At 32.4% G+C, this 57,671-nt stretch carries 53 protein-coding genes (2 of these 53 running past the window's edge); 23 read left to right on the top strand and 30 right to left on the bottom strand.

The window, feature by feature from the left end:
• From asnB to H601_RS0107000, 4 genes are all read right to left on the bottom strand, one after another.
• A protein-coding gene (asnB, locus tag H601_RS0107015) for an asparagine synthase B (RefSeq protein WP_026710844.1) crosses the window boundary here: on the bottom strand, positions 1-337 show its 5' end (the start). 1,286 nt of this gene lie to the left of the window's left edge; only the first 337 of its 1,623 coding nucleotides appear in the window; the start codon lies at positions 335-337; its stop codon lies beyond the left edge, outside the window.
• A gap of 175 nt (positions 338-512) precedes the next feature.
• A complete protein-coding gene (locus tag H601_RS0107010; RefSeq protein WP_026710843.1) occupies positions 513-956 on the bottom strand; it encodes a hypothetical protein in 444 nt (147 codons plus the stop codon).
• A gap of 155 nt (positions 957-1,111) precedes the next feature.
• Positions 1,112-2,878, bottom strand: coding sequence for a TonB-dependent receptor (locus tag H601_RS0107005; RefSeq protein ID WP_026710842.1), 1,767 nt, complete (start codon positions 2,876-2,878; stop codon positions 1,112-1,114).
• 12 nt (positions 2,879-2,890) lie between these two features.
• Positions 2,891-5,905 carry a tetratricopeptide repeat protein gene (locus H601_RS0107000; protein WP_026710841.1) on the bottom strand — a complete coding sequence of 1,005 codons (3,015 nt, stop codon included), beginning with the start codon at positions 5,903-5,905 and terminating at the stop codon, positions 2,891-2,893.
• A 253-nt stretch (positions 5,906-6,158) separates the two neighbouring features.
• On the opposite strand from H601_RS0107000, the gene H601_RS0106995 reads away from it, so the two are divergent.
• The gene (locus H601_RS0106995) at positions 6,159-6,842 is read left to right on the top strand and encodes a cell division ATP-binding protein FtsE (protein ID WP_026710840.1); all 684 of its coding nucleotides are present in this window, start codon (positions 6,159-6,161) and stop codon (positions 6,840-6,842) included.
• On the opposite strand, the gene H601_RS0106990 is transcribed toward H601_RS0106995, so the two are convergent.
• Positions 6,811-8,058, bottom strand: a complete 1,248-nt coding sequence (locus tag H601_RS0106990; RefSeq protein ID WP_026710839.1) for a glycosyltransferase family protein — start codon at positions 8,056-8,058, stop codon at positions 6,811-6,813. The genes H601_RS0106995 and H601_RS0106990 overlap by 32 nt on opposite strands.
• An 82-nt stretch (positions 8,059-8,140) precedes the next feature.
• Between H601_RS0106990 and H601_RS0106985 the strand changes: the two genes are divergently transcribed.
• From H601_RS0106985 to H601_RS0106975, 3 genes are read left to right on the top strand one after another with little or no spacing between them, the layout of a single operon-like run.
• Positions 8,141-8,884: a glycosyltransferase family 2 protein gene (locus tag H601_RS0106985; RefSeq protein ID WP_026710838.1), complete on the top strand. Its 744-nt coding sequence runs from the start codon at positions 8,141-8,143 to the stop codon at positions 8,882-8,884.
• Position 8,885: 1 nt separating this feature from the next.
• Complete coding sequence (locus H601_RS0106980; RefSeq protein WP_026710837.1) at positions 8,886-9,764, top strand: glycosyltransferase family 2 protein; 879 nt, start codon at positions 8,886-8,888, stop codon at positions 9,762-9,764.
• A gap of 4 nt (positions 9,765-9,768) precedes the next feature.
• The gene (locus H601_RS0106975) at positions 9,769-10,731 is read left to right on the top strand and encodes a glycosyltransferase family 2 protein (RefSeq protein WP_026710836.1); all 963 of its coding nucleotides are present in this window, start codon (positions 9,769-9,771) and stop codon (positions 10,729-10,731) included.
• Here H601_RS0106975 and H601_RS0106970 read toward each other — a convergent pair.
• The 3 genes from H601_RS0106970 to H601_RS15420 are packed head-to-tail and all read right to left on the bottom strand — an operon-like array spanning position 10,717 to position 13,230.
• Positions 10,717-11,706, bottom strand: coding sequence for a class I SAM-dependent methyltransferase (locus H601_RS0106970; protein WP_156900363.1), 990 nt, complete (start codon positions 11,704-11,706; stop codon positions 10,717-10,719). The genes H601_RS0106975 and H601_RS0106970 overlap by 15 nt on opposite strands.
• 5 nt (positions 11,707-11,711) lie before the next feature.
• Entirely contained in the window at positions 11,712-12,101 is a 390-nt protein-coding gene (locus tag H601_RS0106965) for a sugar 3,4-ketoisomerase (RefSeq protein WP_026710834.1), read from the bottom strand.
• A gap of 7 nt (positions 12,102-12,108) precedes the next feature.
• Positions 12,109-13,230: a glycosyltransferase gene (locus tag H601_RS15420; protein ID WP_051220688.1), complete on the bottom strand. Its 1,122-nt coding sequence runs from the start codon at positions 13,228-13,230 to the stop codon at positions 12,109-12,111.
• On the opposite strand from H601_RS15420, the gene H601_RS0106955 reads away from it, so the two are divergent.
• The gene (locus tag H601_RS0106955; RefSeq protein WP_026710833.1) at positions 13,229-14,365 is read left to right on the top strand and encodes a glycosyltransferase family protein; all 1,137 of its coding nucleotides are present in this window, start codon (positions 13,229-13,231) and stop codon (positions 14,363-14,365) included. The two genes, H601_RS15420 and H601_RS0106955, sit on opposite strands and share 2 nt — an antisense overlap.
• A gap of 33 nt (positions 14,366-14,398) precedes the next feature.
• On the opposite strand, the gene H601_RS0106950 is transcribed toward H601_RS0106955, so the two are convergent.
• Genes H601_RS0106950 through H601_RS0106930 form a run of 5 tightly spaced genes read right to left on the bottom strand, consistent with a single transcriptional unit; the run spans position 14,399 to position 20,538 of the window.
• Positions 14,399-16,210 (bottom strand): S8 family peptidase, encoded by a 1,812-nt coding sequence (locus tag H601_RS0106950; protein WP_084139942.1) that lies wholly within the window; start codon positions 16,208-16,210, stop codon positions 14,399-14,401.
• Between the two features lie 2 nt (positions 16,211-16,212).
• The gene (locus H601_RS16120; protein WP_051220687.1) at positions 16,213-17,106 is read right to left on the bottom strand and encodes a hypothetical protein; all 894 of its coding nucleotides are present in this window, start codon (positions 17,104-17,106) and stop codon (positions 16,213-16,215) included.
• 58 nt (positions 17,107-17,164) lie between these two features.
• The gene (locus H601_RS15410) at positions 17,165-18,412 is read right to left on the bottom strand and encodes an O-antigen translocase (RefSeq protein WP_169628258.1); all 1,248 of its coding nucleotides are present in this window, start codon (positions 18,410-18,412) and stop codon (positions 17,165-17,167) included.
• Positions 18,413-18,463: 51 nt separating this feature from the next.
• Complete coding sequence (locus H601_RS0106935; protein ID WP_026710831.1) at positions 18,464-19,564, bottom strand: DegT/DnrJ/EryC1/StrS family aminotransferase; 1,101 nt, start codon at positions 19,562-19,564, stop codon at positions 18,464-18,466.
• Positions 19,561-20,538 carry a hypothetical protein gene (locus H601_RS0106930; protein ID WP_026710830.1) on the bottom strand — a complete coding sequence of 326 codons (978 nt, stop codon included), beginning with the start codon at positions 20,536-20,538 and terminating at the stop codon, positions 19,561-19,563. Before H601_RS0106930 ends, H601_RS0106935 begins: the two co-directional genes overlap by 4 nt.
• Before the next feature lie 82 nt (positions 20,539-20,620).
• Here H601_RS0106930 and H601_RS0106925 point away from each other — a divergent pair, with 82 nt between their 5' ends.
• Positions 20,621-22,426: a T9SS type B sorting domain-containing protein gene (locus tag H601_RS0106925; protein ID WP_026710829.1), complete on the top strand. Its 1,806-nt coding sequence runs from the start codon at positions 20,621-20,623 to the stop codon at positions 22,424-22,426.
• Here the strand turns inward: H601_RS0106925 and H601_RS0106920 are convergent.
• Positions 22,416-23,030, bottom strand: coding sequence for a trimeric intracellular cation channel family protein (locus H601_RS0106920; RefSeq protein WP_026710828.1), 615 nt, complete (start codon positions 23,028-23,030; stop codon positions 22,416-22,418). The genes H601_RS0106925 and H601_RS0106920 overlap by 11 nt on opposite strands.
• Positions 23,031-23,150: 120 nt before the next feature.
• Between H601_RS0106920 and H601_RS0106915 the strand changes: the two genes are divergently transcribed.
• The 5 genes from H601_RS0106915 (at position 23,151) to H601_RS0106895 (ending at position 28,729) form a co-directional block, all read left to right on the top strand.
• Positions 23,151-24,494, top strand: a complete 1,344-nt coding sequence (locus H601_RS0106915) for a DEAD/DEAH box helicase (protein WP_026710827.1) — start codon at positions 23,151-23,153, stop codon at positions 24,492-24,494.
• 72 nt (positions 24,495-24,566) lie between these two features.
• Entirely contained in the window at positions 24,567-26,522 is a 1,956-nt protein-coding gene (locus H601_RS0106910) for a BatA domain-containing protein (RefSeq protein WP_342663349.1), read from the top strand.
• Complete coding sequence (locus tag H601_RS0106905; RefSeq protein ID WP_026710825.1) at positions 26,519-27,784, top strand: dihydroorotase; 1,266 nt, start codon at positions 26,519-26,521, stop codon at positions 27,782-27,784. Before H601_RS0106910 ends, H601_RS0106905 begins: the two co-directional genes overlap by 4 nt.
• The gene (locus H601_RS0106900; RefSeq protein ID WP_026710824.1) at positions 27,771-28,082 is read left to right on the top strand and encodes a DUF4870 domain-containing protein; all 312 of its coding nucleotides are present in this window, start codon (positions 27,771-27,773) and stop codon (positions 28,080-28,082) included. Before H601_RS0106905 ends, H601_RS0106900 begins: the two co-directional genes overlap by 14 nt.
• A gap of 2 nt (positions 28,083-28,084) precedes the next feature.
• Positions 28,085-28,729: an alpha/beta hydrolase gene (locus tag H601_RS0106895; protein WP_084139941.1), complete on the top strand. Its 645-nt coding sequence runs from the start codon at positions 28,085-28,087 to the stop codon at positions 28,727-28,729.
• A gap of 1 nt (position 28,730) precedes the next feature.
• Here the strand turns inward: H601_RS0106895 and H601_RS15405 are convergent, their stop codons facing one another.
• From H601_RS15405 to H601_RS0106880, 3 genes are read right to left on the bottom strand one after another with little or no spacing between them, the layout of a single operon-like run.
• Positions 28,731-29,222, bottom strand: coding sequence for a hypothetical protein (locus H601_RS15405; RefSeq protein WP_051220686.1), 492 nt, complete (start codon positions 29,220-29,222; stop codon positions 28,731-28,733).
• Positions 29,223-29,258: 36 nt separating this feature from the next.
• Positions 29,259-29,696 carry a hypothetical protein gene (locus tag H601_RS0106885; RefSeq protein WP_051220685.1) on the bottom strand — a complete coding sequence of 146 codons (438 nt, stop codon included), beginning with the start codon at positions 29,694-29,696 and terminating at the stop codon, positions 29,259-29,261.
• A gap of 49 nt (positions 29,697-29,745) precedes the next feature.
• The gene (locus H601_RS0106880) at positions 29,746-30,510 is read right to left on the bottom strand and encodes an MBL fold metallo-hydrolase (RefSeq protein WP_026710821.1); all 765 of its coding nucleotides are present in this window, start codon (positions 30,508-30,510) and stop codon (positions 29,746-29,748) included.
• A 96-nt stretch (positions 30,511-30,606) separates the two neighbouring features.
• On the opposite strand from H601_RS0106880, the gene H601_RS0106875 reads away from it, so the two are divergent.
• Positions 30,607-32,067, top strand: a complete 1,461-nt coding sequence (locus H601_RS0106875; protein WP_035655674.1) for a hypothetical protein — start codon at positions 30,607-30,609, stop codon at positions 32,065-32,067.
• A gap of 29 nt (positions 32,068-32,096) precedes the next feature.
• On the opposite strand, the gene bcp is transcribed toward H601_RS0106875, so the two are convergent.
• Entirely contained in the window at positions 32,097-32,546 is a 450-nt protein-coding gene (bcp, locus tag H601_RS0106870; RefSeq protein ID WP_026710819.1) for a thioredoxin-dependent thiol peroxidase, read from the bottom strand.
• A gap of 93 nt (positions 32,547-32,639) precedes the next feature.
• Between bcp and H601_RS0106865 the strand changes: the two genes are divergently transcribed.
• The gene (locus H601_RS0106865) at positions 32,640-33,299 is read left to right on the top strand and encodes an endonuclease III domain-containing protein (protein ID WP_026710818.1); all 660 of its coding nucleotides are present in this window, start codon (positions 32,640-32,642) and stop codon (positions 33,297-33,299) included.
• Here H601_RS0106865 and H601_RS0106860 read toward each other — a convergent pair.
• Both H601_RS0106860 and H601_RS0106855 read right to left on the bottom strand, forming a co-directional pair.
• Positions 33,294-34,046, bottom strand: a complete 753-nt coding sequence (locus tag H601_RS0106860) for a LytR/AlgR family response regulator transcription factor (protein ID WP_026710817.1) — start codon at positions 34,044-34,046, stop codon at positions 33,294-33,296. The genes H601_RS0106865 and H601_RS0106860 overlap by 6 nt on opposite strands.
• A gap of 1 nt (position 34,047) precedes the next feature.
• A complete protein-coding gene (locus tag H601_RS0106855; protein ID WP_169628257.1) occupies positions 34,048-36,027 on the bottom strand; it encodes a tetratricopeptide repeat-containing sensor histidine kinase in 1,980 nt (659 codons plus the stop codon).
• Between the two features lie 817 nt (positions 36,028-36,844).
• Here H601_RS0106855 and H601_RS0106845 point away from each other — a divergent pair.
• From H601_RS0106845 to H601_RS0106825, 5 genes are read left to right on the top strand one after another with little or no spacing between them, the layout of a single operon-like run.
• Entirely contained in the window at positions 36,845-37,447 is a 603-nt protein-coding gene (locus H601_RS0106845) for a hypothetical protein (RefSeq protein ID WP_026710814.1), read from the top strand.
• A 30-nt stretch (positions 37,448-37,477) separates the two neighbouring features.
• Complete coding sequence (locus H601_RS0106840; RefSeq protein ID WP_084139940.1) at positions 37,478-38,731, top strand: CsgG/HfaB family protein; 1,254 nt, start codon at positions 37,478-37,480, stop codon at positions 38,729-38,731.
• 37 nt (positions 38,732-38,768) lie between these two features.
• A complete protein-coding gene (locus H601_RS16115; RefSeq protein WP_051220684.1) occupies positions 38,769-39,239 on the top strand; it encodes a zinc ribbon domain-containing protein in 471 nt (156 codons plus the stop codon).
• Positions 39,240-39,255: 16 nt separating this feature from the next.
• Positions 39,256-40,314, top strand: a complete 1,059-nt coding sequence (locus tag H601_RS0106830; RefSeq protein WP_156900361.1) for a hypothetical protein — start codon at positions 39,256-39,258, stop codon at positions 40,312-40,314.
• A 12-nt stretch (positions 40,315-40,326) separates the two neighbouring features.
• Positions 40,327-41,088 (top strand): T9SS type A sorting domain-containing protein, encoded by a 762-nt coding sequence (locus tag H601_RS0106825; protein WP_084139939.1) that lies wholly within the window; start codon positions 40,327-40,329, stop codon positions 41,086-41,088.
• A gap of 51 nt (positions 41,089-41,139) precedes the next feature.
• On the opposite strand, the gene H601_RS16610 is transcribed toward H601_RS0106825, so the two are convergent.
• Both H601_RS16610 and H601_RS0106815 read right to left on the bottom strand, forming a co-directional pair.
• On the bottom strand, positions 41,140-41,283 hold the full coding sequence (locus H601_RS16610) for a hypothetical protein (protein ID WP_169628256.1): 144 nt from the start codon (positions 41,281-41,283) through the stop codon (positions 41,140-41,142).
• Between the two features lie 50 nt (positions 41,284-41,333).
• Complete coding sequence (locus tag H601_RS0106815) at positions 41,334-41,921, bottom strand: RNA polymerase sigma factor (RefSeq protein ID WP_026710809.1); 588 nt, start codon at positions 41,919-41,921, stop codon at positions 41,334-41,336.
• Positions 41,922-42,259: 338 nt separating this feature from the next.
• Here H601_RS0106815 and uvrA point away from each other — a divergent pair, with 338 nt between their 5' ends.
• Complete coding sequence (uvrA, locus tag H601_RS0106810; RefSeq protein WP_026710808.1) at positions 42,260-45,052, top strand: excinuclease ABC subunit UvrA; 2,793 nt, start codon at positions 42,260-42,262, stop codon at positions 45,050-45,052.
• 403 nt (positions 45,053-45,455) lie between these two features.
• Complete coding sequence (locus H601_RS0106805) at positions 45,456-46,088, top strand: hypothetical protein (protein ID WP_026710807.1); 633 nt, start codon at positions 45,456-45,458, stop codon at positions 46,086-46,088.
• Positions 46,089-46,193: 105 nt separating this feature from the next.
• On the opposite strand, the gene H601_RS0106800 is transcribed toward H601_RS0106805, so the two are convergent.
• From H601_RS0106800 to H601_RS0106775, 6 genes are read right to left on the bottom strand one after another with little or no spacing between them, the layout of a single operon-like run.
• A complete protein-coding gene (locus tag H601_RS0106800) occupies positions 46,194-47,654 on the bottom strand; it encodes a lipopolysaccharide biosynthesis protein (protein WP_026710806.1) in 1,461 nt (486 codons plus the stop codon).
• 23 nt (positions 47,655-47,677) lie between these two features.
• Positions 47,678-48,976 (bottom strand): glycosyltransferase family 4 protein, encoded by a 1,299-nt coding sequence (locus H601_RS0106795; protein ID WP_026710805.1) that lies wholly within the window; start codon positions 48,974-48,976, stop codon positions 47,678-47,680.
• A 32-nt stretch (positions 48,977-49,008) separates the two neighbouring features.
• Positions 49,009-49,467 (bottom strand): hypothetical protein, encoded by a 459-nt coding sequence (locus H601_RS0106790; RefSeq protein WP_026710804.1) that lies wholly within the window; start codon positions 49,465-49,467, stop codon positions 49,009-49,011.
• Positions 49,464-49,628, bottom strand: a complete 165-nt coding sequence (locus H601_RS16605; protein ID WP_169628255.1) for a hypothetical protein — start codon at positions 49,626-49,628, stop codon at positions 49,464-49,466. The genes H601_RS0106790 and H601_RS16605 overlap by 4 nt, the downstream gene beginning before the upstream one ends.
• 43 nt (positions 49,629-49,671) lie before the next feature.
• Complete coding sequence (locus tag H601_RS0106780) at positions 49,672-52,104, bottom strand: YfhO family protein (RefSeq protein ID WP_156900360.1); 2,433 nt, start codon at positions 52,102-52,104, stop codon at positions 49,672-49,674.
• Between the two features lie 18 nt (positions 52,105-52,122).
• On the bottom strand, positions 52,123-52,377 hold the full coding sequence (locus H601_RS0106775; RefSeq protein WP_026710802.1) for a hypothetical protein: 255 nt from the start codon (positions 52,375-52,377) through the stop codon (positions 52,123-52,125).
• A 117-nt stretch (positions 52,378-52,494) separates the two neighbouring features.
• On the opposite strand from H601_RS0106775, the gene H601_RS0106770 reads away from it, so the two are divergent.
• Both H601_RS0106770 and H601_RS0106765 read left to right on the top strand, forming a co-directional pair.
• Complete coding sequence (locus tag H601_RS0106770) at positions 52,495-53,457, top strand: transporter (protein ID WP_026710801.1); 963 nt, start codon at positions 52,495-52,497, stop codon at positions 53,455-53,457.
• Positions 53,450-54,586 carry a hypothetical protein gene (locus H601_RS0106765; RefSeq protein ID WP_026710800.1) on the top strand — a complete coding sequence of 379 codons (1,137 nt, stop codon included), beginning with the start codon at positions 53,450-53,452 and terminating at the stop codon, positions 54,584-54,586. The genes H601_RS0106770 and H601_RS0106765 overlap by 8 nt, the downstream gene beginning before the upstream one ends.
• A 56-nt stretch (positions 54,587-54,642) precedes the next feature.
• Here H601_RS0106765 and capB read toward each other — a convergent pair whose 3' ends face one another.
• On the bottom strand, positions 54,643-55,902 hold the full coding sequence (gene capB, locus H601_RS0106760; protein ID WP_026710799.1) for a cysteate-C-fatty acyltransferase: 1,260 nt from the start codon (positions 55,900-55,902) through the stop codon (positions 54,643-54,645).
• Between the two features lie 154 nt (positions 55,903-56,056).
• Between capB and H601_RS0106755 the strand changes: the two genes are divergently transcribed.
• A complete protein-coding gene (locus tag H601_RS0106755; RefSeq protein ID WP_026710798.1) occupies positions 56,057-56,821 on the top strand; it encodes an NYN domain-containing protein in 765 nt (254 codons plus the stop codon).
• 71 nt (positions 56,822-56,892) lie between these two features.
• Here the strand turns inward: H601_RS0106755 and H601_RS0106750 are convergent, their stop codons facing one another.
• A protein-coding gene (locus tag H601_RS0106750) for a hybrid sensor histidine kinase/response regulator (RefSeq protein WP_026710797.1) crosses the window boundary here: on the bottom strand, positions 56,893-57,671 show its final stretch. The gene runs 1,606 nt beyond the window's last position; 779 of the gene's 2,385 nt are visible here — the last part of the coding sequence; the start codon falls outside the window, past its right edge; its stop codon occupies positions 56,893-56,895.

The following is a 57,671-nucleotide window of genomic DNA, read 5'->3' as shown; positions in this document are numbered from 1 at the left end:
AATTGCAAAAATCATATCCGAATTTTTCATACAGATGGACGATTACTTCAGAATCAGAGGTAGTTCTAAAGGAATGATCCATCAAAATTCCGTTTCTCAATTCTTTATGGTTATAAATTTCACCGTTATGTACCATCCAAGCCGTTGAAGTTCCTTGAATAGGTTGTTTTCCGGTATGCAAATCAATGATTGATAAACGTTCATGAGCCAAATAATGCCCTTTTTCTGTTACATGCACATCCCGTTCATCCGGTCCGCGATGAGACATTCTTTGTGATAATTCCTGAACGGCTGCTTCGTCTTTTCCTTTTCCGATTATGGCTAATATTCCACACATATTATTTTTGCTTTTAATTATAATAATTTTGATGAAGCAAAAATCGAATATATGTTTTAATTATTAAATAAAACAATAAATATTGATTACAAATTTATATTAAAAATAATAATTTAATAATTATTTATAACTTTAATAAAAATAAAAAAGCTACCAACTAGAAAATTAAAACCCACTACTCTACTGAAATCACTTCGTAATGAGTTGCATTAAAGGAAAATTGATCGCCTTTTTGCTTGTTAAGTAAGATTTGAGCCAATGGAGCTTGAGGAGAAATGGCCCAAATTGAAAAACCATCTATTTCCGTTTTTGGCAAGCTAACGGAAAGTAACACATAGAAATCATTGAGTTTTACTAAACTTCCAATTCCGATTTTAGTTGTTTTCTTGTCAAATGAAATACTTTCGAACGTGGATTTAAGTTCTATATATTCTTTTACTTTATTGGATAATTTTTCTTGTTCCAATTGCATCATCGAAAGTGCTGTTTCGTGTTTGTCACCTGCTGAACCTTTTGCGTCATTTTGAGCATCTAAAGTTAAATCTGCAATCATTTGACGAAGGGAGTCGATTTTATGTTGGAGAAAAATGGAATAGTGATGAGTAATTTTTTGTTTCATTTTATGGAGGAGCTGAGGTGCTGAGGGGCTGAGGTTCTAAGGGACTGAGGTTCTAAGGGACAAAGGTTAAAGTGCTATGGTTGAAAAAAGTCCGCAAGGGTAACTACTTTGCGGACTTAGTAAAAATCTTTGTGTGCTTGGTGGTTACGAAAAAATTAAAAATCAAACTTGTAATTGGCTCCTAACACCACTTGAATTTGTTGAGCAGGGAAATTCATCCAACGCTCATAGGCTTGATTGAATAAATTGTTCCCTTTTAAGAATAAAGTCAATCGTTCATTGAATTTGTAGCCCACATTGGCATTCATATCTAAATAACTATCCAACGTAATTGTTCTAACCTCTGAAAAGATTGGATTATTAATATCTGTGATAATCGTTTTTCTATCTTTTCTTTCTCCAACAAAAAACATATTCATTCCACCAAACCATTTTTCAGTAATTGTAAAATCAACATTTGCACCTAACTCAATTGCAGGAAGGTTCAAAGCATCGTCTGAAAGTTTTGGTGAAAAGCTACTAAACTTTCCATTTATACCCGCTGAAATATTTTTAGATAAATCTGCTTTTACTTCTCCAAAAAAGCTCAATGTTTTTAAATCATCATAATATACTGAAAAAGAATTTCCTAATTCATACGGCTCAATTTCATCAAGCTGATTAGGATCTATTGGTTCAAGAAATGAAAGTCCTGTAAAAAAAGCTCTATCATTTTCATTAACATACGAACCTCTTACATTATAACTGATATTTCCGGCTAATTTTCCTTTTAAACCGGCAAAAATATCAAACTGTTTACTGGTTGGGGCAATTACTAAATTCGGAGCTAAAAATGGGTTTTCATTGGTAAAATCGCGATAGGTATTTTGTTGTAAATTTCCATCTGCTCCTGCATAAAATATCATTAAATCACCCACTAATTTATAAGAAGCGGTTATGTTTGGATAGATAAAAAACTTGCTGTTACTGTTTTCTAAATCGGCACTGTAAAACAAAGACAAGCCTAAATCAAATGCCCAATCATCACTGTTTAATTTTACAGATGGATTTAATCCGAAATTAGTAAATCCGTATTTCATTCCAGCAAAATTAAAATAATCGCTTTCAAAACTTCCTGAAACATAATCAACGATAACGTTTGTATTAACCGTAGTTTCCATCACATCTATTGCAAAAGAGGGTTTCATATAAAATCGGTTTTCGGCTGAATCAAAATTATCCCAAAAGCGATTGAATTTTACTTCTGCTTTTCTGAAAAAGCTGTCTTCAAAGCCTATTTTACCGGCAAGGTAAAAATTGTGGTACGTATGTGATGGATCAATTTTACTGTAAAACAATTCGTCTTGTTGAAAGAAATCTTGGTTTATACCATACCAATTGTAAACTTGATGTTGATAACCTAAATCAGCATTCCAATTGAAATCTCTCATCTGACTTCCATAAGTGAGGTCTAATGATGTATTGTAAAATTTATCATCCAACACCACCTCTTTAATTCCCCCTTGAGAAGAATGATGACGCAACATTCCGCCCACATAATCTGATTTGCTCAATTGTTCGGTTACAAACAATTCACCGATTATACGACCATAATTTCCGAATCCTAAAGTAGCATAATTGGAAAACAATTTTTCTTTTTTAGGTTTATCCACACCGGCTGCTTTCCCTTTTGCGGGAGTAAACGTAGATGCCACCGGAAAGGAAAAAATAGTATAGTTAATTTCTTCCTTTTTTAAACTTTCTTCATCATCGGTTACGGGCGTTTCTTTTACCTTAAAGGCATCAGAAATAGATGCTGAATACGGTTTTACCACATTTACTACTTCGGTTCCGATATTTTCATCTTTCTTCTGTGCCATTACGATTGAATAGGCAAACAAAATGAATAATATGGCTAATTTATATTGATGTAACTTGTTCATATCTGTATCGGTTTAATTTTGAATAGATGAATTGCGTTTTGATTCTTCTCCCTTGATTTTAGCTAATTCTGTTTGAGCTTCTTCTACCACATCTTTATATTCTTTAAAGTTTTCAATAACACTTTCTAAAATATATGTCGCTTGAAAACTATCTTTTAATGCATAGAAATTTTTGGCCATTAAGGTTAGCCCTTTAGCACTAAAATATTTGTAACCCGAATAGTCTTTAGCTAACTTTTGAACAACAGTATTCGAAGCATCATATTTCCCTTCTTTATTTTTGAAATAAGCATCATAGTACAAAGCTTCTGCCGCTAATTCTCCTTTTGCCATGCTTTGTAATTTTGCATAGGCAGCTTTTGCTTTTACTTCATCATTTGTTTTGATGGCAGAACGAGCAATAATAATTTGAGCATCACTTTTAATTCGGTCGTCCACTTTTGGATTAGCCAATACTTTTTCGGCATATAAAACAGCATTGCTGTAATCCTGTTGCTCGTAATAGGCTTTCATTAAGTTGGATTGAGCAAACGTGATATTTTGAGGAAAATCTGCTTCTGTTTCTAATCGTTTCAGGACCGGAATTGCTTTTGCGTACTCTTTCTTTTTCAAATATATTTCACACAAACGAGCTAAACTTTGCTCAGTATATTCGTTTTTAGATTGAGCTATTACCATTTCATAATGTGGAATAGAATTGGTTTCCAAACCATCTGCAAAATACAATTGAGCTAGGTAAAAATTCGCTTTTAAAGCATGAACCCCTTTTGGAAAGCGTGTTACATAATTACTAAATCCGGTAATTGCTCCTTTTGGATTGTTTTGTAAATATTGCTTTTCAGCGGATTCATAAGTGGTATTGTCTAATTCTACATCGGACACTTCAACATAGTTCAATGTTTTCACCCAATCAGCATACTCGTTTACATTGCCGGTATCCACATAGATTTGACGAGCGGTAGCTACAGCTTCTAATGCTTCCGGAGTGCCGGGAAAATCTGCTGCTACTTTTTTGAATTTTGAAATGGCCAACTGCGATTTGTTGTCGTTATAATAAATCAACCCTTGACGAAGGATAGATTTTGCCGTAAACGAACCATTTTTGTATTCACTAATCAACTGGTCATAGGTTTTGATGGCTAAATCAGTTTTGTTTTCGTTGGTGTAGGTATTTCCTAGTTCAAACAACACATCGTCACGGTATTGTGATTTTGGAAAATTCTTTAAAAAAGTAGTCAAATCTTCAATTTTTTTATCGGCACGGTTTACAAAACCATAACTTAACGCTTTTTGATAGGCTGCATAATCGGCATCAATTCCTTTCATTTCAATGGCTTTGTTGTAAGCTTCCATTGCCGGCCAATATTTTGCTGAAACAAAATAACTGTCACCCATTCTTAAATAACTGTCGTTTAATCGCACTTTGTCTTGTTTATTGGCATCAATGTGCTGTTGAAAATGGGTAGCGGCTTGCTCATATTCTTTTAATTTAAAATGAGCATAACCGGTATTGTAATGAATGTTCTTAAATTCCGGTGTATCTTTTGCTTCCGCAAAATTCAAAAACTGTTTAAAAGTTAAACTTGCGTCTTTGAAATTGTCAGTAGTATATTCAATTTCACCTTTCCAAAAAGTAGCTCTGGCGGCAAATTTTTGGTCAAGAGGTTCAGCCAATGATTTCTTAAACATTTTTTGAGCTTCTACTAAATCGCCGTCGTTGTACAATTCAAGGCCGCGATAAAACGTAACTTTTTGATAGATTTTTTTGTTAGTATAACTTTTGTTTTTTTCAATTAAATCCAATGCTCCTTTGTAATTTTTTGATGTAATGAAAGAGTTAATCAGTAAATTTTCAATTTCTAATTTGTTTGGATTGTTGGGATATTTTTCTAAGAAAGCCGATAAAACTCCCGGAATAGTTTGATAGGAATTACCTATTTCATAACTCAATTTAGCATAATTCAAATAAGCATCTTCTTGGATTTTAAGGTCAAAATCCATTTCAGAAGCATTTTTAAACGCATTCAAGGCTTGTTGTTTTTTATCGGTTTTTAAGTAACTTTCTCCTAAGTGATAATAGGCATTTTGGGCAACGCTGTCGTTACCGCTAATAATTTTATTGAATTGATTGATGGCATTTTCATAATCCCCTTGTTTATAATACGAATAACCAAAAAGGTAGAAATCGGTATTGCTCCACTTCCCTTTTTTGCCTTTGTATTCTTTTAGATAAGGAATAGCTTTATCGTATTGTTTTAAGTTGAAATAACTCTCGCCAATAATTTTGTTCAATTCTGATTTTTCCATTGCATCACTTTTTGCCATGGCAGCTTGACCTAAATCAATGGCTTTTTGAAAATTACCCAACTTAAAATTCATGTCGGCTTGGTAATACGACATTTTTTCTTTGTATTTCTGTTCGCCTTCTACCTGATCAAAATACTCGTTGGCAACTTTGTAATCGTCTTTTTCATAGGACATGTATCCCAAATAATATTTGGCTTGAGCACCAAACTCTTTAGAATTAACAACTTTATTGAAATAACTTGTTGCTTCTTTTTTCTTGCCTCCACTAAAATTAGCATATCCTTTCTGAAAATTGAAACGTTCTCTTTCGCCCTGTGTTAAATTACTTTCATCTACTTTTTCAAACCATTGTAGGGCTTGCGGATATTTTCCTTCGTCAAAATAATAATGAGCCACTTCTATGAAGGCTTGATTGTGTTTAGAACTGGTTGGATAATCGGTTACAAATTGTTCCATCAACAAATCAGCATTGGATTGATTCAAACGAATGGCACAATTGGCCACATAATACGCACAATCCGATTGTATTTCAGATGAAGGATTTTCATCAGCTACTTTTTTGAAAATGATTTGTGCGGAGAGGTATTGTTTTTCCTGATATAATTCTAACGCACGATTGTATTCTTTTAAATCATGAGTGTAAATTTCTGTTTTTTGAGCCCTCATTTGAAGTCCAAAAAACAAACCAAAGACTAAAAATAACCAATTTCGTTTTTGCATGGGTTTTACAATTTAATTATTTACAAATTTATAGTTTGCTTAAGGTAGTAACGAAGTAAGGTTTGCGTTTATTATGAACAAGGTTGTAAACATTTTTTGTGTTCCTGAAATTTAACGCTAAACGTTTAACGGTAAATTGTGGTCAAAAAATGTGCCTTTTTCTACCTCTTTTCTTTTTTTGAAAAAATGTTTAAAAAATTAAATTTTGAAAACCTTACATTAGTTATTACTTTTACGGTTTAAATCTATATCCATGTCAACATCCATTGCTTCCTTATCCAACGTTACTATTTATCAAGACCAAAATATGGTGTTGAAAAACATTTCAATTGAAGTAAATCAAGGTGATTTTATTTACATTATTGGAAAAACAGGAACGGGAAAAAGTAGTTTTATGAAAGTTTTATATGCAGATATTAAACTTACTGATGGAGAAGGAATGATTGCCGGATATGATTTAAAAAAACTAAAAGAGAAAGATATTCCCTATTTAAGAAGAAAAATTGGCGTTGTATTTCAAGACTTTAAATTGTTGCCCGACAGAAGTGTTTTTGACAATTTAGAATTTGTTTTAAAAGCAACAGGATGGAACGATAAAGCTGAAATGAAAAACAAAATTGATGAAGTACTTGAAAAAGTGGGTATGAAATCAATGTTGCACAAAATGCCCCACCAGCTTTCAGGAGGTGAACAACAGCGTGTAGCTATTGCAAGAGCATTATTAAATGATCCTGAGGTAATCTTAGCCGATGAACCCACCGGAAACCTTGACCCACAAACCAGTGTGGAAGTAATGGAAGTACTTCGAAAAATCAATCAAAACGGTAAAACCATTATCATGGCGACACATGATTATGCGTTGATTATGAAATTCCCTTCTAAAACCTTGAAATGTGAAGACAGCACTATTTTTGAGGTGGTACAAAGAACGGTTTAGTTTTTAGATAATTGGCTATTAATATTAATGTAAATGGATAAGTAATCAAATGAAAACGGTCACCTTGATCACTTGATATTCCAGAAATACCAATGATATAGAGCACTAAAATGGCTGTGAAAAGTAACATAACATCTTTTCGACCTACTTTTAAAAGAGTCCATAAACTGATTAAAATTCCCAATAAGGTCATGCATCTGTTTTGGTACTTAGAAATCCAATATAAAACGATTTGATTTCGTTCAAAGTTTTCTTTTTGTTTCGCATTATGATAGGCATTGATTACCATATTTCCTGATGCCGTATTCCATAAAAAATTATGAAAATAGGCTTTTAATAAATTAACTTTATTGTTTAATATTTGTTCTTTAATGTCTTGATTAGCAATTTGTTTTTGCTCATGAGCCTTTTTTGTGAATAGAAGTTCTGCTCTTGGATTACCAATCTGTTCATATACAATTCCGTTACGATAACAATCAGCTTTCGAAAAAAGATAATTATGAAAGGTAACACTATCAATGTAACTTATTGTAAAATCTCCAAATTGATATTTTAATCCGGCAGCTTGCACAAAACAAAGAGTTATTGAACCATAAAGCACAAGCATGATTTTTTGTTTATAATTTTGGTAAACAATTCGCAAAAAATACACTAACATTAGTATAGCAAAAAACTTACTTGCCGGTTTAATCAACATGCTTAAAACGATAATTGATAAAGCAACAATTAAATAAGTAACTTTCTTTTTTTGCTGGTATTTTTGAAGAAAATAAACTCCCAAAAGCAGGAAAAAAAGAAAAGGAGTTTCTGCCAATAAATGGAAGTTGAACAGTGCATTGCTAATGAAAAAAATAAAAACTAGTGAAATTAAAAATGCTATTTGTAAGGAAACATATTTTTTTACAATTTCAAATAGAATGTGTATTGTTGCTAACCATAATACGATATTGATGTAGATAGCAATTGTATATAAATCAAAAGCGGTTGCCCCAAAAAGCAATGGAAATCCGTAAATAGCAGCCATTAACATGGGTCGATAACAATGCCCGCGAAAATGGTGATACAAATTAGTAGCAGAAACATTATAATCACCCGCATCCGGAAAAATAATTGTTTGGGCATCAATCGATAGCCAATGAATTAAAAGTAATAACCATCCTAATCCAATGGCAAGCAAACCTAAATGATAGAAATACTTTTTTACAAAAAGTTGCATAATTATACTGTAAATACGTTCTGATTTAGCATAAAAAAGCTAAATTGCCCAAGTAAAATAAAAACCAAAAATAGGCATTATTTTGATTTATATAGAAGAAAACAACGTTCCAAAAAAGTTATCTATCATTATTCCGGCTTTCAATGAAGGAAGAACAATTTCACTTTTGTTGGATAAAGTGAGAGTTGTTGAACTTCCTGAAAAGATGGTAAAAGAGATGATTGTAGTGAACGATGCTTCTTCTGATGATACTGAACAACAAATCATCAACTATCAAAAGCAATTTCCAGATTGTCCTCTTCTCTACTTTAAACATCCAAAAAACAGTGGAAAAGGTGCCGCCATTCACACTGGAATTTCTAATGCAACGGGAGATTATATTATTGTTCAAGATGCCGATTTAGAATATGACCCTAGAGAATTTGCTATTCTATTAAAACCTGTTTTAGACGGTTTTGCCGATGTAGTGTATGGCTCTCGATTTATGGGCGGTAAACCGCATCGCATTTTATTTTTTTGGCATACCATTGGTAATCGATTTTTGACTTTTTTATCGAATATGTTCAGCAATTTGAACTTAACTGACATGGAAACCTGTTATAAATTATTTGACGCTAGGATGTTAAAATCGTTGACATTAAAAGAAAAACGATTTGGTTTTGAACCCGAAGTCACTCAAAAGATTGCACGTATCAAAAGGATTCGCATATATGAAGTGGGTATTTCCTATTATGGTCGAACGTATGAAGAAGGTAAAAAAATCAACTGGAAAGATGGTTTCAGAGCGATTTGGTGTATTCTTAAATATGGGATGTTAAAACGTTAATATGATATCTATTTTAATTCCGACATATAATTATTCAATTCTTGCACTTATAAAAAAAGTGCACCATCAATGCTTAGAGGCACAAATTCCTTTTGAAATTATTTGTTTAGATGACCATTCTGACAATCAATACCATATTGAAAATCAAGCAATTTCAACATTATCCAACTGTATTTATAATGTTAATCAATCCAATATTGGACGGACAGGAACGCGACAACGATTGGCCGAACAAGCAAAATATGACTGGTTATTATTTTTAGATGCCGATGTAATACCTGTTTCTTCTGTTTTTATTCAGCATTATATTAATGTTATTCAACCAAATACTGTTGTTTTTGGTGGCTATCGATATGAAAAAAAACAACCGGAATCATCAAAAATATTACGATATAAATACGGTAAAGAAAGAGAAGAAAAATCAGCAGAATTTAGATCTAAAAAGCCATATCAATATGTTTTTTCAGGTAATATGATGATTCAAAAAAAGATGTTTTTAGAGTTAAATTATGATGAAAAAGAGAAATTCTATGGCATGGACATTTACTTTTCCTATCAACTATTTTCAAGAAAAATTCCAATTCATCATATTGATAATGCTATTTTCCATCTTGGATTAGAAAATAATGAGATTTTTTTCGAAAAATCGCTACAAAGTGTTATTTCCAGAAAGCGATTTTTATCAGACAAAATAGACATTGAACAGTTGAATCCATTGCTATCCCATTATAAAAAAATAAAAAAATACAGATTAATTCTAGTAACAAAAATAATTTTCAACATTTTTGAACAATTTTTAAAAAGAAACATATTGAGTAAAAACCCGAATCTATTCTATTTTGATTTATATCGTTTAGGTTATATTTGCTCAGTTAAATAAATAAATGCAACCTTTTTATTCCATCATCATTCCGCTTTATAACAAAGAAAAAGCGATTGAAAAAACCTTAAAAAGTGTTTTTCAACAATCGTTTACGGATTATGAAGTACTTGTTATCAATGATGGTTCAACTGATAAAAGTGAAGAAAAAGTAAAACGTTTTTCTGATGAACGATTACGCTTAATTTCTACAGAAAACAGAGGCGTTTCACAAGCAAGAAATTTAGGAATTAGTGAATCAAAAGGAAAGTTAGTTGCTTTTTTGGATGCAGATGATTATTGGTTTCCGAATCATTTACAATCCGTATTTCAATTATACCAAAATTTTCCTGAAGCCGGATTATTAGCCACTAATTACCAATTTTATTATTCGGATAAAAAAATCATTCAACCTGTTTTTGATGACATTCCGACTGAAAATTGGAGAGGAATAGTAAAAGATTTTTTTAAATCAAGTATGACCTATCGATTGGCCTGGACTAGTGCGGTAGCTGTCCCAAAAGTTATTTTTGATAAAATTGGTAATTTTGATGAAACAATTACCCTTGGTGCAGGAGAAGACACTGATTTATGGATTCGAATAGCTATAGATTTTCCGGTGGCTTTTTCTACTGAAATTTCTGCCCGGTATAATATGACGGCTCAAAACAAAATAAGTTTCAGTGCTACCACCAAACGAAACTTTACCCGTTTAGATAAGTTTTATCAGCAAGAAAAAGTAAATCCTTCCCTTAAGAAATTTTTAGATTTGTACCGGGTTGTTTATGCCTTAAAACATAAACTAGCAGGTGATGAAAAAAACTTTGCTTTTTATTATTCCGCCATTGCGATGGAAAACTGCCCTATGAAAAGTAGAATATTGTTGAAGTTGCCCACTTTTATATTGAAAAGACTTTTCGTATTTGGACGTTTATTGAACTCCAACAAAATGTATTTCAATTTTTACACCCGCTTATTCAAGTCTTGATTTTTTGTAAACACCAAAAATACTATCGGCATCACCTACTCTTTCAATAAACTCTTCTTCCTTTTTAATTAAATAAGCAAGTAATTGATTTGTCTCTTCGTCATTATTTAAAAAATTATGAGCGATTCCTTTCAAAAGGATATGTAAAATATTCCAACCCATATTTTTTTCTTCCAAGACTTTAAAATTGGCTTGCAAAGCTTTTTTTAAATGAGCAGAATCAGGAGCTTCAGAAGGATCGACCAATAACATCCGAATTAATCCCGGGCGATATACTTTACGTTTAACGGATTTGCCATCGATGCGTGTTTTATATTTTTTGGGGAGTTCTTTTAGCAATTCGTTCGCAAAATCAAGTTGCTCTTTTTTCCATTGCAAGCGATTTGGGCCACAAAATTCATTCGCTACTAAAATTCCTTCTGTTTTTAATAGAGGGAAAATTTCTTTTTTTAAAAACCCATTGATGTCATTGAAATGATGTAAACTCGAATCGAATAAAATAACGTCAAATGATTCCTTTTCAACAATCATTTGGTGAAAATCACCGGCTACATACTCAATATTCAGGTTGTTTTCTAATGCAGTTTGTGTGGCTCTTTCAATTCTTTCGTTAGAAATATCTACCCCGATTACTTTTGAAAATAGTCCGGAAACGGCAAATTTGCGTTCGTGTCTTCCTTCTCCACAACCAATGGATAATAGGGATAAATTGGTTTTGTTATGCAAATATTTTTGAATAACGTATGATTCATAACTCACTTCCGGATTGCCTGAAATTAAGTTATTCCAATACTGTTGTAATGCCGGAATAATCCAAAAATCGGAGGAAGATTGGTACTGATTCCACTTTGCTGAAACCCGTTTGTTTTTAGTTAAATTGAAAAGAGAAGCCAATTGCAGAAATCCTTTTTGTTTCACTTTATAGTAAACATCAAGGAAGTCTCCCACAGAAACTAAAGAGGTTTCATTTTCCATTTCGGTTATTTTGAATTGCAAAAATCATTAAAATCCCGAATGTAATCTTTCTCTTCAAATACATCAGAAGCCACTACTAAACATACTGAACCCGAAGAAAAGTTTTTTAATTCCCGCCATATGCCTTCGTTAATCAATAAACCTTCAAACGGTTTATTTAATGTAACTGTTTTTTCTGTTTTTCCGTCATTTAAAATAACATCAAAACTGCCGCTTAAAGCAATTAAAAATTGTTGCAATTTTATATGAGCATGTCCACCTCGTTCTGCTCCAGCAGGAACATCATAAAGATAGTAAACCCTCTTAATTTCAAAAGGAACTACTTCTTTTTCAATCACCGATAAATTTCCTCTCGGGTCTTCAATTTTTGGAATTGGAATGCGTTTAATGTTCATCTTTAGGTTAAGTTAAAATTGTTTTCCAATCTTTTATAAACTGTTCAAAGGAATGCAAATCTTTTTGATTTTGAGCATTTTTTTTACAGTTTGAATATAATTCTTTATACGAAATCATTCGCTCCATAACAATTTTCAGGGCATCAAAATTTTGATTTTCAACCAACAAACCATTTTCATTGGGTTTAATTATTTCATTTGGTCCGGAGGCACAATCAAATGAAATAACTGGAGTTTCGCATGCTAAAGATTCAGTTAAAACCGTTGGATAACCTTCATTCTTACTACACAAAACCAAAAAATGTGCTTTTTTCATAAACGGATATGGATTCGATTGAAATCCGTAAAAATGAATTTTTTCTTTCAATTGTAATCGCTCAACTAAATGTTCAAATTGAGGACGTAAAACTCCATCTCCCAAAAAAACCAAATGATAAGCCGATGTAGCCAAATCAGATTGTGCATAAGTTTCAATTAATTTATCAAATTGTTTGATGTTGTCCTCATCCATTCTTCCAGCTGCCAAGATAAAAGGAAAATTTAACAAAATTGGTTTTTCAGCCAATTGTTGAATAGCGGCATAATCAATTGGATTGTAAATGGTTGTAACGTTTGAAAAACCATACAAATCGATTATTTTCTTTTCAATGGTTTTTGAAATTGCTATAATTTTAAATGCTTTTTGATAGATTAATTTACTAATCCATTTGCTTTTAGGGAAGTAAAAATCCAATTCATAACTATGAACGGTTGGAATGTACGGACAAGTAAAAACGAATTTAGTCAATAATAACTCCATAATAGGTTTCGTTCTACTTCTAAAATCAATAAGATAATCCAATTGTTCTGTTTGGATAAATTTTCGTAAGACCAAAAACCTTTTCAAACGATTGAACATTCCATTTTTAAAAGGACTTAAATGCATTACTTTTCCACGATAATCAAATTCAATTTCCGGATTAACCAGGATATGATGCACCTCATAACCCGCATTTTCAAACGCGATGGAATATAAAGCTTGCATTTTGTTTGCTCCGCCATGGGCCAAACAAGTTCCTAACAATCCAATTTTTATTTTCTTATCTTGCAATCGTTTTTGTTTAAATTCATACAAATATAACTGATTCATGCGAATCTTATTACTCGGAGAATATAGCCGCTTGCATAATTCCTTAAAAGAAGGACTTCTGGCTCTTGGTCATGAGGTTACTTTAGTGAGCGATGGCGATGATTTTAAAAAATATCCGAATGATTTATCCTATGATGCAAAATGGAGTAAATCGAAACTTTTGTTCTATCCGAGAAGAGCTTTGCACAAATTCTTTAAGATTGATATTGCTTCTATTGAACGGGGTATTCGGTTTTATTTTTTGTTGCCCAAACTCAAACATTTTGATGTGGTACAACTCATAAACGAAGCTTCCATTAATACATTAGCTTCTTTTGAAATATATCTTTTACGAAAGTTGATGACGCAAAACAAAAAACTTTTTTTGTTATCATCGGGAGCCGATGCCGTTTGTGTTCAACATATGCTCGATAAAAAATTTAAACATTCGTTATTAACTCCTTATTTAGAAAATCCAAAAGTCAGTCAGGAATATCCGTATATATTGCGATATGTTTCAAAAAATCATTTACGCTTGCATCGTTTTTTGTATGACAATATAGTTGGAGTCATAGCAACTGATTTTGATTATGCTATTCCGTTACAAGGAAAAAAGCAGTTTTTAGGATTAATTCCCAATCCAATTAATGTCTCTAAAATTGATTTTATTCCCACTGAAATAAAGGACAAGATTGTTATTTTCTTGGGCATCAATCGGCATAATTATGTCAAAAAAGGAATTGTTTATTTTGAGCAAGCTTTAGCTCAAATTCATCAAAAATATGGTGAGCGAGTGGAAATCATTAGTACAGAAAATATTCCGTATCAAGAATACATTCAGCTCTACGATAAAGCTCACATTCTTTTAGACCAAGTGTTTGCTCAAGATCAAGGGTATAATGCATTGGAAGCTATGGCCAAAGGAAAAGTAGTATTTACCGGTGCAGATGAAACCTTTAGTACCCATTATCAACTTACGAGTCTAGTAGCAATTCATGCCAATCCGGATGTGGATGAACTAGTTGCCCAACTTTCTTATCTAATCGAAAATCCGGAAGAAATTATCACAATAGGTAAAAATGCAAGAGATTTTATTGAAAAAGAGCATGATTATGTTAGGATTGCTGAACGGTATTTAGAGGTTTGGAATAAATAAAGAGGGCTTTTCAGCCCTCTTCAAAAACTTAACCTATTTTTTTATAAATTTTATTGATTCATTAATTTCAGATGAAATTACTTTTACAAAATAGACTCCACTATTTAAATTATTCAGTTTAAAATTAATTTCAGTTTCTTTTGAATTTAAACTAAATACTAATTTACCAAATACATCAAAGATATTAACTTCAATTTCTTCTAATATTTTTTCGTTAAAAACTAATTTAAAATCTCCTTCATTAGGATTTGGATAAAGAGTTAAACCAATACTCTTTTCATAAGCAAGCTCTTTGCTTTCATTTTCAGAAAATCTTCCACTTACATTCTCATTATATGGCACATTACATTCATCATATAGTTGATCAATTGTCAAATTAACAAAGCCATCATTAGTTGTAGGAAAATAATCTCCACTTTCTATTACAATACTATCTTTAGCTGAAAAATCTATTGTTGCATTATTTGTAACATAATTGTTTACTAATACAATATTATAGGGATTAGTTTTTAAAACGAAATTCCATCTATCAATTATTCTATCACTAATTTCAACGATACCATTAACAATTTTCATGTCTTTAGCCATCTTAACGGCTTTATAAGTATCTAGTACACCTGCTCCAATTAAACCATTGTATGGCATATTCAAGGCTAATGTATCATTTTTAAAAGTTGTTAATTTCAAAATACTTTCTATTTCATTTGGAAATAAACAAGGATTTACTGAAAACATTAATGCGACAGTACCTGATACAATAGGAGCAGAATAAGAAGTTCCTCCACCATAAGAGTAAACATTTGGATTATTGCTACTTGCTGTCAAAATGTTTCTACCAGGAGCACTTAAGTCCACATTAACATTATAGGTTGCGTAATAAGGTGGGTCAGTTCTTAAAAAAATATTTTTCCAAAAATTTTGATCAAAATTTTGATTGCCAATTTCATATTGATGACCTACATTTGTAACCGATATGACATTATTGAATGAAGCCGGGAAATGATTATATTGTGGCCCAGAAGGACATGAAAAGGATCCATTTCCTGCTGCAGCCACAAGCACAACATTATAGTCTTCCCAGACCTCATCTATCAGAACATTTTCATATATTACTGGATTCACTTGACATGAACCCCAACTCATATTTATTACTCTAGCTCCACTTTGTGCCAATGGAATTAATTGCCCATAACCAGAGCCACATTTTAGATAAGATTTATATCCAACTGATGCCATTCCTATATTATTGTTAGTATTTGCTCCTGCAATAAGAGCTACTTGGGTTCCATGACCTACTGAATTTGGATTAGGATTAAAGTTATTAATATTTTCACTTAAACCAACGAGGTCCTCTTGATAAGTATTAACGTTTTCTGCAATACCAATAATAACACCGTCTCCAGTTGTTAAATCCCATGCAAGATCAGCATTTATAAAAAGTAGTTCTGGTTGCCCATTACCTCCATCAAAATAGTCATCATTAGGTAAAATTAACGGAAAAACTTCTGGAACTTTTACTAAATTATATAAACTTGAATAATCTCTATTTAAAATTTCGAAAAGACCTTCTTCACATTCAATAATGTAAGTTCTTAGTAATAATTCTCTCTTTGTTCCAGGAAAAGCTAGACTAAAATCCTTAATTAAGAAACTAGAAAAAACTGTTTCAAGAGCTGGATCAGATACAACTAATTTAACATTATGATTTACAACAATCTTTTTAGGTAAAAATTGCAAATTTTTTACTTCAAAATAGTACTTCTCAATTATAGGCTCTGGTTTACCCTTTTGGGAATAACCAAAACAACAACTAAGAAATAAATAGAATATATATATTTTTTTCATAATTATTCTTTTTGTTTAAGTGCCTTTACCTCTTTATTTAACTCTATTACATATAAAGTTAATTCTTCTATCTTTTGAAGTAATAATTTATTCATTTCTCCAAGATCAATACCTCTTTCTTCAACTTCACATGCAGAAGGTATATCTAATAAATGCCCATTTTCTTTTATATGATTTTCAACTTCTTCTAAAGTTGGTAAATTATAGTCTTTTTCAAAAACATAATCTGCCCAATCTGTATAAACTTTAACTCTATGTGCTCTAATTGCCCCATTAACTGACAATCTATACAAATCCAAATCATCTATGAAACTGTTAGTACCAATACCAATATAAGAATCAGCTTTAGGCAATATTAAAGTTGTTTTATTGTTGCCATCATCTGTCAAATGAAATGAAGGAGATTGTGTTTTATCAAAAACCAGTAGTTGAGAACTTCCTCCAGTTTGAGCAATAACCCTAAACCTTCCAAAGTCATTTCTATCTTCAATTCCGAAATAAACAGTTGATAATGCATCAAAATTTGATTGTGGAAAATCAAAAAATTTGATATTTCTAAACTTTGTAGAACTACCTACTAAGGAGCCAATGTTTAGAACTATAGATTGCTCATTCCTTTGGTCAATACTTGAAAATGAAGTACCATTTGGAAGTCCTCCTCTTGATTCAATAATACCTGTAGGATTTGAGATACCAACACCTAATTTACCTGAAACAAAAGCATTACCGTTTACGAGGAGCTTGTTTGTTCCAAAAGTTGGTGCTGTTGTATAACCAATCCCAACAGAAGCATTTCTGAAGATATTAGTATTAACAGTAGCAGTTGATGGACTCCATTCTTGTGCAAAGATTAATGTCGAATAACAAAGAGTCAGATAAAAAAATATTTTTTTCATAATTATAAAGATATTTAAGTTAATTCTTTAAAATTATCTAAAAAAAATCTTAAATACGTTAATTTAATGTTAATTTTGTAGTGTTATTTTTATATTTTTTTCTAATAACTATCAGCAATAAAATAAAATAACCAAAATAAGTAATTGCATGTGCCAATACTGATCCTTTCGCTTTAAAATAACTAATCATAAAATATCCTGTTAAAATCAATAAAGAATAAGAAAAAATTTCCGTGACAAAAAAAGCTAACGTTTGTCTTTTAGCTAAAAAATTTAATGCTAAAATCCAAGAACAAACTTTAAAAAAATCGCCTAGCAATTGCCATAAAAACAATCCTGAAACAGGTTGAAATTCGTTTGTAAATAGTATCGAAATAATAAAATTTCTACAAAAATATAGTAAAACAATACCAACAAAAAAAAGAGGTACAATTGTTTTGAAATAATTTCTAAAAATAGTTTTGGTTTCTACCTCGCTTGAAATAGCCAATTGTGGCAAAAAGTACATACTCATTAAAGACGAAACAAATAGCATATAATAAGTTGATATTCTCGTTATTGATTCCCAATAACCTGCCTCCTCCAATCCCGCTGTATCAATCAAATGGTTTCGTAAAAAAATATATATCATCGGACCTGCAATTGCCGAAAAAAGTGCCATTGCCGAATAAGAACATAAATTCTTTAAAATCAACTTATCAAAAGATTTTAATGTTATAAATTGAAACAACTTAATTTCTTTACAGACAAAAAAAGTCGCAACAAAAAAGTTGGCTGTTGGGGCTAAAACCATCGCTAATAATGCTCCTAAAATGTTATAATTGAGTACTAAAAACAAAGAGAACACAAAACCAATTATGTTTCCAATTATAGAGATGTAAACTACTTTTTTATATTTTTCTAATCCGTTGATTAAAGAAGTGAAGAAAAGTGAAAACCCATAGAATGGTAAACTAAAAATAATGGCTTTGAAGATTATTTCAAAATCATTTTCAGAACTAAATAAATAGGAGGTAATTGCCTCTTTAAAAACAAACAGTCCTATTCCAAAAAGCAACATAGATGTCAAAATGGTTATGGTAACTGTAGAAATTAACTTCTTAAATTGCTGGGTATCCCCTTTAAATTGTGCTGTATATTTAACTATGCCATTCTGAAAACCAAGCGTAGCAAAGCTTTCTAATGAGGTTTGAAAATTACGCAAATTTCCAACCAATGCCATTCCGGTCGGACCAACATAGATTGCTAAAACTTTTGAAATGACTAGTCCGAATCCAATTCGTAAAAAAATAGCAAAACTGTTCAATGAAGATATTTTGAACCAAGCAGCACCGACTATATTTTTTAAAAATTTCAATTAATATCGATTAATTACTTGAATAATATATTTCACTTCTGCTTCCGTCAAAACCGGACTCATCGGTAGGCTCAAGACCTCACGATGGATTTTTTCGGTAATTGGGAAAGATAACGCATTAAATGCTGCCAAAGCTTTTTGTTGATGTGGCGGTATGGGGTAATGAATCAAGGTTTGTATTCCGTTTTCATTTAAATACTCCTGTAATTCATTTCTATTTTCCGTACGAATGACAAATAAATGAAAAACATGATTAGCTGAACCATCGTAAAAAGGTAATACAATTTTATTGTTTTTAATTTCGGATAAATAACGATTGGCAATTTGTCTTCGTTTTTGATTATCCAATGCTAAATCCGGTAATTTAGCATTCAAAAAAGCCGCTTGTAATTCATCCAAACGAGAATTTATCCCAATACAATCATTCACATATTTTTGCACTGAACCATAATTTCGCATGGCACGTATGATTTTATTCAAATCATCATCATTTGTCACAACAGCTCCGCCATCACCTAAACAACCTAAATTTTTGGAAGGATAAAAGCTGTAGGCTTTCGCGTTACCGACTCCCAACTCCCAACTCCCAACTCCCAACTCAGCTCCATGCGACTGTGCAGCATCTTCAACAATCAATAAATTGTGTTGCTTTGCAATCGCCTCAATTTTATCCATTTCTGCCAATTGTCCGTATAAATGAACCACCAAAATAGCTTTGGTTTTGGAAGTGATTTTTTCGGCGATTAAGTCCGGATTCAAGTTATAGGTTTCCAACTTTGGTTCAACTAAAACGGGAACTAAATCAGCTTGTAAAATGGCTAGTATACTGGCAATATACGTGTTTGCCGGCACAATCACTTCATCGCCTTTTTGCAATTTTCCTAATTCGATATAGGCTTTAAAAATCAACACTAACGCATCTAAACCATTTCCAACTCCGATACAATACTTTGACTGACAAAAGGATGCAAAATTTTCTTCAAACACGTTGACTTCTTCACCTAAAATATACCAACCACGTTGCAGAAACTGTTCCATTTTTTCATGGAAAGCAGTTTCATAACGCTGGTTTATTTTGTGTAAATCATAGAATTTTATCATCGTATCACTTGCTCTAATTTGGGATAATTTTTTGTTTCCACTTCATAAAAATCTTGCATCAAAATATGAGCTCCAAAACTCTCTTTCCAATAGGAAAGTCCGCCGTTTACCTTCATTCCTTGTTCTTCATTGGAAATACCAAAGTCAAAAAACTTTTTGTTTTTGAAAACTTCAGTAATCAAATGATGGTGCAAAAAATCCAATGTTCCTAATTCATTTTTTAAATTGTTGGCAGAAATATATTGCGAATGAGCTACATTTTTACTTTCAAAAATTGTGGTTCCACCCACTAATTCATCTTCTTTATACACATTAAATTGCCTGATATGTTGAGGAAATTTACTTTTTAAATACAGAATTTCAATCAAAGAATGAACCGGTTTTGTTTGGTGTTTAATACTTAAATTCGGTATCAATATGGTATTCCAAAAGGAAGTGAAATCATTTTCTTCTTTCACAATTAAATGATTCTTTTTTCCTCTTTTTACTCCATCTAATCGATCTTTTGATAGCGTAATCGGAAGAGAATAATCAATTACCGCCAAGGTATCTTTTCGAATGGTTTTGGCGTCTGCTAAAAATAATGCATAACAGAACTCATCAGAAAATCCATTACAATAAATAAGAGGTATTTCTTTTGTATTCAGTTTTTTAAACCCTTCTAATTCAAGTTTTTCAAGAATATTTTTGAGCACAAAAATAACCTTTTCTAACCTCATGTTATCCTTAATAATCAATCCTCCATACGTTAATCCTTGGTGAGAAAAAAGCGTATCTCCTACTCTATTGGCCGGTAAAACGGCCACCCATTTTTTTTCGTCTTCAATTATCAATGAATAATCTTCAAAACGATCTTGATGGTATTCCATAAAATCACGATGAAACAAAAAAGTAGCATTCTTGGCTTTGCTTACAAAGTCGTTCCAATTTTGTTTATCTGAAGAAGTATATTTTCTAACCGAAAATTGTTTCACAGTACTTAATTCCTATATATTCATATCAAAATTGGTTTAAAAATACTATCTTTAAATCCAATTTTTTTAATTGTTTCCTATAATGAAACGAAAATACAACTATTTTCTGTTATCATGGTTAATATTTTTTGGCTTTGGCTCGCTCAAAGCTCAGAACATTTCTTTATTCGAACAATTTAATGGTCGTTATGATTTTACATTCGTTGGAAATACACTTAATCCTGCTGAAAATTCGTTTCAATTTAATCCGGATATTTTAACCGAATCATCAGCTGAACTTGACCTAGATACAGATGTTACACTTCTCAAAGCTTATTTGTACTGGGCCGGTTCCGGTGACGGCGATTTTGAAGTAGAATTAAACGGTCAACTCATTTCAGCACAACGAAATTTTGGACTTACCCGAACCTTCAATGGCGTAGATTTTACATATTTCAGTGCATTTTCCGATATTACCTCATTTATACAAACCAATGGAAACGGTACTTATATTTTGTCAGGTTTAGATAATGTGAGCTACTTACCTTTACATTTTCAAAGAAGAACCAACTTTGCCGGTTGGGCCATCATTTTGGTTTATTACCATCCGGATTTACCCCTTAATCAAATCAATATATATGATGGTTTACAAGGTGTACCACAAGAGTTATCAATCACTTTAAGTAGTTTGAATGTTATTGACAATCAAGATGCAAAAATTGGTTTTTTAGCGTGGGAAGGAGATGTGAATATCGCAGTAAATGAAACATTACGCATCAATGGTACAGTTTTAAGCAATCCACCTTTGAATCCGGCAGATAATGCTTTTAACGGCACAAATTCCGTTACCGGAAATACGGAACTTTTCAACATGGATTTAGATATTTATGACATTCAAAACAATATTCAACCCGGTGATCAATCAGCTGAGATTTCGTTGACTTCCGGACAGGATTTTGTGATGATAAATGCTGTGATAACAAAACTAAACAGTCAAGTTCCGGATGCTGTTATTGCTATTACAGACACTAACCTTAACTGTGATAGTAAATTGATTTCGGTTGATTTTACGGTTACCAATTTGGAAACAGCAACCAATCCGCTTCCGTCCAATACGCCAATTGCTATATATGCAAATAATATTTTAATTGCTCAAACCCAAACACAAAATAGTCTCGGAATTGGAGAAAGTGAAACTTTTACACTTACAGTTGAATTACCCATCGAAATTCCAAACGAATTTGAATTAAAATTGGTAGTTGATGACAATGGTTTAGGCATCAGTACAGTAAATGAAATTAACGAATTGAATAATTCAGATTCCATCACAATCAATTTACTTGTTTCAAATGAATATCCTGATTTATCTCCTTTACTTTCCTGCAACAAAGGATTTCTAGTGGGTCAATTTGATTTAATTGAATTTACCGCTCAACCTTTCTTTACAGCTTTTGAAAGTTATTCATTTCATGAAACAGAAGAAGACGCACAAAACGGTTTGAATCCAATTTTTATAAGTGGTGCTTATGAAGTAACCACTCCTAAAACCTTGTTCGTTCGATTAAATGAGTCACCTTGTCCGGCCCTTACTAAAGTGGAGTTATTAACTAAAAATTGCCCTCCAATAGTCTATAATTTTATTTCTGCCAATGAAGATGGTTGGAATGATTTTTTCTTTATCAAAGGATTACGCAATATTTTTCTCGATTTCAAAATTGAAATTTATAACCGTTGGGGAAAATTAATTTGGACCGGCAATCAACAAACAAATGATTGGAAAGGCGAAGTCACAAAACCTATTCAATGGAATGGAACAATTGTTCCCGATGGAACCTATTTTTATGTCATTCATTTAAACGACCCTAACTATCCGACTCCTCTTCAAGGATACTTATATATTACTCGCTAGTCTTTACATACCCTAACGTTGGTAAATACCATTTCCATTTTACGGCTAACAATCGAATAACAATCATAACGATGGAAGTAATCAAATACAAGACATCATTATTCAATTGAAAATGTTTGAGAGCAAAAAATACAACCCCGCCAATAATACAAATCGTGGCATAAATCTCTCTTCTAAAAATAATAGGAATTTCGTTGCACAAAATATCGCGAATCACACCTCCAAAACAAGCAGTCATTGTACCAAGGGCAATACAAATTATTGGATGTAAACCGGTTTCTATTCCTTTTTCTAGCCCAATCAGTGTAAAAACGCCTAAACCTATCGTATCAAATAAAAATAGAGAAGTCCTTAATTTGTCTAGTTTTTTTCGAAAAACTAAAGCAATAAAAAATCCTAACGTAATCATATATACATAGGTCAAGTCTTGCATCCAACCTACCGGAGTTCTACCAATTAATATATCGCGTAAGGTTCCTCCACCAACGGCAGTAACAAAAGCAATGATATACACCCCAAAAGGATCTAATTTTTTATGAAAACCGGTCAAAACACCAGAAATAGCAAAGGCCATTGTACCAATGATGTCTAGCAAATGAAACATAATGTTACTTTTTTATACAGTTGCAAAGATACTTTTAATGTGGTAGCTTATTACAGTTGTTCTGCTAATCCACACAAAATCTTAGTTTAAAAGTGTACATTTGCCAAAATTATCCTTTTTATGTCAACTTTTCTGGATTTTGATTTGCCTAAATCATTGCAAAAAGCAATTGATGAATTAGGTTTTACTAACCCTACTCCTATTCAAATTAAATCGATGCCGGTTATTTTATCCGGTCGCGATATGATGGGAATTGCCCAAACCGGAACCGGAAAAACCTTTGCCTACTTATTACCGATTTTAAAACATTGGAAATTTCAAAATACGCACACACCACGGGTTTTAATTTTAGTTCCAACCCGTGAATTAGTCGTTCAAGTGGCCGAAGAAGTTGTAAAATTGACACAATTTATGTCCGTTAGAACGTTAGGAGTTTATGGTGGTGTAAACATCAACACTCAAAAAACAGCCGTATATCAAGGTGTTGACATTTTGGTGGGAACTCCGGGACGTGTGATGGATTTGGCTTTGGATAACGTAGTTCGCTTTGATGAAATTCAGAAATTAGTGATTGATGAATTTGATGAAATGCTGAATTTAGGTTTCCGTTTTCAAGTGACTTCTATCCTATCGATGTTGAAAGCAAAAAGACAAAACATCCTTTTCTCGGCCACAATGACCGATGAAGTAGATGATATGTTGGATGAATATTTTGATTTTCCGGTTGAAGTTTCATTAGCTCCATCGGGAACTCCTTTGGAAAAAATTACGCAAATTGGCTACAAAGTGCCAAATTTTCTAACCAAATTAAATTTACTGAAAGAATTATTGCACTCCGATGAAAGTATGTCGCGATTGCTGATTTTTATCAACAATAAAAAAACCGCCGATTTAGTTTCGGTTGCTTTGGAAGAAGAATTTCCGGATCAGTTTGGTTTAATTCACTCGAATAAATCACAAAATTATCGTTTGAACACGATGGCTTCTTTTCAAGCTGGAGAAATTCGTGGAATTGTAACAACAGATGTGATGGCTCGTGGATTGGATATTTCAGACATCACACACGTTGTGAACATGGAGTTTCCTGAAGTTCCTGAGCAATACATTCACCGAATTGGACGAACCGGACGTGCCGATAAAACGGGAGTTGCCGTAAGTTTTGTGAGTCCGAGAGAAGAAGAAATTCAAATTGAAGCCGAAATTTTGATGGAAAAGGAAATTGAATTTTTACCACTTCCCAACATCGAAATTGAAGAAAAAGTACTTGAATTTGAAAAAGAAAAAAAGAAAATGAAAATGCTTTTAAAACGTCCAAAGAAAGAAGGCGGTGAAGCATTTCATGAGAAAAAAGATAAAAATAAAAAAGTCAATTTAGGTGGTCCCGGAAAAAGAACGCCGAGAAAAACCGAATCGAGAAACCGTGGTGTAGAACGTAAACGAGACGAAAAAAGGAAGAAAAAATAAATTTTTTTTAATTAAATCTTTCGCTTTTGCTTAACACTTTTGATTTGTATCGTTAAAATATAAAAGTTATCTTTGACAAACTTTCAATTAATGCAGTTTAAACATCCCGAAATTCTGTATTTCCTTTTTTTATTGGTCATTCCAATTTTGGTGCATTTATTCCAACTCAGACGATTCAAAAAGGAATATTTTACCAATGTAAAATTTCTGAAAGAACTCTCCATACAAACCAGAAAAAGCTCGCAATTAAAAAAATGGTTGTTGCTCACAACACGTTTGTTATTGCTAACCGCTTTGATTATTGCCTTTGCTCAACCTTTTTTTAAAGCCAAAGACAGCAAAGGAATTACCAATGAATTATACCTTGTTCTAGACAATTCATTCAGCATGCAAGCCAAAGGAAAACAAGGCGAATTATTGAAAAGAGCTGTTCAGGAATTACTTGAAAAAACGCCGGAAAATAGAACATTTTCACTCCTTACCAATGATGATGTCTATTGGAATACGGATATTAAATCGATTCAAAAAGAATTGATGAATTTGGAATACAGTGCCACTTCTTTTCAGTTAGATCAACAAATCACAAAAATAAAATCGAGAAAAACACCTTTTAATAAAGATGTTGTGGTGATAACAGATGCTGTAAATCTGCAAGCAAACCAATTAAAACCGATTGATGAAACGATTCATCCAATTTTCATAATACCCAAATCGGAAAAAAAAAATAATGTGGCGATTGATAGTGTTTTTCTTCATCAAACCTTAAATAATTTTTATGAAATTGGTGTGAAACTAAAATCATTTGGAAAATTTGAGCAGGAAATTCCGGTGGCTATTTACAACCAAAAACAATTGATTGCTAAAACACAAGTTAAACTGGATCAAACAGAAAAAGAATTGTTTTTCACCATTCCAAAAGCTGATTTCAATGGTTTTGTTTCAATAGATGAACCTGGTTTGCGTTATGATAATGAATACTTTTTTAGTATTTCTAAACCTGAAAAAGCGAAAGTTCTGGCTATTGGTAATGCAGATAAAAATCAATTTCTGACTAAAATTTATACGGAAAACGAATTTGTTTTTACACAGTTTGAATTAAAAACATTGGATTATAATTTGTTAGAAAAACAGGATGCCATTATTTTAAATGAAATAAAAGAAATTCCACAAGCTCTTCAAACCACATTAAAAGCATTTTATGAAAAAGGTGGTAATGTGATTTTTATTCCATCCGAAGAAAACAAAGTAGAAAACATCAATAAATTGCTCGTGAATTTTGGTTCATTTTCAATGAGTGAATACCAAAAAAAGGAAAAACAAATCACTTCTATTTCGTTTGCTCATCCTTTGTATGATGGAGTTTTTGAGAAAAAAGCTGATAATTTTCAATATCCAAACACCAAAGGAAGTTTTGATGTGAAAAGTACGTATCCATCAGTTTTAACATACGAAGATCAGCTTCCGTTTTTAACGGCAGTTTCCAATTCGTTGGCTACCTTTTATGTTTTTTCTGCTCCGATTAATAAAGAAAATTCAAACTTTAAAAACTCGCCATTAATTGTTCCTACCTTTTATAACATGGCTTTTCAAAGTGCAAAATCAGGAATAAATGCGTTGACAGTTGGAGCAACTTCACCCATTACGATTGATCAACTTTTATCTAAAGACGAAATTATTTCAGTGGTTTCTTCAGATGAAAAAAGTGAAAAATTTATTCCGCAACAGCAAATTTTAAATAATAAAGTGAAATTGACTTTTTCTGAAAGTCCAACACAAGCGGGAAATTTCAATGCGTTAAAAGATAATTCAATCATAAAAAATATAAGTTTTAATTATCCTCGAACCGAAAGTGATTTGCGTTTGGATAATTCAAATTTAGTAGAATCTTACGAAAACGGTTCTTCTATTGAAGCTGTTTTTGATGCTTTGCAAACTAATCGAACGGATAACACAATTTGGAAATGGTTTGTAATTCTTGCGTTATTATTTGTGGTACTGGAACTACTCATTCAAAAATTGGTAAAATGAATTTAATCATCCGAAATGCAACCATCATCGACCCAAACGGTGAGCATCACAACCAAAAAACCGACCTGAAAATTGTGGGTAAAACCATTGAAAAAATGGGTTCAAACTTACCTTCAGAAAAAGATGTTGAAGAAATTAGTTTAGAAAATCTTCATGTTTCCAAAGGATGGTTTGATAGTTCTGTTTCGCTTGGTGAACCCGGTTTTGAAGACCGAGAAACCATTGCCAACGGATTAACTGTTGCTGCCAAAAGTGGATTCACAGCAATTGCTTTGCAACCCAATTCTTTTCCGGTGATTGATAATCAGTCGCAAGTGCGATTTGTGAAAGAAAAGTCAAGAGATAATGCCGTGAATTTATTTCCGATTGGAGCGTTGACCAAAGGTTCTGAAGGAAATGATTTAGCCGAATTATTTGATATGAAAAATTCCGGAGCAATTGCTTTTGGCGATTATGGTAAAAATGTTTCTAATGCAAATTTGCTCAAAATCGGCTTACAATATGTACAAGATTTTGATGGAATGGTGATTGCTTTTTCGCAAGATGAAAAGATAAAAGGAAACGGTGTGGTGCATGAAGGAATTGTTTCTACTCGATTAGGTTTAAAAGGAATTCCAACTTTGGCAGAAGAATTATCCGTTGCCAGAAACTTATTTTTACTGGAATATACGGGTGGAAAATTGCACATTCCAACAATTTCAACTGCAAAATCAGTGGAATTAATCCGAGAAGCAAAAGCCAAAGGTTTAAACGTTTCATGTAGTGTGGCAGTTCATCATTTGGTATTGACCGATGAAAAGTTAGAAGGTTTTGATACTCGCGTAAAAGTGAGTCCACCTCTGCGTGATGAAAACACCAGAAGAGCATTGATTCAAGGTGTTTTAGATGGAACAATTGATTTGATTACTTCCGATCATAATCCGATTGATATTGAACACAAAAAAATGGAATTTGATTTAGCCAAAAACGGAACAATTGGTTTAGAGAGTGCTTTTGGAGCTTTATTAAATGTGCTTCCTTTGGAAGTTGTCATTTCAAAATTAACCAATGGGAAGGCAACTTTTGGCATTGAAAATTCAGGAATAAAAGAAGGTTCAATTGCAGATTTAACTTTCTTCAATCCAAACACTGAATGGACTTTTGGAAAAGAAAATATCCTTTCAAAATCTAAAAACTCCGCATTTCTTGGAGAAAAAATGATTGGAAAAGTATATGGAATTTATAATAACGGAAAATTAGTTTTAGAAAATGGAACAAAATAAAAATGCTGCAATTGTAGCCTATTTAACGATTATTGGTGCGGTAATTGCCATCTTTATGAACAATGAAAACAAAAGTGCTTTTGCCAGTTTTCATATCAGACAAGCATTAGGAATCTTTTTGACATTCTTTCTGTTAGGCTATCCAATAGGCTACTTTGACAGTTGGATGATTTCCTCAGCCTTTTATATCTTCTTTTTTATCCTTTGGATTTACGGATTTATGGGAGCCTTGAACAACGAAGAAAAAAAAGTTCCGTTATTAGGAGATTTCTATCAAAATATATTTAAAAGCCTATAATTATGTCGTTACACTATTTAATTCGTGAGCCAAAAATAATTCAAGAAAAAAATCCGTTGTTGCTATTGTTGCATGGTTATGGCAGTAATGAGGAAGATTTGTTTTCGTTTGCTTCTGAACTTCCTGAAGAATATTTTGTGGTTTCTGCCCAAGCTCCTTATCCATTGATGTACGGAAGTTATGCTTGGTATGCCATTAATTTTGATGCAGATGACACCAAGTTTTCCGATATCAATCAAGGTAAACAATCCAGAGATTTGATTGTGAATTTTATTGATGAATTAACGAATAAATATCCAATTGACCCAAAAAAAGTAACATTAATTGGATTTAGCCAAGGAGCCATTTTGAGTTATGCTATTGGTCTCTCCTACCCTGAAAAAGTATCGAAAATTGTAGCCATGAGCGGTTATTTGAATACAGAAATGGCAAAAGAGAATTTTGAACAAAACAACTTTTCTAACCTGAAAATTTTTGCTTCACACGGAACGGTTGATCAAGTAATTCCGGTTGATTGGGCTAGAAAAACAAGTCCTGCTTTAGAAAAATTAGGAGTTAAATTTGTGTATAAAGAATATCCGGTTGGACACGGAGTTGCACCACAAAATTTTTATGATTTTAGAAATTGGTTAGAAGAAAATAAGTAGTTTATTCTTCAATTTTATCACTACCGGTCACTTTTGGACCAATTTCACCATCACCGGAAAATAAAATTTCATCACCTTTCTTAAGTTGAAATCCTTTCCAAGGTATGAGTTGCCATTCATTAAACACCCATGGTTGACCTTCTGTTTGACGAACCAAAATAATTGATTTTTCTTGACTTGGTAAATAAAGTTCAGCTTCATTACCGCCATTTTCACCAAAAATTAAATACGCATTTTTGGTTTCATCTTCATTATTCAAATTCGATTGTGGATATAAAGTGATGGTAGATTCATACAATTTTATACATTCTTTGTTCAAAGTTGACCAAACATAACCGGCACTTGCCAAACATCCATCTTTATCTTTGTCAGCATTTTCAATCGTGTCCAATAAAGTTTGTTTCACAGTCAACTCTTCTTCTTGTTCAAAATCTAGTTTTTTACAAGAAATAAAAGTGAAAATAACACAAAAAATAAACAAACATTTATGCATGACAAAGTTAATTTGAACCCAAATATACAAAAAACTTTATTTTGTATATAAAGTAGATTTTATAATATTAAACGTTATACTTTCATCTTTTTCGATGAAATACTGCAATAAAACTTCTCCCCATAATTCGCCATTACTAAAATCAGCAATAATCCAACGGTGATTAATGACTTGAATTTTATTGATGATAAATTTTTTATCATTCATGATACCATATTCTACCAATGGGTTGCCATTCGGATCATTATTCTTCTCCATGATTTCATTTTCAATTTTGGAAATCAATTTTTCAATGGAATAATTTTCAAGATGGTTTTGAGCATTGTCATTTCCACGTAAGGTAAAATAAGAGGTTTCAACCATTTTATTATTGAAATGCAAAACGGTATCATTAAGTTTCGTTTTCAACTTTTCAACACGTTCTGTTTCGAATTTTACTTTTTTAGCATAGTAAGAATAGGTAAATAAAGCCATTAGTAATGACAGAATAAATAAATAAAGGAACAGATTTTTTTTCATAAGATTAAAGCGTAATTTCTAAATTATCGTAAGCTAAATAAACGTTTTTGGGTAATTTTTGTTGTACTTCGTCATGAAAACCTAACAAATGACTAATATGCGTTAGATATGCTTTTTTAGGCTGAACCAAAGCAATAAAAGCCAATGCTTCTTCCAAATTAAAATGAGTAGCATGTGGCTCTTCACGTAAAGCATTCACCACCAAAACCGAAAGATTTTTCAATTTATCGATTTCTTCATTCGCAATTGTTTTTACATCTGTCAAATATGCAAAATCTCCAATTCGATAACCAAAAACCTGTAAATTACCATGATTGACTTCAATAGGGATAATGGTATTTTTTTGAATGGAAAACGATTCATTATTCTTCACCACATTTGATACTACACTCGGAGCACCGGGATATTTATTTTCCGTTTCAAAAATGTAATCAAATCTGCGGGATAAATTATCTAAAACACGCTGATGAGCATAAATGGGAATATCCCCTTGCTTGAAGAAAAAAGGGCGTATATCATCTAATCCGGCGGTGTGATCGGCATGTTCATGAGTAAATATAATGGCGTCAAGTTGCTGACAACCACTCGTAAGCATCTGTTGTCGGAAGTCGGGTCCACAATCAATCACAACCGAAAATTGCTCATCGTGAACCCAAACGGCAACCCTTAACCGTTTGTCTTTTGGATTATTACTTTTACAAACGGAATGTTGACTCCCAATGACGGGAATACCTTGTGACGTTCCGGTTCCTAAAAAATAAACTTTCAAGCGTTAAATTTTCACAAAAATAGCATTATTTATCTTTTAAAAAGGTATGATTTTTGTTAACTTTGCATGGTATATACTATTATGGAAAGATTAGCCATGGAAATTAAACTTAAAGGTGATCGTGCGATTGAGCAGATACCTTCTATTAAAGATAAAGCACTTCGCATTAATCTCAATGAAAATATTTATGGAACATTTGCCGAAATTGGTGCCGGACAAGAAACAGTTCGTCATTTTTTTAGGTCTGGTGGTTCCTCCGGTACCATTGCAAAAGCAATGTCTGCCTATGATAAAGATTTTAGTGATGCTATTTATGGTATTGAAAATGACGGTAGATATGTAACGGAAAGTCGTCTGAAAAAAATGCTTGAACATGAAGTTGATTTAATTGAAAAACGTCTTGATCGTGTTAAGCATCCTAATAAGATGTTTTTTAGTTATGCTAATACAGTGGCCACTATTGATTTTGCAAAACAATTCAAAGGTCATGGTTGGGTTGGAATCAAATACCAAATTGAACCGGATGAAGACTATAATGAAATCATTCTGCATATTCGTTTCAAAGAAAATGATGCTCGTTTGCAACAAGAAACGTTAGGTATTTTAGGGGTAAACCTGATATATGGTGCATTTTATAAATACAATGACCCAAAAAAATTATTGCGTTATTTGTATGACCATCTTGACAAAGACCAATTAGAGATTGATACCATTAACTTTTCAGGTCCGCGTTTTGCCAATGTAGATAACCGTTTGATGAGTTTACAATTGGTAAAAAATGGTATGACTGATGCCGTAATGTTTGGACCGGATGGGAATAATATTTTACCTGCTTCTATTCTTTACAAAAAAAATATTTTAGCCTTAAGAGGAAGTTTCAGACCGGTAACTCGAGTGAACATGGACATGTATGAGAAATCCTTGGAAATGTTCTTAAGCGAAAGTAAAGTGGAAGCCGATAAAACATTGGTTATTTTTGAAATCACACTTTCTAACTTACGTTCTGAAGGAGAAATTGACGAACGTGACTTTATGGACAGAGCTGAATTACTTTGTTCACTTGGTCAATATGTAATGATTTCCAACTTCCAAGAATACTATCGTGTGGTGGAATATTTCTCAAATTACACCAAAGCCCGTATGGGATTAGCCATGGGAGTAAATAATCTAGTAGATATTTTTGACGAAAAATATTACCGTCATTTAAGTGGCGGAATTTTAGAAGCGTTTGGAAAACTATTCTACCGTGATTTAAAAGTATTTTTATACCCAATGAAAGGGGAAAATGGAGAAGTTATTGATTCTGAAAACCTTAAAGTTCACCCTCGAATGAAAGAATTATATAAATTCTTTAAGTTCAATGGAAAAGTAGTTGACATTGAAGGTTTTAATCCAAATAACTTAGAAATCTATTCCCGTCATGTATTAAAAATGATTTCAAAAGGAACTCCCGGATGGGAAGATATGTTGCCAAAAGGAGTAGCCGAAATCATCAAAAAAGATAACTTATTCGGATATGACCCTCTAAAAAATGTGATACCTGAAAAAACAACATAAATAAAATGTCGCCAAATAGGCGACATTTTTTATAATATTTGTTTAGCGTGAGCTTTTGTTTTTACATCGGTTATCACTTTTTCAATGATTCCGTTTTCATCAATAACAAAGGTAGTTCTATGAATACCATCATACTCTTTACCCATAAACTTTTTTGGTCCCCAAACACCGAAAGCTTGAATAACTGCTTTGTCTTCATCCGCTAGTAGGGGAAAAGGAAAGTCAAACTTGTTTTTAAAATTGGATTGAGCTTTAGGATTGTCGGCACTTACACCTAAAAGAGCATAATTACCTGCTTGAAATTGGGCATAATTATCCCGTAAATCACACGCTTCTGCCGTACATCCCGGTGTGTTGGCTTTAGGATAAAAGAAAACTACTAATTTTTTTCCTTTGTAATCCGATAATGAGTGTACATTTCCATCTTGGTCTTTTCCTGAAAAATTGGGGGCTTTGTCCCCTGGTTCTAATTTAGTCATTTTAAATGATTATTGGATTGTTAGATTGTTCGATTTATGGATATTTAAATTGTTCGATTATTATTTTAAATTTACCATCATAAAAATACAAAAATGACTAAAAAAGAACGTGCGACATTTGTTATAAATACGTTAAATGAATTATATCCGTCCATTCCTATTCCGTTAGATCACAAAGATCCATATACTTTGTTAATTGCGGTGCTACTTTCTGCTCAATGCACGGATGTTCGGGTGAATCAAATTACGCCACTTTTGTTTGCTAAGGCCGATAATCCGTATGATATGGTGAAATTGAGTGTGGAAGAAATTAAGGAAATTATTCGTCCGTGTGGACTTTCGCCTATGAAATCGAGGGGAATTTATGGTTTGTCTGAAATTTTGATTGATAAGCACAATGGCGAAGTTCCGCAAAGTTTTGAGGCGTTGGAAGAACTTCCTGCGGTTGGGCATAAAACGGCGAGTGTGGTGATGAGTCAGGCGTTTGGTGTTCCGGCTTTTCCGGTGGATACGCATATTCACCGATTGATGTATCGCTGGAATTTATCGGATGGGAAAAATGTGGTGCAAACCGAAAAAGATGCGAAAGCGATTTTTCCGAGAGAATTGTGGAACGATTTGCATCTTCAGATTATTTGGTACGGACGAGAATATTCGCCGGCACGTGGCTGGAATTTGGAGAAAGATGTGATTACGAGAACGATTGGACGGAAGTCGGTTTTGAAAGAGCTTGAGAAAGTACGAAAGTTATAGGTTTTCTAATTTTTTCATTAAATCGTCTTTGCGTCTAACAGAAACCTCAACCACTGAGTTATCTAGTAAATGAACATATCCGCCTTTACCTTTGTCGTAACTTTTCATGTAGTCTAGGTTAATGAGGTGAGAATTGTGTATTCTGCAAAAGTTAAACGGTGATAACAATTGTTCAAATTCTTTTAATGTTTTTGAAACTAAAATTGGTTTTGCTTTGTTGAGAAATAAAGTTGTGTAATTAATATCACTTTCACAGCGAATTATGTCGCTGATAGATATCAAAAGTGTTTCTGTTTGAGTATGAATTGTAATTTTTTTATTCTGGCGTTTTAAATGAGAAAAATTTTCTAATAATTCATGATAATTTTCAGAAGAACCACTTTTGTCGTTTTTTTTATTTTTCCATTTTTCTACAGCAGCGATTAAATCATCCGGATCTACAGGTTTAAGTAAATATTCAAAAGCACTAAATTTGATTGCTTTTAAAGCATAATGTTCAAATGCGGTAGTAAAAATGACTTCAAAATTTATACTTCCTAATTTTTCCAATAAATCAAAACCGGTAGCAGTATTAATTTGAATGTCTAAAAAAAGTATATCGGGGTGTACTTTTTGCAAAAAAACATAAGCTTCTTCGATAGAATTAAAAACTCTTAAAACCAAAATATCAGGTAAATAATCTTCAAAAAGTTTTTGAAGTCGATCTTGACAATGTTTTTCATCATCAACAATTACAACATTTATCATATTAATCGGGTTTAATTTCTAATGGCAGTTTTACTTCTACTTTTGTTCCTTTGTCTAAATCAATTAAATTAACTTGAGCATTAGTGTTTTTAATATTGTTCAGAATGGCGAGTCTTTCTTTTGTAATGCTCATTCCATACGATTTATAATTTGACTTTTCTTTTGTTTTTCTGCCGATTCCATCATCTTCAATAATACAATTAAGCATCTTATTTTCTTCTGCAATTTCAATGATTATTTTTCCTTCACCATTTTTTTCTGCCAAACCATGCCAAATACTATTTTCTACAAATGGCTGAAGAATTAACGGAGGAATATAAGTTTCACGAATATTAATTTTAGGGTCAATTTTAAATTCATACGAAAATTTATGGTTCAATCGCATGGCTTCTAATTGCATATACATTTCTAACATTTTCAATTCTTCTTCTACTGTAATTTCTTTTTCTTCAGAATTTTCTAAAATACCACGCATGAGTTTAGCAAATTTAGCTAAATAATAATCCGCTGATTTACTGTCGTTTTTTTGGATATAATCACTAATCGAGTTAAGCGAATTAAAAATAAAATGAGGGTTCATTTGCAAGCGTAAAGCCTTCAATTCGGTATCACTGATTTGAGCTTTAAATAAAATTTCTTTTTGTTTTTCTTTAAAAACTTGTCTTTTTCTAAAACCAATAAAGAGAAATATACCTGTCAATAGAACCACACTACTTGTTCCTATAGTTGCATACTTAATAATTTTCTGTCGGTTGATTTCAGCTTCATTTAAAATACGCTCCTTATCCATTTGATAAGCATGCTCTTTTGTTAATAATTCTTCTTTCTTTTCAAAATCAGTTAAGCTGTCTTTTAATTTTACAAATTCTTTAAATTCTTTTAGTGATAAGTTTGTATTGCCTTGCTTTTCATAGATTTTAGCCACTATTTCTCTTGCATACATTTCAGTTTCTTTATCTTGATTTTCTAAAGCATAATTTAAAATGGGTAACATATATGATAGAGAAATCGTATACTTTTCTGTTGGGTTAATATTCTCTTTTTTCAACAATTCATCCGGGGCTTCCAAAATAGCTTCTACAAAGTACATTTTTGAAACATACTCAGAATCTACATCTTGAATTGAGATGTAATAATCCATAGCTTCTTTTAATTGGGGAAGTGAAATATCAAATTTCTTTTGAGCATTATGAATAATTGCAATATTTGTTAGTAAATTATATTTATACCAATCTACCTTAATCTCTGTTGCAATTTGGAGTCCTTTTTGATAGAGTAACAGTGCTCCTACTAAATCGTTATTTTGATCTTTTGCCGCACCATAATTTGTATAAACATTAATTATTCCTTGTTTATAATTTATAGCAGAATATATTTTAATTGCCTTTTCATAATATTCATATGCTTTAACATGTTGGCTGTTCCGCTTATAAACTAAAGCAATATTTTCATAAGCCGTGCCAATTAATTTATCGTCCTTGCATTTCTCAGCAATTTTTAAAGATTTAAAATAATATTCTAATGCCTTTTGATATTCATTTAATCTAAAATAACACACCCCTATTGTATTAAGTACATTAATACAGTTGGGTTCCATTTTAAGTTCAGTAAAAATTCTGTAACCTCTTTTCTCTAATTCAATTGCTTCTAACTCTCTATTATGTGTTGAATAAATTATAGCCAAATTATGCAATGAAAACGCTTGTAACTCTTTATCTTGAATTTCCTCAGCAAATTTTAATGCCTTTTTATAGGATTCTATTGCTTCATCTGATTTTCTAATTTCATATAAATTTAAACCTTTAATCAAATTTACTTTTGCTAAATACTTCTTATCTTTCAGCTTAATCGCTATTACGTTGGCACTATCTGCATATTTAACTCCTACTTCTGGGTCTTCAAAAGCACTACTTTTTGAAACAATTAAGTATAACTTTAAACGTGTTTCATCCACCTTTTTATACTTTTTTAATTCTTGCAAAGCCGAATCTTTTTGAGTTAATTGTCCAAAAACCGGGAAACTAAAAATCCAAATGAAAAAACATAAAAATTTGCTCATAAATTAACTAATGTTTAAATATCAAATATAATTAATAAAAATTAACAAAATATAACAAATAATCAATAAACTACTACAAATAATAATTAGTTGTTTTTCAGTTTCATTATTAATGATAAAATTGTTGTAATAATCCTTGAAAAATTGAAATTAATTAATCAAAATACTTATCATGTAATTTTCCACTTATTGGGAATATTACTTTTTTTATTTCCGTTTTTCTCCATTTCAAATGTCTATTCAGGCTCAACAATAACAATAAATGGGTTTGAAATGATTTCAGGAACAGTTAAACTTTTTTCAACAGAAATAAAACCTGTAAAAATTAAAGCTGAACCAATTTTATGGATTAATCTAATTTTATTATTAATAGGTATTCTTGTTAATTCCTTGAGTAGAATATCATTTCAAACATTAAATTTTTTCAATTCAGTTTTAGGAATTGTATGTCTTATCATTCTTAAACATAAACTTGAGTTTCAATATTCAATTCTATCAAACGAATGGACAACTATTGAATGTAAGTTTTCATTTTGGCTTCTACTAATAGATTGTTGCATCATTTGTTTATTATCCTTAACAAAAAAGCCAACCGAAAAAAATAAAAATGATTCAAAGCCATCCATCCATATCAACATTTATACACAAACGGAACGAATAATAAATAAAGAGTAACAATTAATCATTAGCTATTTTACCAATAAAATTTAAGAAATAAGTTTGATTAAAATATTAAGAAATGAAAAAAACGATACTTATTTACATTTTACTAATTGCAATGTTAAGCTGCAAAAATGTATCTGAAAAGAAAGAGACGAAAACAAGTGATTCTGAAAAAGCAATTGAATTTTATGATTTATTAAGAGAGTTAATCCCTAATGAATCACAAAAAGAAGCTATAGTAAATTGGGATTTACAAACAGAAATGATTGAATGGTCGTTTCCTTCACCAACATTTGATGGTGTAATTTATTCAAATTCTGCAGAAACCACTGTTAGCTTAAACGATTCAAAAAATCCGGTTAACTGTTTCCTATTTTTTAACGGTAGAACAATAGATGGATATGATGAAATTCAAATTACGGTAAATGAACCAGAAAATTATAAACTGGAAAATATACTTGTTAATACTTCACTAACCTCAATTAAATTATTAAAAGAGGAAAAAGAAGGGTTTCCATATTATGAATATGAATTGAGACTTCCCAATAAAAAACCGATTTGGCTAATCATTATGCGTGATTTAGAGGGACAAATCAACATGTATGAAGAAAATGAATCAACTATAACAATAGTTTGCTTATTCAACAAAATTGAATATGAAAGAAGAACCGAAGACTAAATAATAAAATATCAACTAAAACAAAACATTATGAAAACATTAAAAGTTATTTTTCTGCTAATTATTTCTTTATCAAGCTTTGAATCAGCAATGGCTCAAAAGAAAGAAAAAAACAAAAACAAAATTACGTTTGAAGATATTAAAGCTATTTGTCCTAAAACACCGGTAAACAAAAGAGTTAGATTATCTGTTTCTTCTTTTAAATCTGCTACGTCTAGTGCTTCTGCAAAATTTGGTGATGAACTATCACATATGTTAACCAATGCATTACAAAATGTGAATTGTTATAACGTATTACTAAGTCAAAAAGACATTGAAGAATTAACCAATGAAATAGAATTTGCTCAATCAGGAAATGTAAAACAAGGAAAAGGACCAAAAACTGGACAAATGCAAGGTGCTCAAGTGATTGTAATGGGTAAAATTACAGAATATGCCGATGGAGGTCAAAATGTTAATTTAGCTGGTTTAAAATTTGGAGGGAATAAAGCTAAAATTGGATTTATTATTCAACTCATAAATGCTGAAACAAGAGAAATTATTGATTCAAAATCAATCAATGTTGAGGGAAGTGCAGGTGGCTTTTCTGGGTTTAGCGTATTGGGAACTGGTGTGGTTGGTTCACAAACAGTAGCCAATGGAAACAAAGCTGTAGCTGATGCCATGGAAAAAGGAATAATTGAAGCTGTACAATTTATATCGCTTGCAAAAGATGATTTGCCGTTTCCTGAAGCTCAAAATTCTGGTCCAAAAGTATTTTCAAAAGCCAATTGTGGATTATTGAATAAACCTTATGTACCAAAAATCATGGTTATTCTTCCTGAATTTCATATTACTCAACGTATTCCAGATCCTGCTGCTGAAACTGAAATAAATCGTAAACTAATTGAAGCTGGTTTTCCTGTTGTTGATCCTGCCATGTTTGCAACAAAAGAAAATGAAGTTGCTTTTATCAATGCCGCAAAAAATCCAATGGCAGCTATTTCTATGGGAAAAGAATTTGGAGCAGATATTGTGATTTATGGTGAAGCCTTTAGCCAACGAACTGGAACACAAGGAAAACAAGTTACTTGCCGTGCTAGAGTTGAAGTTAAAGCCGTTCGTACAGACGATTCTACTATTGTTGCCGCTCATGGTTTAGAAGCAGGAGCTTTGGATAATGCAGAATTTGTAGCAGCCAAATCAGCCCTAAGAAGTGCCGGAGAATTAGTGGTTGACTATCTGTTAGAACAATTTTGCTCAAAAGACCTTGAATTCGAGAAACCAAAAGGTAAAAAGAAATAAAAACAATTTGACTTAAATAACTTAAAAAAAGATTATTATGTATTGTAGAAATTGTTCAAACGAAGTACACGAAAAAGCAATAGCTTGTCCAAAATGTGGGGTTAACCCTCATTCTGAAAAAAATTATTGTTTCGGTTGTGGTACTTCAACAAAAGAAAATCAAGTAATGTGCATTGAGTGTGGTGTTTCATTTGCACAACAGTCGCAAATTGGAAATGACAATGGAAAAACCGTTGCCTTAATTGCTCATTTTTTCTGGATTGGATGGATTATAGCCCTCGTTTTACACAACCAAAACAAAACTGAATTTGGATCATTTTATCTACGCCAAACCCTTGGCTTGAATTTGATTGTCTTATTAACTTTTTTCATACCATTCTTAAATATCTTGATTGGTATGACTGTATTTATTTTTTGGATAATTAGTTTAATCAGAAGTTTAAATAATGCCACAAATCCTGTACTTCTTTTAGGCTCATCTTTCCAAAATTGGTTTAAAACAATATAATTAAAAAATATCAATAATGAAAAACAAAAACTTATTTAAGACTTTAGTAGTATTTAGTTTACTGCTGATATTCTCGACAATGAATGCAAAAGTTTGGCGGGTGAATAATAATGCTACTTACAATCAATGGTCAGGCGAACAGGTTTTTTCAAATTTGCAGACTGCTATAAGCAGTAATCTAGTTTTAGATGGTGATATACTATATTTAGAAGCATCGGGAATAAGTTATGGAACGGCAACAATTACGAACAAAGCGTTGACTATAATTGGTACAGGATATTTTTTAGATGATAACCCGCAGCTTCAAAACAACCACACAACAGCTAAAATTAACCAGTTAACATTTGGAGCAGGTTCGAGCGGTTCTTCGATTTACGGGATAGAATTTGTTAATGCAGATAGAGATATATTCTTTTCAGTCAATACCTTATCCAATATTACCATAAGCCGATGTAAATTTCATAATGGCATTGATATAGATGGAGGAAGTAATTATAGTAATATATTAATTTCTAAAAACTATTTTGGCTCTAATTTTACTGTAGATACAACTTCAGGAGGAACAACTTCTAATCTGACTATTACCAATAATTATTTTGGAGGTAATATTACATTAAGAAGTACCACAGTCGCTACGATTTCTCATAATGTCATTCGTGGTATAGTAATTATTTATGGTAATCCTTTCTACAATAATATTTTGTTGATGACTTCAGCATCTATAACACAAAACAATAATTCTTCTGACAATGTTTATAACAATATTTTCAGAATTACGCAACCTGCTTGGCTCAACAATGCAGGAAATAACACTTTTGGCGTAACCGAAGCGTATCTTTTTAACAACGTTAACGATACTGATGAAAAAAAATATATTTTAAAAGCACAAGGACTTTGCCCTGAATGTTATCAGGGGTATCCGTCAAATGTACAAATAGGCATGTATGGCGGAAACGACACATATATATTGAGCGGTATTCCTGCAATACCTGCCATATACACCTTGAACGCTTCTGCAAATGCACCGCAAAACGGTACATTAAACGTTACGATTAGCACTAGAAGTAATAATTAAAAAATAAAAAACATGAAAAAATTATATACTTTTTTACTGTTTTGTCTAGCATTTACTTCTTTCTCACAAAATATCACTCAAATGGAATATTTTTTTGATAATGATCCGGGGTTTGGAAATGCAACATCAATTTTAGGTTTTAACAATCAATCAGATGTTATTAACTTCAGTTTTACGATTCCAAATACATTTACAAATGGAATTCATACTGTTGGTTACCGAACCAAAGATGCTTTAAACAGATGGAGTCATACCAATTTTAGCACATTTTATGTACTTGAAAATAATGTTTTATATGATATTGTTGAATTAGAGTATTTTTGGGACGAAGATGCTGGCTTTAGTAATAATACAGTAGTGGCTGTTTCTAATCCAGCGAATAATCTATTTAACTATCCGTTTGATGTAAACGTGCCTGCAAACCTATCAATTGGAGATCATAAACTTTTCATTCGTTCAAAAGATAGTAATGGAACCTTTAGTCACACAAACTATGTTAATGTTGTAGTTGAACCAACTGTAGGTTTATCAGAAATTGAAAAATTAGGAATACAACTTTATCCAAACCCTGTAAACGATTTTCTTACTATAAAATTAATGGATAATGAACCTTTTCGTTTACTAATCTATGACTTAAATGGTAAATTAATCACCGATAAAGTTATTAATTCCACAACTCAAATAAATTTAAGTTTTTTAAATGCAGGAATTTATAACGCTCTCATTTGGAAGGAAGTAAATAAAATACAAAATTTTAAAATAGTAAAACAATAGTAACCTATTAAATACAAAAAAAACATCCCGACGTTAATCGGGATGTTCCTTTTAATTAGCGATGGTCTCAAAACTCATGTTTCCTACCTTCATCATGCTTAAAGCCTTGGAGTAACTGAGCAAAAACTGAATGGTTTCTTTTTTAGGTAACATTTTTGGAGCCGCTAATTTTTTACTAGTGTAAAGTTTTGCCATAGAAATATGTGTTTGTTTATATCTATAACGAAACTTTTACGCTAATAGTATTAACTACTCAAAATAATTTGATTTTTTTCAATTACTTTTCTAAGATTTAATATTGCATAACGCATTCTTCCTAATGCTGTATTGATACTTACTCCTGTTATATCGGCAATTTCTTTGAAGCTCAAATCTTGATACATACGCATCACCAGTACTTCTTTTTGATCTGCCGGTAGTTCATCCAAAATACGTAACAAATCTGCCTCTACTTGTTCAGTGATAATTCTACCTTCAATATTCATAGAAGTATCTGACATATACGAAAAAACGGAATACTCTTCTGTTTCTCTTTGCATTGGCATTTTTTTGTTTTTTCTGAAATGATCTACAATTAAATTGTGTGCAATTCGCATTACCCATGGCAAAAACTTACCTTCTTCATTGTATGAATTGGATTTTAAGGTTTTAATAACCTTGATGAATGTGTCTTGAAATACATCGTCGGTTATGTCTCTATCCTGGACCTTAGAATAGATAAAACCATAAATTTTAGATTGATGTCTTTCAATAAGAATAGCCAAAGCCTGCTCATCACCAGCAATGTAATTCTTAACCAATAAAGCGTCGGGAAGTTGATTAACAGTAGCCATAGTTATACCTTTTTAATTCGTGTTTTGAACGGTTAATTTTAAAAAAGTATTGTTTTGTCGATAGGCTAAATGTTAATTAAAAATTAAATATGAACCAAATGTAACACAATTTTAAACTAATAAGCAAATTTTAATTGAAATTTTAACATCTTAAATACAATAAATGTGGAAAACCTCATTAAAATAATTTTTTTTTATCAAATCAGCCTTCGGTTTAAATAAAATATTGGTATTAAAATATTTTCAAAAATCTTAACGTATGTTCATGAAAAATTGAAATTACCTGACTTTTAATTCAACCATCAAATCACTATCTTTGCAGTTCTTTCAATTTTGTTATGACTCCAGAAGAATTTTCGCAACTTGAACCTAAACATAACATCCTTATCAAAGGTGCTCAATTACACAATCTTAAAAACATTGATGTAGCCATTCCCAGAAATAAACTGGTAGTTATAACCGGTCTTTCCGGTTCCGGAAAATCGAGTTTAGCATTTGATACTTTATATGCAGAAGGACAAAGACGTTATGTAGAAAGTTTATCTTCATATGCTCGTCAATTCTTAGGTCGTTTAGACAAACCAAAAGTAGAATACATCAAAGGGATTGCTCCTGCTGTTGCTATTGAACAAAAAGTAAATACCACAAATGCTCGTTCAACTGTTGGTACATCTACGGAAATTTATGATTACCTCAAATTATTATACGCACGTATTGGAAAAACATTTTCTCCAGTTTCCGGTATTGAAGTAAAAAAACATACTGTTTCCGATGTGGTGAATACGGTACTTTCTTTTATACCAGAAAGTAAGTGGATGCTCTTATCTCCTATTCATTTGGAAGAAGGGAGAGCATTGGAGGATAAATTAAAAGTCTTGTTACAACAAGGTTTTATCCGCATCTTGGTAAACAATGAAGTTGTCCGTTTAGATGAAATTGAACAACACGCATTAGACGATCAAAACATTATGCTGATTATAGACCGAATTGTAGTAAAAACGGATGAAGAATTTCAAAACCGTTTAGCCGATGCGGTGCAAACAGCCTTTTATGAAGGTAAAGGTACCTGTTTTTTACAAGAAGTGGGAACAGCCAATCGACTGACCTTTAGTAACAATTTTGAATTGGACGGAATACAGTTCTTAGAACCCAATATTCACTTGTTCAGTTTTAACAATCCTTATGGTGCATGCCCTACTTGCGAAGGATATGGCAACGTAATTGGTATTGATGAAGATTTGGTTATTCCTAATACCGCTTTATCCATTTATGAAAATGCAATTTATCCGTGGAGAGGAGATAGCATGAGTTGGTACCGTGATCAATTGGTCAACCATGCCTACAAATTTGACTTTCCTATTCACAAACCTTACTTTGAATTGAGTGAAGATCAAAAACAATTAGTGTGGGACGGAAACAAATACTTCACCGGTTTACATGCTTTTTTTCAAGAATTGGAAGAAAAAAATTATAAAATTCAAAATCGTGTGATGCTTTCGCGTTACCGTGGGAAAACAAAATGCCAAACTTGTAAAGGAAAACGACTTCGTCCAGAAACGAATTATATTACTGTTGGTGGCAAAACCATATCAGAATTAGTTGATATACCGGTGAAGCATTTGATTACTTTTTTTGCTAGTTTATCCCTTTCAGAATATGATCAAAAAGTTGCCAAACGTTTACTGATAGAAATCAGTAATCGTCTTCGGTTTCTGGATGAAGTAGGATTAAGTTATTTAACTTTAAACCGAAATTCGGCAACTCTTTCGGGTGGTGAATCACAACGAATTAACCTTGCTACTTCATTAGGAAGTAGTTTAGTAGGTTCCATGTATATTTTAGACGAACCTAGTATTGGATTGCATCCTAAAGATACCGAGCGTTTAATTGGAGTGCTAAAAAACTTACGTGATTTAGGCAATACCGTTATTGTGGTGGAACACGACGAAGACATTATGAAAGCGGCCAACCGTATCATTGATATTGGTCCGGAAGCCGGAACTAATGGCGGTAACTTAGTAGCCGAGGGAGACTTTTCTACCCTATTAAAATCGGATTCCCTTACCGCAAAATACTTGAATGGTGAATTGGAAATATCTGTTCCTAAACAAAGACGTAAATTCAAAAATCATATCGAAATTAGAGGAGCTCGTGAAAATAACCTTAAAAATATCGATGTTGTTTTTCCATTAGATTGTTTAACCGTAGTTACCGGCGTTTCAGGTAGCGGTAAAAGTACATTGGTTAAAAAAATACTTTATCCATCTGTTCAAAAAAAATTAGAAGGTGTTAGCGATAAAGCCGGACAATTCTCAGAGTTAAAAGGAAATTTCTCTCACATCAAAAACATTGAATACATCGACCAAAACCCAATTGGCAGAAGCTCACGTTCCAATCCGGTAACGTATATCAAAGCTTATGATGACATACGGGATTTGTTTACCAAACAAAAAGCATCAAAAATAAGAGGGTATCAACCAAAACATTTTTCTTTTAATGTAGAAGGCGGAAGATGTGAAACCTGCAAAGGTGATGGTGAAGTAACTATTGAAATGCAATTCATGGCCGATGTACATTTAGAATGTGAAACCTGTAACGGCAAACGCTTTAAAAAGGAAATATTAGAAGTTTATTTTGAAGGCAAAAACGTGGATGATGTCTTAAAAATGACTATTGATGATGCAATTGCTTTTTTTGAACTACACCAACAAACTAAAATCATTCAAAAATTAAAACCTTTAAAAGAAGTAGGTTTAGGCTATGTACAATTAGGACAGTCGTCTTCTACCCTCTCCGGAGGAGAAGCTCAACGTATTAAATTAGCTTCTTTTTTGGTTAAAGGAACAACAAAAGACAAAGTCTTATTCATTTTTGACGAACCAACAACCGGACTTCATTTTCATGACATCAAAAAACTGTTGACCTCTTTTGAAGCCTTAATTGAAAAAGGGCATTCCATTGTGGTTATTGAGCACAACCTCGACCTAATTAAATGTGCTGATTACATTATCGATATCGGTCCTGAAGGCGGCGAAAACGGTGGACAACTTTTAGCATTTGGTACTCCGGAAGAAGTGGCAAAACATCCAAAATCCATCACAGGAAAATATTTGAAGGAAAAGTTGAAGTAGTATTCTGTTGACGGTTGACGGTTGTCGGTTATTGGTTGACGGTTATTGGTTGACGGTTAACGGTTGACGATTTTAAGTTTATGTTTTTTACATTGTATTTCTTCAACTGTAATTCGTTATTCGTTAATACATCAATTAATGATTTATCATTTAATATTTCTTACTGAATTTTAATATAAAATTCCGATTAATTATCTTTTTTTTTCGGACTTAACCTTCTACTCCCTACTCCTAACCCCTTCTAAACTCTTAAACTCTTAAACCTTTAAACAACTAAAAAACAATACGTTAAAAATCATTAACAACTCATTCACAACATTATTTTCTGTTTTGGCACGGCAATTGGAATATGCTAATCAACTACCGAAACGAGTTCGGGGATAACAATTAAAATGAATGTATCATGAAAACAATTACCTATTTAGTAGCCTTTACTTTCACAGTAGGAAGTTTAGGAATGACGGCTCAAAACCGAGTGATGGAAACAGAACGAGGCATAACAGTAAATCATACGATACAAGCAGAGCCAATCGTATTTATGGAACGAGGAATTGAATTTTTCGTGTTCTTAAATGGAGACTTTGATTTTAATACCCGTCCAAACGATAGCCATGGTGGCATCTTCTACCGCAGAGGAGGTACAAGAGGTACCACAGCAGTAGCAGTAAACTACGGCGTTCGAATCGAACATGATAGTTTTGGTAGAGTTAGACGTGTGGGGAACACCTTTATCAACTATGATTCTAGAAACCGTGTGAGTAGAATTGGTAGCATCTTTATGAACTACAATCGTTTTGGTCTTAGTCGCATTGGAGGAATGGAAATAGTTTATAACCGAAGAGGAATGATAGTTGATACAATAGGTCATGTAAATGGTTGGAGAGGAAACAATGGTTATGCACAAACCACGTATTATGGTAGTTCAACCTACTATAGTAACGATTACAATAACGGATATGCTTACAATGTGAACGACTATTATTACTATAAAGCTGATGGAACAAAAGCATTAATTGAAGATAAAAAAGAAAAATAAATTTGAGTTAAGTTAGAAAGTTTGGTTAAGTTTGGTTGATGAAAGTCCTGTGAAATAAGTAGCAGGGCTTTTTTTATATTGCAATTAAACAAGATTGGCAATTAGTCAATTAACCTTTTTCAAAATATTTTTTAAAACAGCATTAATATCTTCAGAAATAGCCAAACGATAATTCAAAAACCAATACCAAATAGAAAGCAGTATAGATTTCAAAAGGATATTCACAATCGGATGAAAGGGAAAATTCCAAAAATAAAACACAACAAATGTTAATATTATAAGTAGTAATGAAGTTATCGTTTTTTGGGTAAAAGGAAACAACTTCATTTTAAAAACGACAAACATTAATTTAGCTAAGCTATACAATCCTATTGAAATGAGTGTAGCAATTGCAGCACCTTCAATTCCAAAAGAAGGAATAAAAACCATGTTTAAGCTCACGGTCACAACAACCAAACACAATCCAAGAAAAAGTACAGTTCGATAGTATTTGGAATTGAAAATTATAGAATTGTTGTTTCCCAACATCAAATCAAAAAACTTAGAAAAAGAAATTAAAAAAACCACTGAAATTCCACCACTATATTTTTCGGGCAATAATGCATAGACTTGATGAATGTTCGTGAGAATACCCAACATAATAAAACCGCCAACAACTTGTAGCGTAATAGCTGTTTTTTTATATAACTCATTTAACTCATCGTGTTTTTTGTGAGCCATTAAATCAGTTGTAATAGGATGAGTGATTTGATGCATTGCTCGCATCGGTACAGATATGGTCAACGCAATAAAAATTGCCACAGAATAATAAGCTGCTTCTTTGATCGGAATGTATTGACCAATCATGAATTTATCAATATCCAGTAATAGAACTGCAATTCCTGATGAAAAAATAATGAAGGCGGAATACACCAAAACTTCCTTCTTATCTTTTGGAAATAGTAAATGAAATTCCGGTTTCCGAACTTTGAAAGCAACGAAAGCCATGACAACCATCATCAAAAAATAAATGAATACCAAACTATATACAAATTGTATTGTGGTTATCCAATTCAGATGAACTGCCAATAAAAAAACGGTGATAAAAATTCGCAAAAGTACTTCTTTTACAAAATTGCCAAAAACCGATTTCAAATGTACTTTTACCCAAGCATAAAAAATCTCGAAGTAGCCCATGAATAATCCAATTACCGGAATCATCCACACATAATCAAAAATAATTGGATTTTCTTGCGATAAAAGTTCAGCTGTCTCGTTGTAAAACAAAGCTAAACCAATAAAAATTGGAACTACTAAAAGTAGTGGTAAAACCAACATCAAGTTTAAAAACCTCGATTTTTCAACTTCTGTGTCGTGTTCAGCATAAAATCTAACCAATGTATTTTGAATGCCAAAAGCCATCAACGGCATCATGATGTTGGCAGAAGAGAGTAAAAAAGCTGTTAACCCATAATAGTCCTCTCCCAGAAAATGGGTGTACATAAATAACGTATTTATCGCACCAATAGCAAACCCCACAAAGGTGATGAGAGTGTTTTTGATGGATTGATTTACGACGATGCCCATTTCTAGTGAATAGTGATTAGTAATTAGTGATTAGTAAGACAAGTTTTTACTAATTTTTCAGTTAGAGTTTTTCTACTGTATTGCTGTAAACCTACCGGATGAACTTTTAATTCATTTTGTTTGAACGACTGATAGTGAGTAAAAATTATTTCTTTTAATTCTACTTTATCCTCATAGGTAAAAAATGAACCGGTGTTGGTTTCTTTGATTATGGTTTCAAAATCAGAACCCTTTGGACCAATTGCAATTACTGGTCGATCGGAAACCATGTATTCAAATAATTTTCCGGGTATGATGCAACGCGTAGTAGTATCATCAATTTCAATTAAGAGTAATACTTGTGAAGCACGTTGGTGTTGAATGGCTTCTTGATGCGAAACATAGCCTAAATTGAGTACGTAATTCGATAATGTAAACTCTTGAATGGTATCTAGAATTTCCTGACTTACTTTTCCAATCAATTTTAATTGAAAATCATTAGCAAAATCAGTATTTTCATTGATTATTTCTTTCAAGACCTTCCACAAAATTCTTGGATTTCTATCGGAAAGAAATGAGCCAATGTGTGCTAAGGTAAACTTGGCATCCAAAGGTGTTTTTTCAACATTTTCAACATCATAACCGTTGGTAATCACCTCAATTGGCTTGGAAGTTAGATACGCAAATTCCGATTTAGTTGTTGGACTGGTAACTAAGATTTTATCGGCAGTTTGCAATACTTTTTTTTCTAAAACTTTATGCTTACGTTCCGCCTTTTCTGTGAGCATTAACTCTTTGTGGTAACCGATGGTTGTCCAAGGATCTCTAAAATCAGCTATCCAATTGATGCTTAATACCTTTTTCAATTGCAGACCGATAAGGTGTAAACTATGTGGAGGTCCGGTTGTAATGATAGTGTCAATTTGATGTTTTTGCAGGTAATCTTTCAAGAAAGAGACGGAAGGTTTTACCCATAAAACTCTTGCATCCGGTATGAAAAAATTCCCTCTAATCCAAAGCAACAGTTTGGCAATGATGGATTGTTTTTTCTTACTTGGGATAATTCCTGAGCTAATCTTTTTGGTAGTATTGTTAGAAAAAAATGCCGCCCAACGATAAGGTTCTTTTATTTTTTGTTTGATGATGATGACATTTTCCGAAACATCCTTTGTCAATTTTTCATCTACTATCGGATAAGTTGGATTTTCAGGAATGTAAACATGTGGCTCATACCCAAAATCAGGTAAATATTTGACAAACTTCAACCAACGCTGCACCCCAGGTCCGCCTGCCGGTGGCCAGTAATACGAAACAATGAGGACTTTTTTAGTTTTGGATTGCAAAATGAAAAGTATTCTTTTTTATTCAATTTAATTTATTCTTCATTTAACTTATTTAGCTCTTCAATATCAAGTTGGTCTTTTGGACGGTTGGATGCCTTTTTTGCTAAAATTAAACTATCATAATCAATGAATTTAACTTCTACTCCACCCAAAAGAACAATTGTTGCTTCATCATATAATTCTTGAAAAGATTTATCTTCCAATCCTTTTATAGCAGTCATAATATCCAAACGCAAACCAAAATTTAAAGAAAAATCCGTCCAACCTGGAATAAAAACCATTGTTTCTATGGCTTCAAAATCTCCTATTCCAATATCTATAAATGCTTTTCTAAGATTTTTTCTATTATCTAGTGTATCGTCTATAAGAATGTCTAAATCTCCGGTATTTCTACTATAACCATAAATATTAACAGCAAACCCACCTATTGTGATATACCGAACTTTATGTTCTTTAAAATATTTCCATATCACAAAAATCTGTTCTATCATTTTTTAGGATATATTTTAGGTGCATTTTTCAAAGTATATGAAAGCTCAATAATGGCAAAAAGTCGCTCCAATCGCTCAACATAAGTTAACGACTTTATTTCAGCAATTCGTTTTGCTTCTTTTTCGTTAGGATGGCCGTGATGTAAAATTTCTTTTTTCATTTCACAAATTTTCAATCAAATATAAATTAAAAAACCTGCATAACTATTGATCGTTCCTATTCTTTCTTTCAAAATATATTCCACCTAACAACAATAACAACATTCCAACTGAACTAAATAAAGCAATTGAACTTCCGGTTTTCACCACTTCAGGCTCAAATTTAAATTCAATTGTGTGCTTTCCTGCCGGAATTTCTAACGCTCTCAACACATAATTCACACGTATCATTTCGGCTTCTTTTCCGTCAATCGTTACTTTCCAACCTTTAGGATAGTAGATTTCTGAAAAAACTGCTAAGCCTTTATTTGTATTTTGAGAAGTGTATTTTAAATAATTTGGTTTGTATTCATCTAATTTAATTGTCGCCAAACTGTCTTTTACATAACTGGATTGAATAACACCTTTAAACATAGTAGGTTTTACCCAAACGGCTTCCTCTTTTGAGTTCAAACTGTCTAAAGCTTTCATTTCTTCATCCGCATTTTGAACTAATTTAAGCTTGCTCACAAACCAAGCATTTCCATTAGCTTCAGGGTTTTGTAAAGGAATGGGTTGACCTTCTTCTGTGGTTTGAATAACATATTTCACATTCAACATGTTCAATACCTGAATGTTATTATTGGCAATTTGATAATCATACAGTTGTTGCATCCGTTGTGGTTTAACGGCACTATAACCACCAATTGCTTTGTGAAAGTAAGAAGTACGAGCTCCTGCCATTCCTTGTGATGGTTCAAAAACCCTGAAATGAATGTCTTTATCTTCTTTAATTCGCTGGTCGGCTGCACTGGCTTGAATAGGTTCCATCACTTCACGTGCATTCACAAAATCATCAGCATTTACATAACTTTTATCAATGAAAAACAAATCAAAAACCATTACCAATCCCACTAAAAGAACGGTATTGGTTTGTACTAATTTTTCTTTCAAACTCAACCATAACAATCCAACAACAACAGCAATGAATCCGATTGAACGAAGCAAATCAGCTGTAAACATCGATTTTCGGTCTTCAATTAATGCCTCAACAAATGGTTGCCCAATTTCTCGATACGCTTGACGATAATAGTCATCATTTCCACCGGCAAAATTGAACATTCCTTGTCCGATGAATAATAATGCCAGAACTCCTATTGCAATTGCGGCAGATTTCCATAAAGCTTTCCATTGTTCCTCTTTTTCGGTTTTAAAAAAGGAATATAATCCCATGATGGCTAATGCCGGAATACACAATTCCAAAATCACTTGAATAGAAGAAACCGCTCTAAATTTGTTGTACAACGGCACATAGTCAATAAAAAAGTCGGTCAATAAAGGGAAATTTTTTCCCCAAGACAACAATAGCGAAACAATTGCTCCAGTTAAAAGTGCATATTTAAGTTTTCGCTTTTCGGTAAACATTCCCAACACAAACAAAAAGAAAACAACAGCACCAATATAGGCCGGTGCTGCTACAATAGGTTGGTCACCCCAATACGTTGGAGCATTATTGGCATAGTCTAACGCATCGGCTTCAGGAGCACCTAATTGAATAAAAAGTTCATACATTGCACTTTCTTTTCCCAATTTTTCTGCATTACCACCACCAAAAATTCTAGGTGCTATAAGGTTGAAACTTTCCGCAATTCCATAACTATATTCCGTAATGTATTCATACGACATACCGGATTTACCTTCTACTTTTTCTCCATTTGGTCCAAAAGTTAATTCATTGGCTCCTCTTGTACTAAACTCCGTATATTCAGCGGTTGCTAATAAATTAGTGGCATTTGAACCCAAAGCCAATAATCCTGCCACTACAAAAACACCAATCGTTTTACCAATAGCAGAGAAGTCTTTTTCTTTAATAAATAAATAAAAATAATAGGCAGAAATAATCAATAACAGCAGCAACAAATAATAGGTCATTTGAAAGTGATTGGCTTGAATTTCCAGAGCTGCGGCAACCATTGTAAGCAATCCACCAACAATATATCGCTTTTGAAAAACCAATAAAACGCCTGCAACAACCATTGGCATATAAGCAATGGCATGAGCTTTTGCATTGTGTCCAACACCTAAAATAATAATCAGATAAGTAGAAAATCCAAAGGCTAAAGCACCAAAAAATGCTTTAAGCGGATCAATTTTTAAGGCACATAATAAAATATAAAACCCTAAGAAATAGAGAAATAAATAGTCCGCAGGTCGAGGAAGAAAACGCAAAACACTATCAAGCGATTTCACATAATTATGCGGATATTTTGCACCCAATTGATACGTTGGCATTCCACCAAATGCGGAGTTTGTCCAATATGGTTCTTCTCCGGATTGATTTCTGAAATCATTTTGTTCTTTGGCCATTCCGGTATATTGTACAATATCGGATTGGCTGATTTGTTTACCTTGTAAAACCGGATAAAAGTAAAACAATGAAACCGCTACAAATCCGATAATAACATATAAATGAGGTAAAAAACGTTTAAAATTGTTCATGGTTAGGTTGTTCAATATTTAGTTTACTTCTTCATAATCAATATATTCTCCCACTTTATTTTTTTCTGTCATTTTCGCTTTGGGTGGAGCTTGATTAGCAGCTTGTTGCTGTTGTTGAAATTCCATTTGTTGTTGAAAAGTTTTTTCGGCTTTTTGAACCATTTTCCGTAACAAAATAGGCATAAGAATTCGGCTTATAATCTTAAAAGCATAATAAATTCCAATGATAATTAGAATGGTTCTTATAAATCCGGGGATAGAAGCGGTTTGCATACAACATAATTTTGGGTAAAAATAAGAAATACCCGCTTTAAATTTAGTCGATGTATCATAAATAAATAATAAAAAGTCTTATTTTTGGTTTCTAAACTTATTAAACTTCAATTCTTGATGAAAAATATTCGTTTTCCATTCGCAACAATTCTTACCTTGGTATTTGCTTCCGGTTATTCGCAACATACGGATATGATAAATTCCAATCGTCCCGGTATGTCGATGTCGGCTTTCTCTGTCGGTAAAACTGTTTTTCAAGTAGAAGGAGGGTTATATGGCTATCGAGAAAATCATGACCTAGCTCGTTATAATTCTAATGGAATGGGAATGGAATTAGATTTTAGATACGGTGTATTGTTTGAACAATTAGAAGTAATTGCTAATTTCAAATACCAATATGATAAATATTATTCACCTTTGGTAGAACAAACCAGAAGTGGTTTGCGTTCAACCTTAATTGGAGCAAAGTATTTGATATATGATCCCTATAAAAACTATGAAGAGAAACCTAATTTATATAGCTGGAAAGCCAATCATAAATTTAAATGGAGACAATTGATTCCCGCTGTTTCAGGTTATGCCGGTATAAACGTTGGCTTTGCAAATGATGATTATGCCTTTCCAAATGAGCCGGTAATCAGTCCGAAAATCATGATTATTGGTCAAAATCAAATTGGTAGTCGTTATGTATTAGTAACTAATATTTTTTATGACAAAATCACTTCCGATTATAATACATTGGGATATGTAGTTACTTTAACCAGAGGTTTCAATGAAAAATGGTCAGGATTTATTGAAAACCAAGGATTTAAAGGTGATTATTATTCTGATGGTATATTTAGAATTGGAGCTGCTTATTTGTTGCAAGATAATCTTCAAATTGATGCATCAATCAGTAAAAATATAAAAGATACGCCAAGCTTGTTTTATGGTGGTGCCGGAATTTCGTGGCGTTTTGATAAAAAATACCAACCGGTTAAAATAGAGAAAGAGGAAGACGGTGGAAAACGAGTGGATAAAAAGAAAAAAGACAAAAAAGCCAAAGAAGAGAAAAAACGTTTAGATAAAGTAGATGGATAGTACAATTAATGTTGTTGAAGCGAAAACAAAAAAACAGCTTCTTGAATATGTGAAATTTCCATTTTCACTTTACAAAAATCACCCCTATTGGGTTCCTCCTTTGATTAATGACGAATTAGAAACGTTTGACCAAACAAAAAATCCGGCATTTGATCAAGCTGAAGCTTATTTCTTTCTAGCTTATCGCAATAATAAAATTGTAGGTCGAATTGCTGCAATTGTAAATTGGCAAGAAATCAAGGTACAACAAAAACCCAAAGTGCGTTTTGGTTGGTGGGATGTTGTTGATGATATCAACGTGACCAAAGCCTTGTTGGAGAAAGTGTATGAATTAGGTAAAAAACATCATTTGAGTTATGTTGAAGGTCCAATGGGTTTTTCAAACTTGGATAAAGTTGGTGTACTTACAGAAGGTTACGACCGTTTAGGATCAATGATTACATGGTATAATTATCCTTACTATAAAGACCATTTAGAACAATTGGGTTATGTAAAAGAAAAAGAATATTTTGAAAGTTTATTTTCCTTTTCAGATGTACATCCTGATAGTTTTTCTAAGATTAGTCATTTGATAGAACAACGTTACGGACTTCGAATTGAAACATTTACAAAAACAAAAGACATTATTCCGTATGTGGATGAAATGTTTAATTTATTCAATACTAGTTATGAAAAGCTGGCATCATTCGTAGCCGTTTCGGAACGTCAAAAAGAGTATTTTAAGAAAAAATACATTCCTTTTGTAAATCCGGAATATATATTATTTATTTTAGACAAAGAAAACAAAATGGTTGCTTTCAGTATTGTAATGCCAGGTTTTTCAGAAGCTTTAAAAAAGGCTAATGGTAGATTATTTCCCTTTGGATTCTATCATTTACTGCAAGCAAAAAAACATAGTAAAGAAGTATTGTTTTATTTGATTGGAATTGAACCCGAATACCAAAACAAAGGTGTAACCGCTATAATTTTTAGAGAATACTACAATGTTTTCAAAGAAAAAGGAATAACATTGTGTAATCGAACACCTGAATTGGAAGAAAACAATGCGATTCACAATTTATGGAAAAACTTCAATTCAACCGTTGACCGAAGACGAAGAACGTATCGAATTGAATTAGAAAACGTATAAAAAAAACAGCCGATTCAAAAAAAGAATCGGCTGAATTATTATATTGTAAATCTGAATTATGACACGTCAACAGTGGTAGCTTCCGCAATCTTTTTATACGTTCCATTTACCAATTTTTCACGAATAGCTTCGAATGCTGAAAGTGTTTCATTGATATCTTCTAAAGTATGAGAAGCAGTTGGAATCATTCTCAACAAAATAATTCCTTTTGGAATTACCGGATATACAACTATAGAAAGGAAAATTCCATAGTTTTCACGTAAATCATTCACCATTACCATTGCTTCAGGAATAGAACCTTCCAAATAAACCGGTGTCACACAAGTGTTAGTGTCACCAATATTGAAACCTCTACTTTTCAAACCATTTTGAAGTGCATTCACATTTTCCCACAACTTATCTTTTAATTCAGGATGATTTCTCAATAATTCTAAACGTTTCAAAGCACCAACCGTTTGAATCATTGGCAATGCTTTTGCAAACATTTGTGAGCGTAAGTTGTATTTTAAATAATCAATAATATCTTTGTCAGCAGCAATAAAAGCTCCAATACTTGCCATTGATTTAGCAAAAGTGGAGAAATAAATATCAATTCCGTCTTGACAACCTTGCTCCTCACCTGCTCCGGCACCAGTTTTTCCTAACGTACCAAAACCATGTGCATCATCTACCAACAAACGGAAATTGTATTTTTCTTTCATGGCAACAATTTCTTTTAATTTACCTTGTTGACCACGCATCCCGAAAACACCTTCTGTGATGAATAAAATTCCTCCCCCGGTTTCCTCAGCCATTTTGGTTGCACGTTGAAGATTTTTCTCCATACTTTCCAAATCATTATGACGATAGGTGAAGCGTTTTCCCATGTGAAGACGAACGCCATCAATGATACACGCATGAGCATCAACATCATACACAATTATATCATTTTTTGTTACCAATGCATCGATGGTGGACATGATACCTTGATAACCAAAATTCAATAAATAGGCAGCTTCTTTCATTACGAAAGCCGCCAATTCTCTTTCTAATTGTTCGTGCACATCTGTATGACCACTCATCATACGAGCACCCATTGGATAAGCCGCACCATATTGCACTGCCGCATCTGCATCAGCTTTTCTAACTTCCGGATGATTAGCCAAACCTAAATAATCATTGATACTCCAATTGAGTATTTGCTTTCCGTGAAATTGCATTCTTGGTCCTAATTCACCTTCCAATTTAGGAAATACATAATATCCTTCTGCTTGAGAAGCCCATTTTCCTAGCGGTCCTTTATTGTTTTGGATTCTTTCGAATAAATCTTTTACCATGATTTTGTGTGTTAAAAAAACGTGACAAAAGTAATGATTTCTTTACGTTCTACATAATAAATTTAAGAAGAAATCGGATTTTGCTTTTATACGAAATGAAAAATAAAATTAGTTGTTTTTTAATTATCTTTGATAGCGTTTAATTCTGATAATAATGAGCAAGCACGACAAAGAAGATTTAAAACTAGCCGTTTTAATTGATGCAGATAATGTTCCGTATAGCAATGTGAAAGGAATGATGGAAGAAATTGCCAAATACGGTACACCCACCACCAAAAGGATTTATGCCGATTGGACTAAACCAAATGCAGGTGGATGGAAAGCAGTTTTGTTGGAGCACGCCATAACGCCCATTCAACAATACAGTTATACGACCGGGAAAAATTCATCTGATTCTGCTTTAATAATTGATGCAATGGACTTGTTGTATAGTGATAAACTGGATGGGTTTTGCATTGTATCCAGCGATAGTGATTTTACCCGATTAGCCATTAGATTGAGAGAATCCGGAATGAAAGTGATAGGGATTGGTGAACAAAAAACTCCAAAATCCTTTATTAGTGCTTGTGACAGATTTATTTTTATTGAGGTTTTAGAAGGAGCCAAGAAAAAGAAAAACATTGCATCTACAACGGAATCAACCGACAAAAAGAAAGAAGACAAGCAATTCCTTAAAATTGATGTGGAAACAATTGACATTATAGAATCGAGTATAGAAGATTTAGCTGATGATGAAGGTTGGGCCTTTTTAGGTGATGTTGGAAATCTAATAGTGAAGAAAAAACCGGAATTTGATCCACGAAATTTTGGATTTTCAAAACTTACTCCATTGATGAAATCGCTTACCAAAATAATTGAAATTCACGAACGCGATTCCGACAAAAAAGGAATTAAACATGTTTATGTGAAACTGAAATAAAAATTAATAAATTGACTTTTTTTTGTTATGTATTAAATTTAATCGTAAATTTTTTTATTATCAAAAATTCTTTACACAACTAGTTCAAAGATATTTTTAAACAACGCTTCTTTGTCCACCGGTTTGGTCATGTATTTGTTCATACCGATTTCCATTACCCGTTCTTTTGTGGTTTCCATCACATCTGCTGTTAATGCAATTATCGGAATATTTTTGTTCTTTTCACCTGCATCACCTTTTCGAATGGCAATAGTTGCTTCATAGCCATCCATCACAGGCATTTGCAAATCCATTAAAATAATATCAAAGGATTTTTCTTGTAGTATTGTAATTCCTTCTAAACCATTATTAGCAAAAACAACTTCAGTATTCAACCATTTTTTGGTAATCATTTTAATCACCATTTGATTCATTGCGTTATCTTCTACCACCAAGATTTTCTTACCATTCAAATCAAAATCAATCATTTCAGGTTGTGAAACAATTTTCTTTTCCACTGCCACAACCGTGTAAGGAAGTGTAATTCTGCAAACGGTACCTTGATCTAAAATACTTTGCATTTCTACTTTTCCTTCATGTAAATCAGCAAGATTTTTAACGATATATAATCCCAAACCTAAACCACCAAACTTTCGTTTGTTGTTGATATTTTCTTGTGTAAACGATTCAAAAATAGAATTCATTTTTTCTTTTGGAATACCTGTTCCGGTATCGGCTATACTAAAAAACAATTCAACTTTTCCGTTTTTGAGTGGCTTACATTCTACTTTAAATGTTACAAAACCGTGTGTTGTAAACTTTAAGGCATTACTCAACACATTGTTTAGCATTTGAGATAAACGCATTTTAT

Source organism: Flavobacterium filum DSM 17961, assembly GCF_000425465.1.
Taxonomy (GTDB): domain Bacteria; phylum Bacteroidota; class Bacteroidia; order Flavobacteriales; family Flavobacteriaceae; genus Flavobacterium; species Flavobacterium filum.
The sequence above is the reverse complement of the archived record's forward strand: the minus strand, read 5'-3'. Positions and strand labels throughout refer to the sequence as shown.

Excerpts from the sequence above, each read along its gene's own strand:
- H601_RS16610 (WP_169628256.1), bottom strand. The coding sequence starts at position 41,283 with ATGGCAAAACTTTACACTAGTAAAAAATTAGCGGCTCCAAAAATGTTA.
- H601_RS0107005 (WP_026710842.1), bottom strand. The coding sequence starts at position 2,878 with ATGAACAAGTTACATCAATATAAATTAGCCATATTATTCATTTTGTTT.
- H601_RS0106885 (WP_051220685.1), bottom strand. The coding sequence starts at position 29,696 with ATGGCTTTATTTACCTATTCTTACTATGCTAAAAAAGTAAAATTCGAA.
- H601_RS0106965 (WP_026710834.1), bottom strand. The coding sequence starts at position 12,101 with ATGAACATTAAACGCATTCCAATTCCAAAAATTGAAGACCCGAGAGGA.
- H601_RS0106900 (WP_026710824.1), top strand. The coding sequence starts at position 27,771 with ATGGAACAAAATAAAAATGCTGCAATTGTAGCCTATTTAACGATTATT.
- H601_RS0106875 (WP_035655674.1), top strand. The coding sequence starts at position 30,607 with ATGGAAATTAAACTTAAAGGTGATCGTGCGATTGAGCAGATACCTTCT.
- H601_RS0107000 (WP_026710841.1), bottom strand. The coding sequence starts at position 5,905 with ATGCAAAAACGAAATTGGTTATTTTTAGTCTTTGGTTTGTTTTTTGGA.
- H601_RS0106755 (WP_026710798.1), top strand. The coding sequence starts at position 56,057 with ATGAGCAAGCACGACAAAGAAGATTTAAAACTAGCCGTTTTAATTGAT.
- H601_RS16115 (WP_051220684.1), top strand. The coding sequence starts at position 38,769 with ATGTATTGTAGAAATTGTTCAAACGAAGTACACGAAAAAGCAATAGCT.
- H601_RS0106830 (WP_156900361.1), top strand. The coding sequence starts at position 39,256 with ATGAAAAACAAAAACTTATTTAAGACTTTAGTAGTATTTAGTTTACTG.
- H601_RS0107010 (WP_026710843.1), bottom strand. The coding sequence starts at position 956 with ATGAAACAAAAAATTACTCATCACTATTCCATTTTTCTCCAACATAAA.
- H601_RS0106895 (WP_084139941.1), top strand. The coding sequence starts at position 28,085 with ATGTCGTTACACTATTTAATTCGTGAGCCAAAAATAATTCAAGAAAAA.
- H601_RS0106920 (WP_026710828.1), bottom strand. The coding sequence starts at position 23,030 with ATGTTTCATTTGCTAGACATCATTGGTACAATGGCCTTTGCTATTTCT.
- H601_RS0106970 (WP_156900363.1), bottom strand. The coding sequence starts at position 11,706 with ATGGAAAATGAAACCTCTTTAGTTTCTGTGGGAGACTTCCTTGATGTT.
- H601_RS0106765 (WP_026710800.1), top strand. The coding sequence starts at position 53,450 with ATGGATAGTACAATTAATGTTGTTGAAGCGAAAACAAAAAAACAGCTT.
- bcp (WP_026710819.1), bottom strand. The coding sequence starts at position 32,546 with ATGACTAAATTAGAACCAGGGGACAAAGCCCCCAATTTTTCAGGAAAA.
- H601_RS0106775 (WP_026710802.1), bottom strand. The coding sequence starts at position 52,377 with ATGCAAACCGCTTCTATCCCCGGATTTATAAGAACCATTCTAATTATC.
- H601_RS0106980 (WP_026710837.1), top strand. The coding sequence starts at position 8,886 with ATGATATCTATTTTAATTCCGACATATAATTATTCAATTCTTGCACTT.
- H601_RS0106800 (WP_026710806.1), bottom strand. The coding sequence starts at position 47,654 with ATGGGCATCGTCGTAAATCAATCCATCAAAAACACTCTCATCACCTTT.
- H601_RS0106790 (WP_026710804.1), bottom strand. The coding sequence starts at position 49,467 with ATGATAGAACAGATTTTTGTGATATGGAAATATTTTAAAGAACATAAA.
- H601_RS0106805 (WP_026710807.1), top strand. The coding sequence starts at position 45,456 with ATGAAAACAATTACCTATTTAGTAGCCTTTACTTTCACAGTAGGAAGT.
- H601_RS0106905 (WP_026710825.1), top strand. The coding sequence starts at position 26,519 with ATGAATTTAATCATCCGAAATGCAACCATCATCGACCCAAACGGTGAG.
- H601_RS0106975 (WP_026710836.1), top strand. The coding sequence starts at position 9,769 with ATGCAACCTTTTTATTCCATCATCATTCCGCTTTATAACAAAGAAAAA.
- H601_RS0106780 (WP_156900360.1), bottom strand. The coding sequence starts at position 52,104 with ATGAACAATTTTAAACGTTTTTTACCTCATTTATATGTTATTATCGGA.
- H601_RS0106950 (WP_084139942.1), bottom strand. The coding sequence starts at position 16,210 with ATGAAAAAAATATATATATTCTATTTATTTCTTAGTTGTTGTTTTGGT.
- H601_RS16120 (WP_051220687.1), bottom strand. The coding sequence starts at position 17,106 with ATGAAAAAAATATTTTTTTATCTGACTCTTTGTTATTCGACATTAATC.
- H601_RS0106825 (WP_084139939.1), top strand. The coding sequence starts at position 40,327 with ATGAAAAAATTATATACTTTTTTACTGTTTTGTCTAGCATTTACTTCT.
- H601_RS0106840 (WP_084139940.1), top strand. The coding sequence starts at position 37,478 with ATGAAAACATTAAAAGTTATTTTTCTGCTAATTATTTCTTTATCAAGC.
- H601_RS0106925 (WP_026710829.1), top strand. The coding sequence starts at position 20,621 with ATGAAACGAAAATACAACTATTTTCTGTTATCATGGTTAATATTTTTT.
- capB (WP_026710799.1), bottom strand. The coding sequence starts at position 55,902 with ATGGTAAAAGATTTATTCGAAAGAATCCAAAACAATAAAGGACCGCTA.
- H601_RS0106915 (WP_026710827.1), top strand. The coding sequence starts at position 23,151 with ATGTCAACTTTTCTGGATTTTGATTTGCCTAAATCATTGCAAAAAGCA.
- H601_RS15405 (WP_051220686.1), bottom strand. The coding sequence starts at position 29,222 with ATGCATAAATGTTTGTTTATTTTTTGTGTTATTTTCACTTTTATTTCT.
- H601_RS15420 (WP_051220688.1), bottom strand. The coding sequence starts at position 13,230 with ATGAATCAGTTATATTTGTATGAATTTAAACAAAAACGATTGCAAGAT.
- H601_RS0106995 (WP_026710840.1), top strand. The coding sequence starts at position 6,159 with ATGTCAACATCCATTGCTTCCTTATCCAACGTTACTATTTATCAAGAC.
- H601_RS16605 (WP_169628255.1), bottom strand. The coding sequence starts at position 49,628 with ATGAAAAAAGAAATTTTACATCACGGCCATCCTAACGAAAAAGAAGCA.
- H601_RS0106935 (WP_026710831.1), bottom strand. The coding sequence starts at position 19,564 with ATGATAAAATTCTATGATTTACACAAAATAAACCAGCGTTATGAAACT.
- H601_RS0106860 (WP_026710817.1), bottom strand. The coding sequence starts at position 34,046 with ATGATAAATGTTGTAATTGTTGATGATGAAAAACATTGTCAAGATCGA.
- H601_RS0106770 (WP_026710801.1), top strand. The coding sequence starts at position 52,495 with ATGAAAAATATTCGTTTTCCATTCGCAACAATTCTTACCTTGGTATTT.
- H601_RS0106865 (WP_026710818.1), top strand. The coding sequence starts at position 32,640 with ATGACTAAAAAAGAACGTGCGACATTTGTTATAAATACGTTAAATGAA.
- H601_RS0106955 (WP_026710833.1), top strand. The coding sequence starts at position 13,229 with ATGCGAATCTTATTACTCGGAGAATATAGCCGCTTGCATAATTCCTTA.
- H601_RS0106990 (WP_026710839.1), bottom strand. The coding sequence starts at position 8,058 with ATGCAACTTTTTGTAAAAAAGTATTTCTATCATTTAGGTTTGCTTGCC.
- H601_RS0106845 (WP_026710814.1), top strand. The coding sequence starts at position 36,845 with ATGAAAAAAACGATACTTATTTACATTTTACTAATTGCAATGTTAAGC.
- H601_RS0106815 (WP_026710809.1), bottom strand. The coding sequence starts at position 41,921 with ATGGCTACTGTTAATCAACTTCCCGACGCTTTATTGGTTAAGAATTAC.
- uvrA (WP_026710808.1), top strand. The coding sequence starts at position 42,260 with ATGACTCCAGAAGAATTTTCGCAACTTGAACCTAAACATAACATCCTT.